Source organism: Massilia sp. P1_C10, assembly GCF_056406475.1.
Genome location: NZ_JBFUAC010000002.1, coordinates 226,409 through 281,644, shown reverse-complemented (window position 1 = coordinate 281,644; position 55,236 = coordinate 226,409). Strand labels below are relative to the sequence as shown.

Sequence of the window (55,236 nt, the reverse complement as noted above, 5' to 3'; positions counted from 1 at the left end):
GCCGCGCTGACGGACGCGCTCGAGGCGTGGCTGGAGCATTCCGGCCTGACCCAGACCGCGGCGGCGGCGGTGCTTGGCACCACCCAGGCGCGGGTGTCCGAAATCAAGCACGGCAAGACCGCGCAATTCAGCCTCGACCTGCTGGTGCGCCTGGCCGCGCGCGCCGGCATGCAGCCCCGATTGACCCTGACCCCATCCCGATGAACGACACGCTTCCGCTGTTCGGCTTTGCCACCACCCCGCTTGAACTGATTTCCTTTGTCCTGTCGGTCATCACCGTGCTGCTCAACATCCGGCGCAACCACTGGGCCTGGCTGTTCGCGATCATTTCGTCGGCCGCTTACGGCGTGGTCTTCTTCAATTCGCGCCTGTACGGCGACGCCGGCCTGCAGGTCGTCTTCATCGTCGTCTCGGTGTGGGGCTGGTACAGCTGGCTGCACGGCGGCGCGGAAGGCCAGGTGCTCGACGTCACGCGGCTCGACCGGCGCGGCTGGATGATGTCGCTGGCCGGCTGGGCGCTCGGCTTCCTGGTGCTGTCCTGGTTCCTGAAAACGTGGACCAACACCGACGTGCCCCATACCGACGGCTTCCTGACCGCCGGCAGCCTGCTCGGCCAGGTGCTCCTGTCGCGCAAGAAGGTCGAGAACTGGCACGCCTGGATCGCGGTCGACGTGCTGTACGTCGGCCTGTACGTGTACAAGAACCTGGTGCTGACGGCGATCCTGTATGCGCTGTTCGTCGTCATGGCGGTGATCGGGCTGCGCGCGTGGAGCCGGGTGGCGCGATGAGCGTGAAGCGCATCGCCATCCTGGGCGCCGAATCGACCGGCAAGTCGACGCTGGCAACGGCGTTGGCAAGCCGCTACGGCACCGTCTGGGTGCGCGAATACCTGCGCGAGTTCGTCGAGACCGAGGCGCGCGTGCCCTTCGAACAAGACCAGCTGGGGATTGCGCAAACCCAGCGCGCGCGCGAGGATGCGGCCGAGCCGATGGCGCAGCGCTTCTTGTTTTGCGACACCACGCCGCTGATGACGGCGGTCTACAGTGGCGTGTACTGGGGCCGCGTCGACCCGCAGCTGGACGCGCTGGCCCGGCATCACGACTACGCGCTGACGCTGGTGGCGGCGCCCGACGGCCCGTGGATACCGGATGGCCTGCAGCGCGAGTCGGCAGCGGTGCGCCTCGAGGTGCACCAGGCGCTGGTCGAGCGGCTGGCGCGCCAGGGCATCGCCTACACGCTGCTGGAAGGCGGCCTGGATCGGCGCCTCGAGCGCGCCGCCGGCCTGCTCGAACAAATCGATCACTGAATCAACCGCGAGAATCCGTCGATGAAGAAAATTCTGTTGTTGACGTCCCTGGTCTTAAGTGCGCAGCACGCGCTCGCCGACACCGGCTACTACCTGGTCACCACCTATCCCAACGAAGGGCAGGTCTCGGCCGACTTCAAGTATTGGAGTGCCCACCCGACCGGCAAGACAATGCGCAGTGCGCCCGAACTGGGCCTGGCATGGAACGTCAGCTCGCGCTGGTACACGGAAGTGACGGCGCAGTGGTTTCAGATGAGCCCGGGCTCGAATCACCTGTCCGCGATCGAATGGCAGAACGACTTCATGCTGACCCAGGGCGAATTGCCGGTCGACGTCGCTTTCCACACCAACGTCGAACGGGCCGCCGACGGATCGGGCGAAATCGGCGTCGAATATGGCCCGGTGCTGCAGACCGAATTCGGGCGCACCCAATTGAACGTCAACGTGTTCCTGCAGCGCCACCTGCGCGTCGCGCCGGCCGAGCCGACCACGATCGCCTACCAATGGCAGGTGAAGTACCGCTGGATTGAAAAGCTGCAGTTCGGCGTGCAGGGCTTCGGCGAGATGGGGAAGTGGAACGACTGGCTGCCGCGCGAGCGGCAGTCGCACCGCGCCGGGCCTGTCGTTGCGGGCAACTGGCTGCTGGCGGGCGGACATGAGTGGAAGTACGAAGCGGCTTACCTGATCGGCAAGAACTCCGCACGCAACGCCAAGAGCGTCGCGATGCGGATCCAGTACGTTTTTTAGAAGTCGAACTGCGCCGATGCGCGGAAGGTGCGCGGCGCGCCGGTCAGCAGGTAGCCGCCCAGCGCCGGCGTGACGTCGCGCCAGTAGAACTTGTCGAACACGTTGTTGACGCCGAAGCGCAGCGTGGTCGACATGCCGCCCACGCGGGTCGCGTACGACGCACCCAGGTCGAACAGGTGGTAGGCCGGCACGTCGACCGTGTTCGCCAGGTCGAAGTACTTCTTCGCCGAATACTGCCACGCCGCGTTGACCTTCAGGCCCGCCACCGCGGGCACCGCATACTCCAGCCACGCGCTCGATTTGAAGTTCGGCACATCCGTGACGCGCTTGCCGTCGAAGTCCGCCTGGCCGGTGCCTTCCTGTTCGGTGTGCAGCGCCAGCAGCGACGCGCCGTATTCCAGGCCGGCGAAGACGCGGCCCTGCGCCGACAGCTCGAAGCCGCGATGGGTCGATTCGCCGCGGCGCACGTAGGTGCTGATCGATTCGTCGGTGAACTCGTGGCCCTTGCGGATCTGGAACAGCGCGGCCGAGACAACGGTGTCCTTGCCGATCACTCCCTTGATGCCCGCTTCGATCTGCCTGGAGCGGCTCGGCGCCAGCGCCTGGTTTTCGTTGGTGAGTGGATGCGCCGGATCGACGGGTGCAATGCCGCCGTGCTCGAGGCCATGGGTCAGCGCGCCATACACGTTCCAGTCCTGGTTGACGCCATACACCAGCGCGACGTTCGGCAGCGCGAAGCCTTCGTCGGTGTGGGCAAGGCCCTGGTCGCGTTTCACCTGCACGTAGCGCAGGCCGGCGTGCAGTTTCAGCTGCGGCGACAGGGCGGCGATATCCTGCACAAACAGCGCGCGCTCGTTTTCGTTGCGGTCGTCCGGTCCGGGAATCAGGGTGCCCGGCGCGGGCGGCACGATGATGTTGTGGTAGATGTTGCTGAAGCCCGCGTACTCGTAGACGTAGTCGTTGGCCTTGTCGTGGCGCGTGAAGAGCGACGCGCCGGCGGTCAGGTCATGCCTGACCGCGCCGGTGGCGAATTTTCCCTGCACCATGGCTTGCGCGCCGAACGGGGTCTTGCGCTCGCCGACGCTGCGGTAATCGTAGACGTCATAGTCGCCGTTCGAGCAGAAGCCAGGGTAGAAGCCCTCGCCCTCGTTGCTGCAGCCGTAAGGGAAGGCGGTGAAGTCGTCGCGCTTGAACCAGTGCTTGTTCATGCTGACGCTGGCCTTCCAGTCGTCGCTGAGACGGTACTCGAAACGCAGCCCGGCGTTGGTGCTCCTGGTGTCGACCGGCCTGGCCCACGGCTGGTCGTTGAGCAGCATGGCCTGCGAGATCCCGGTCGGCAGGCTGACGTTCCGGATCAGCTGGTAGCCCGGCACCGACAGCTGCGACTTGTGCTGGTAGTCGAGGTCGAGCTGCAGCAGCGCGTCCGGCGTGATCTGCCAGTCGAAGGCGCCGGAGACGAACTGGCGCTCGCCGTCGGCGCCCTTGACGTAGGAGCGCAGCTTTTCGGCGGCGGCGTTGATGCGATAGCCGAAGCGGCGATCTTCGAAGCGGCCGCCCAGGTCGATCGCGCCGTACAGCGTGCCGCGCTCGCGCACTTCGAACGTCGCCGAACGCAGGGCGGTAGCGGTCGGACGCTTGGTGACGTAGTTGATGATGCCGCCCGGCGCGGCGACGCCCGCCTGCAGGCCGGCCAGGCCCTTGAGCACTTCGATGCGCTCCTTGTTCTCCAGCGGGATCTGGGTGTCGCCCGGGATCGCCAGGCCGTCCTTGCGGTAGCTCGAGGTGTTATCCAGGCTGAAGCCGCGGATCGAGAAGTTCTCGGCATAGCCGACCGCGTTGTACGAATCGCTGACGGCGGCGTCGAGCTTCATGGCGTCGGTGCTGTTGTGGATGCCGAGGTCCTGCATGCGCTGGCGGTCGATCACGCTGACCGAGGCCGGCGTTTCCAGCAGCGGCGCCTCGGCAAAGCCGCCGATGGCGACGCGTTCGCTGCCGGCCGGCCTGGCGCCGGTGATGACCACTTCCGTCATGGTGGTCTGGGCGATGGCGGAACACGCCTGCATGACGGCGAAGGCGAGTACGGAATACTTCAGGATTGGTTGGGACATTGTCTGCTCGTTTCATGCACCGGACGCGCCGGTGCGTACTATAAAAACCGGAGCCAGACGGGAGGGGAGCGGACAAAGGGGGAACTACTTTGCGCTTTCCTACGCTGGCATTATCCAGATCAGGTACGGAGGGTATCTCTCACCCGGAACGCATCCCGGGACCCCTAGCGAGCGCAGAGTTTATCATGAACCGATGGGGCGCGTGTTGCCGGCTGATGCAGGCGAAGACGGCTCAAAAAGCGGAAGTGATCTCGCGGCCGGGCGCATGCGCGGGCACCGGCTTGGGAACGCGCTTGAGCTTGGACTCGAGCATGGCGCGCGCGGCCTCGCCGATTTCGTGCCAGTGGGCGCGCCGCGTGGCTGCCCGCTTGCGGTGCTTGGCCGGTATTTCCGACAGCGGCTTGAGACGGTACGGCAGCGCGATCAGCCAGCACGGGCCCGGCTGCTCGACGCCGCCGAGCAGCTTCCAGACATTGTCGTAGGCGGCCTCCATGCGCGCGGCGCGCTCGGGCGAAGCGCGATATCCGACCGGATGAAAGCTGTGCTTGATCGCGGCGATCTGCGTCATGCCGACGGCCAGCGCCACGCCCTGCATGGCGGCGGTGCAGAACAGGCTGGGCGAATTGTGCGGGAAGGCCTGCTCGAACGCGGCGATCGCCAGGTGCGACTCGGGTGGGCTGCCCTGGTTGCGCGCCACGAACGGCAGCAGAGGCGCGGCCACGCCGGCGAAGCGGCCGTCGATCCAGCTGAAGCTGAGGCGGTGCAGGCAGGTGCCGTCGGCATCGAACATGATAGTCAGGTCGCCTTCGGCGTCCATGCGCGAGGCCATCGACAGCGTGATGGCGAAGCGGCAGCCGTTGGCGCGGCGCTGCCACAGCGTCAGGCCGCCGGCGCGGTAGACGGCGTATTTGTAGGCGGTGTTGAAAGTCTCGTCCTCGAAGCCGTAGTGGCGCAGCACGCAGGCAATGCGCGCGCGCCGGCCAAGCTCGCTGATCAGGTAGTACTTGTGGCTGAGGTGATGGAACAGGTCGTCGTTGGGCGGCGCGGCGACGTAGTTGCGGTAGACGTCGAGCCGGCACAGGCGCCGGTGCTCGCTGCGGTAGAGCAGCACGCGCAGGCTGCGCGCGATGAAGGCCAGAGAAGATTTGATTCCGTATCGCGCACGCCGGGTCAGCCACTGCTTCACGAGTTGAGCGATGATCATCGGGGCGGCTCCGCGGTTGTCGAAAAGTGCGGGCCGCCCGGCAGCATGGCCGGACAACCCTCACTTCATCTTGACTTACCTTTCGGATCGAGCGGTGATCTCGCTCAATGGAGTTACTTTTCCGCTACCGCCTTCATGCTGGCCAGGCCCTTGTCGAAATCCTTGCCGATCATGGCGTCCATGCTGGTGAAAACGCTCATGACTTTGGTCATGAAATTCATCGGGCCGGCCATGTTCCAGGTCACTTGGGTCTCGGCGCCCTGCGGCACCAGCACGAACTCGGTGGTGTTGCGCGACTCGAACGGCTCCTTGAACAGCAGGTCGATCTTCGTGCTGGCCGGGCTGGCCGCCTCGGTGATCTCCATGCGGCCCTGGCCGACGTCCTTGTTGCCTTTCCACTCGTAGATGGCGCCCTTGCCGGAGGCGGCGCCGCTGAAGGTGCGCTGCATGGCGGGGTCGAGCTTCTCCCATGGCGACCAGCTGGCCCACTGGTGGAAGTCGGTGATCAGCGGGGCGATTTTTTCCGGCGTGGCCTTGATCGTGACGGTGCGCTTGACCGTGTAGGTGTCCGGCTTCGTCATGGCGATGCCGACGATGATGACCAGGGCTGCAAATATGACGAGTGCGATTTTCTTCAGCATGTTTTTCTCCTTGTTGATGGCCTCTTGTGACCGCTCTGCGACGGTAGCCGGAGACTAGCACGGAAGCCGGCGCCGGCGAAAGGAATTTGGCCGATAATCGAAGGCCCGGCAAACGATGGAGGCGGCGATGGTCTACCAGCTGTATTACTGGCCCACGATCCAGGGCCGCGGCGAATTCGTCCGGCTGGCGCTCGAGGAAGCGCAGGCGGAGTATGTCGACGTCGCGCGCGGGCGCGACGGCGTGCGCGCGATGATGAAGCGGATGAAGGAGGCCGGCACGCCGTCGTTCGCGCCGCCGTTCCTGGCGGCCGGCGACCGGCTGATCGGCCAGACCGCGAACATCCTGATGTTCCTGGGCGCCGCGCATGGACTGGCGCCGCGCGCGCAGGCGGGCCGGCTGTGGGTCCACCAGCTGCAACTGACGATCGCCGACCTGGTGGCCGAAGCGCACGACACCCATCATCCGATTTCGTCCTCGCTGTATTACGAAGACCAGAAGAAGGAGGCGAAGAAGCGCGCCGCCGACTTCCTGGCCGAGCGGGTGCCGAAGTACTTCAATTATTTCGAGGGCGTGCTGGCGGCGGCAGGCAAGGGCGGGCATCTGAATGGCGCGAAGCTGACCTATGCCGACCTGTCGATGTTCCAGGTGATCGAAGGACTGCGCTATGCGTTTCCCAAGGCGATGGCGCGGATCGGGCCGCGGTATCCGCGGCTGATGGCGCTTCGCGAACAGGTGGCGGCAAGGCCGAACATCGCCGCTTATCTTATGTCGAAGCGGCGGATACCGTTCAATGAAGAAGGCATCTTCCGCCACTATCCCGAGCTGGATAAATAGGTCAGGCAGCGTGCCGGAGTTGTTCCGGCGCCGGCGCCGCCGCCGCGTCGCGCTCGTCGAGGCAGGCGGCCAGCGTGGTCAGCGCCAGCGCGCCCAGCACCACCCCCGCGCCGATCCACGGCGTGGCCATCAGGCTGAGATGCGCGACCACCAGGCCGCCGCCCCAGGCGCCCAGCGCGATGCCGACGTTGAAAGCGGCGATGTTCAGGCCCGATGCCACGTCGACCGCCCGCGGCGCGTCGTGCTCGGCGCGCTTGACCACATACACCTGCAGGCCCGGCACGTTGCCGAAGGCGACCGCGCCCCACGCCAGCACCGTGGCCAGCACCAGCAGCTTGTGCGGCGCGGTGAACGTCAGCGCCAGCAGCACCGCCGCCAGCAACGCGAACACGATCTGCAGCGCGCGCAACGGGCCCTTGCGGTCGGCCAGCCTGCCGCCCCAGATGTTCCCGGCCGCGACGGACACGCCGTACACCAGCATCACCAGGCTGATCGACGACGCGCCGAAGCCCGAGACTTCCTGCAGGATCGGCGGCAGGTAGGTGAAGGCGATGAAGGTGCCGCCGTAGCCGAGCGTGGTCATCGCATACACCAGCAGCAGGCGCGGCTTGCGCAGCACCGCCAGCTGCGTCATCAGCGGTGCCGGCTCGGCGCCTGCGATATCGCGCGGCACCAGCAGCGCGCTGCCGGCAATCGCGAGCACGCCCAGCAGCGACACTGCGAGGAAGGTCGCCTGCCAGCCGAAAGCCTGGCCGATCCAGGTTCCCAGCGGCACGCCGGTGACCAGCGCCACCGTCAGGCCGGAAAACATCAGGGCGATGGCGCTGGCCGCTTTCTCCTTCGGCACCAGGCTGGTGGCGATGGTCGAGCCGATCGAGAAGAACACGCCGTGCGCGAGGCCGGTCAGCACGCGCGCCGCCATCAGCGTGGCGTAGCCGGGCGCCTGCCAGGCCAGCAGGTTACCGATGGTGAACAGCACCATCAGGGCGATCAACAGCTGCTTTCGCGGCACGCGGCCGGTCAGGGCGGTCAGCACCGGCGCGCCGACCGCCACGCCGAGCGCGTACAGGCTGACCAGCAGGCCGGCCGAGGGGACCGACACGCCGACGGCGGCGGCGATGGTCGGGATCAGGCCGACGATGACGAATTCGGTGGTGCCGATGGCGAATGCCGACAGCGTCAGCGCCCAGAGTGCGAGTGGCATGGTGGTTCCTTAAATGAGAGAGGCATGCAGTGTGGGCGCGCGCGGCGCAAAGAAAAATCCCCGGCCGTACAATAGACTTTTGATCTGGAGTCACAAATGATCGATGTCGATGCACTGATTGCCTTCGCGACGGTGATAGATACCGGCTCGTTTTCCGCCGCCGCCGAGCGGCTGGGGCAGACGCCGTCGGGCGTCAGCCGCACCATTTCGCGGCTGGAGGCGCAGCTGCAGATGACGCTGATGCATCGGACCACGCGCCGCCTCGACCTGACCGAGGAGGGCAGCTGGCTGCTGGCGCGCGCGCGCTCGGTGATCGCTGAACTGGAAGACACCGAGGCGCAGGTGGCGGCGCGCCGCTCGCAGCCGTCCGGCCTGGTGCGGGTGAACGCCTCGACGCCGGCGCTCAATCACCTGGTGGCGCCGCTGGCCGCCGATTTCCTCGACGCCTACCCGCTGGTGAAGCTGGAGCTGACCGGCGGCGAGACCGTGGTCGACCTGATCGAAGAGCGCGCCGACATGGCGATCCGGATTGGACCGCTGGCCGATTCGACCCTGAATGCGCGCCGGCTTGGCAGCAGCCGCGTGCGCCTGCTGGCGGCGCCGGCGTACATCGCGCGCCACGGCTGCCCGCGCGACGTGGCCGACCTGCCGGCGCACCGGCTGCTCGGGTTCACCGCGCCGGCCTCGCTGAACATCTGGCCGCTGGCGCATGCTGGCGGCGAGGGCGTGGCGGTCAGCCCGGCGGTGACGGCGTCGAGCGGCGAGACGCTGCGCCACCTGGCGCTGGCCGGCGCGGGCATCGTGCGGCTGTCCGATTTCCTCACGCGCGACGATGTCGCGGCCGGCGCACTGGTGGAGGTGATGCCCGAGCTTACCCTGGCGTGGTCGGAGCCCGTGTGGGCGGTGTTCTACAAGCAGGGCGCGCTGGCGCCGCGGGTGGCGGCGTTGGTCGAATTCCTGGCCAGGCAGCTGGCCGAAGCCAGGCTCGATCCGTAACGCGGCGACGCGCGCTGTTGCTTGTTTTCCGATCGGGCCTGGGCGAAACCAGTCGAATGTGACCTGAATGGAAATGGAACGGATTTCAAAAACCGCGGCCTCAATGTTGACTTGAGGTATTTGCCTTGTGGCGACATTTCGCTTTTGCCATTGCGAAAATCGCTATCCAAACAGGCTACTCGCTTTGGCATGCCTTCCTGCAAACGCCACCGATACGCCCCGTTCAGGGGCCAATTGCTGCCACAAAAGCAGCATTACGCTTTCGTCACAAGCTTGATGTTCATGATTCGCGCAGAAGCACGAAATTGGCGTGACTTACGGTTATGAGGGTCAAACCTCAATATTCTCGTATGAAACAAATCCATTGAAATAGACCATAAATCGATAGCTTATCGACACTTTGATAATTTCTTACGGGCAGATAATTGACAAAACGCAATCCAACCAATTATCCCAGGAGTGTCAAAATGGAACAGTTCGACGCAGTGGCAGCCATCCCTTCCCGCACCGCCCGCATGCTCGCTGGCGCCGTCGGCCGCACTCACGAGCAGGCGATCGAGCGCCTGCCATTCACCATCAAGCGCGTCCAGAGCGACGACGACATGCGCCTGGCGGTGCAGATCCGCCATGCCGCGTATGCGCGCCACATCCCTGAATTCGCCCAGACCCTGATCGAGCCGGAGCACGCCGATTACGAAGACGACTGCGTGGTACTGCTGGCGCAGTCCAAGCTGGACGGCTCGGCGCTGGGCAGCCTGCGGATCCAGACCAACCTGCACCGCGCCTTGTCGGTGGAAGATTCGGTGGCGCTGCCGGCCTACCTGCAGGGACGCCGCCTGGCCGAAGTCACCCGCCTGGGCATCGGCGAAGGCCGCATCGGCCGCGTCGTCAAGGTGGCGCTGATCAAGGCCAGCTTCGAGTATTGCGAAGCCAACAATATCGAATACGCGGTGGTCACCGGCCGCGCGCCGATCGACCGTCAATATGAACAGCTGCTGTTTTCCGACGTGTTCGAGGACAAGGCGCCGGTCCCGCTCAGCCACGTCGGCAATATCCCGCACCGCGTGATGCAGTTCGAGATCGCCACCGGCGAGCAGCGCTGGACCGAAGCGGGCCATCCGATGCTCGGTTTCTTCCGCCACATCAAGCATCCGGACATCGATATCGGCGCCCGGCGCACCCCGCGCGTGCGGCCTTCGCGGCTGGCCCGCCCGATGGCGCCGCCGTCGGTGGTGCGCGCCCGGGAAATGTTGCTCGCCTAAATTTATTCATATTGCATTACAGTATCAATTTTTGCGGTATCCTTCGCGTAGAATAAACGTTTGTCCGTCTCAAAAACGGGCGATTTCTCCGCAGTTGGATACCGCTAATGCCAGATACGAATTTTGAGTTGCGCAAACCGCTGCCTGCGCTCGCCCAACGGGCGATAGCCAAGTCGCTGCGTCTGTTCGCCTTCTATATAGTGCCTTTGGGGATCGCCCTGATGTCGGTGATCGCGATGGCGCTGTGGAATAGCCATTACGTCGCCAGCGGCGAACAGCCGCTCCCGTTCAAGGTCGTCGCGCAGAGCGGCGCCCAGCTGACCCCGGCGGCGGCGCTGGCCGCGCTGCAGGCGCGCCGCACCGTCGAAGCCTACGACACCCACCTGTCCGAGGCCCCGGTCTGGTTCAGCTTTACGACGCTGGGCAAGCCGGGCGATGCCGACGCCGTCGAATTCCCGTCGCGCCACGCGCTCGACATGGCGTGCTGGGACCAGGCGTCCCTGCAATCGCTGGGCGCGACCACGCGCAACACCGCCAGCGGCGCCCTGGCGCCGGTCAAGGCCGGCTTCGCCCTGAACCTGACCGTGACCCCGGCCCACGTGCTGTGTCGCGCCAGCTTTGTTGGGCCGGCGCACTTGACCGCGCTGCAATGGCCGGCCGACCAGCTCAATCTGTCGGTGCAGGGCTACCACCGCAAGTCCGGCCTGCTCGACGGCGGCATGGTCGTGCTGGCCCTGTTCGTGCTCATCACCGCGCTGATCAACCGCCAGATGCTGTACGTGCTGTTCGCCGGCTGGCTAATCCTCAACCTGCGCGCGGCCGCGCTGTCGGCCGGCTGGGACATCCAGTGGCTGGGCCAGATCGTGCCCGAACAATTCCTGATGCTCAGTCGTGCCTTGACCCTGGCGATGTACCCGGTCGTCACGCTGGTGCTGTTCCAGACCCTGTTCGGCAAGGACCTGCTCAAATCGCGTTACGTGATGCCGCTGCGGATCGCCGAATGGTGCTGCCTGCCGCTGATCGCCAGCTCGATGTTGTTGCCTTACCACATCTTCCTGCCGGTCCTGTGGGTCATTACCGGACTGGGCGTGTGCGTGATGGGTGCGGCCCTGTTGAGCATCATGTTCCGCTCGCACACCCGCGCCGCCTTCTGGTTCGCCGCTTCGTTCGTCGTCACCTTCGCCGCCGGCGTGGCCGAAGTGGTGGCCGCCGCGCTCGGGCTGCGCGAAATGGTCGGGGTGATCAACAGCGTCACCGCCGCGCTCGCGTCCAGCCTGCTGGCCGCGCTCGCCGTGGCCGAGCAGATGCGCCTCGAGACCGAACGCCGCATCGAAGCCCAGGAGCAGCTCGAGCACGCCTACGAGGCGATGCCGGTCGGCCTGTTCACGCTGGACGTCTACGGCCACTTCCTGTCCACCAATCCGGCGCTGCGCAAGATGCTGGGCGAGACCAAGATCGTGGCCGGGCGCACCCGCTGGAAGCAGTTCTTCGCCGAAGGCGTGTGGAGCCAGCTGCACGACATGGTGCACACCCACGCCGACGCCGAGATGGAAATCCAGAACCGCGACGGCACCAAGCGCTTCCTGGTGCGCGCCACGCTGGCGCGCGGGCGCATCGAGGGCGTGCTGGAAGACACCACGGAAAAGGCAAAGGCAACCGAACAGTTGCGCTTTATGGCCAACAACGATCCGCTGACCAAGGTGTTCAACCGGCGCGGCATCGAGAAGATGTTCGACAGCCTGGCCGGCTCGGTCGCGGCCGGCAAGCCGCTGGCGCTGGCCTACCTCGACCTCGACCGCTTCAAGCTGATCAACGACCTGTTCGGCCACGGCGCCGGCGACGAAGTGCTCAAGCAGGTGTGCGAACGGATGCAGACCATGCTCGCCGGCGGCCAGCAGATCGGCCGCGTCGGCGGCGACGAATTCGTCATCGTGATGCCCGACACCGCGGTGCCGCTGGCGTCGCTGATCTGCCGCGGCATCGTCGACCGCATCGGCAATACGCCGTACCGGGTCGGCGACAAGGCTTTCCACGTGCGCGGCTCGATCGGCCTGATCGAAGTAAGCGCGGGCATGCAGATCAAGGATGCGGTGTCGAACGCCGACCGCGCCTGCCGCGAAGCGAAGACCGGCCGCAAGGACGGGCTGGTGGTCTACGAGCGCAACGCCTCGGCCTTCCATGAGCGCGAAGCGGAGCTCGAGCTGGTGGCGCGCCTGTCGTCGGCCAATGCGACCGAAGGCATGTTCCTCGAGATGCAGCCGATCATGTCGCTGAAGGCGCCGCACGAGTCGCTCAATTTCGAAGTGCTGCTGCGGATGCGCGAAAAGGACGGCAGCATCACCCCGGCCGGCCCGATCATTTCGGCGGCCGAGAAGAGCGGCCGCGCCGGCGTGATCGACCGCTGGGTGCTGGCGACCACGCTGGCCTGGATCCAGAACAACCTGCAAAGCCTCCCCAACACCCAGTTCGTCTGCATGAACCTGTCGGGCGCCTCGCTCAACGACGAGCGCTTCGTGCAAGACACCATCGACATCCTGGGCCGCCACGTGCACGTGGCCAGCCGCCTGTGCATGGAGATCACCGAAAGCGTGGCGCTGCACGACCTGGACAACACGCGCCGCTTCATCGACCAGGTGCGCAACTTCGGCGTCAAGGTCGCGCTGGACGACTTCGGCGCCGGCTACACCTCGTTCTCTTACCTGAAGGAGCTGCCGGCCGACGTGCTGAAAATCGACGGCAACTTCATCGTCAACATCAACGACCATCCGGCCAACGTCGCCATCGTCGAGGCGATCGTCAACCTGGCGGTCAACCTGGGCATGAAGACGATCGCGGAGTGGGCCGAGGACACGGCGACGGTGCGCACGCTGGCCGAGATCGGGGTCGATTACGTGCAGGGCTGGGCGGTGTCGCGCTCGCAGCCGCCGGAGCGCATGCTGACGGCCGCGTCTTCCGCCAGTTTCATTCAGAACGAAGAATTGGCGCAGCTGGTGCGCACGCTGGGCGCGGCCAGCAATGCGCCGGTGGTGGAGACGCCGCGCCAGCACGACCTGCACTAGGCGCGGTCACATTCAGTTGACGCCGGCCAGGCGCTGATGGCGCAATGCCGACGAGGCTTCATCGAGCACCTGCATGCTGGTGCGCGCGGCCTTCAGCGTGGCGGCGTCGCGCGACAGCATCTTCGCGCGGGGCAGCGTGGCGGCCCAGCTGTCATGCTGGATCACCGGCGGCGCGTAGGCGATGCGCTGAACGCGGCGCGCCGGCGCCGCCTGCAGGGCGGGCGAGGCTTCGGACGGCAGCGCCGCCGGCGTGTCGGCAGCGCCCGCCACCAGCACGGTCTGCACACCTTCGCTGCACTGGTTCTCGGTCAGCGTGATGCGGCCATTCTGATCGACGCACTTGACGATGTCGGCGCCGGCAAAGGCGGCGGACGCTGCCAGCATGGCGGCGAGGAAGATGCTGGTGCGTACTGTTGGGCGGTTCATGGTGATGCTCCTGTCTGGCGAATGTCTTGCGATGAACCCAGTATCCTCTCTTGTAAAAAAGATATCTGTTCGCCATCTCACAAGCCGTGGATCGTCTGTGTGTAGGAGCTGTCTTGCAGGATTTGCGCAGTGGAATGCACTGCTTGGGGTTAATGCGGGGCGTCGGGCGGGGAGGTGCTGCGACGGGGCCAGGTCCGTGGGACCCGGCCCCCATGCTGCTTACTGGCGATTCGGATTGTTCGGGCGATTGTCGAGCGCGTTCGGCACGCCGTCGCCGTCCTTGTCGCCGCGTGCCCATGCGCCGCGATGCATTTCCCAACGGCCATCACGCTCGGCCCAGGTCGGCTGATTGTAGTGGTAGCCGCGGCGAACTTTGATCCAGGTGCCTTTCACCCAGACGTGGTGATTGCGGCGCCATTCCCAGTGACCGTTTTGCCAGACATAGCCACGGCGCGGGGCCGGGATGACTTCGTCGCGCGGCGCAGGCGGCGCTTCGCGCACGACGACGACAGCGGCCGAAGCCGGCGCGGTGACGACGGCGGCGCCCATGGTGGAACCGGCGATCAGGGTTGCAAGCAGCAGTTTCTTCATCATGATGAATCTCCTCGTTGGTTGATGTACTAACGTTATAGAGTGTTCATCGAGAAAGGTATGTGCGCTTCCGCGCTTAGGCATGTAACAGATGTGTCCGCTTGGAGCCGGGTATTTACGTTGTCACCAGCTTGGCGAAACGCGCCAGGTCGACGTTGCCGCCGCTGACCAGGATCCCGACCTTTTTGCCTTCCACCGGCAGCACCCCGTGCAGGGCCGCAGCGGCGGCCAGGCAGCCGGTCGGCTCGACCATGATCTTCATGCGCTCGGCGAAGAATTTCATGGTCTCCACCAGTTGCGCGTCGCTGACCGTGACGATGTCGTCCACGCTGCGCCGGATCACCTCGAAATTGTGCGCGCCCAGGTGAGTGACCATCGCGCCGTCGGCGATCGTGTCCGGCACCGGGATGTGCACCACCGTGCCGCTGCGCAGCGACTGCTGGCCGTCGTTGCCCGCCTCGGGCTCGACGCCGATGATGCGGCAGCCGGGGCTGAGCGCGGAGGCGGCCAGCGCCGAACCGGCCAGCAGGCCGCCGCCGCCCAGGCACACCAGCAGGATGTCGAGCTGGCCGGTGTCTTCGATCAGCTCCATCGCCGCCGTGCCCTGGCCGCAGATGACGTCCGGGTGGTCGTACGGCGGGATCAGGGTCATGCCGCGCTCCTGTGCCAGGCGGCGGCCGATCTCCTCGCGGTTTTCCTTGTAGCGGTCGTAGACGATCACCTCGGCGCCATAGCCCTTGGTCGCGGCCACCTTCAGCGCGGGCGCGTCGTGCGGCATGATGATCGCCGCGGCCATGCCGAGCAGGCTGGCCGACAGCGCGACGGCCTGCGCGTGGTTGCCCGACGAGTAAGTGAGCACGCCGGCGCGGCGCTGTTCGTCGGAAAAGCGCGACAGCGCGTTGTAGGCGCCGCGAAATTTAAAGGCGCCGGCGCGCTGGAAGTTTTCGCATTTGAAGAACAGCTGCGCGCGCGCGATGCTGTCGGCGGTGCGCGAAGTCAGCACCGGCGTGCGGTGCGCCACGCCGGCGATGCGGACTGCCGCCTGCTGCACGTCGCTGAACTGCAATTGGGTCATGGTGGGTATTCCTGTATAGGGTTGCTGATAGCTTCTTCATTCGGCGCGGACAAAGGCGGGGTCAGGTCCGGCGGACCTGACCCCGTGTTCACACGACCGGCATCGTCAGTTCGATCTGCAGGCCGCCACCTTCGCGGTTGCGCAGCGTCAGCGCCGCGTGATGGCGTCCCGCCACCCGTTCGACGATCGCCAGCCCCAGCCCGGCGCCGTTGGCCTGGCCGCGCGCCGAGTCCATCCGCGTGAACGGCTTGAGCAACTGCTCGATCTGCTCGGCCGGCACGCCCCCGCCATGGTCCTGCAGGACGATGACGGCGCGCTTGCCTTGGCTGACCGCCTTCGCGTGGCAGCTGATGTCGATCTCGGTGTCGTCGCCGCCCGGCGTGGCGCCGTAGCGCCGCGCATTCTCGACCAGGTTGTTGAAGACGCGCCGCAGATCGGTCTCGTTGCCCATCACGTGCACGCCTGGCTCGATGTCGGTCGTCACGCGCATGCCGGGAATCCGCTCGGCGGCGCGCGCCACGTCGGCCAGCAGCGCGCTGATGTCGACCGGGACGAAGCTCGCCGCCTCGGTCGGCTTGGCGTAATCGAGGAACTGGCCGATGATCGCGTCCATCTGGCCGATATCGGACTGCATGCCTTCGCGCGCCTCGCTCGACAGGTTGGCCATCTCCAGCTCGAGGTTCATGCGGGTGAGCGGGGTGCGCAGGTCGTGCGAGATGCCGGCCAGGATCAGCGCGCGGTCGGACTCGACCTGCTGCAGGTCGTCGACCATCTGGTTGAAGCTGCGGTTCGCCTCGATGATCTCCTGCGCGCCGCGCTCGGGCAGCGGCTCGGGGCGCTTGCCCTCGGCGATCGCGCGCGCGGCCGCGGTCAGGCGCGCCAGCGGCTGGTTCACCAGGCTCGAGATCAGCGCGGCGCCGAGCAGCGACAGCACGCCGACCAGGCCGGCCCAGCCGAGCCACTGCACGCCGGACAGGCCGGGCAGGCGTTCGCGCTCGAGCATCATCCAGTATTCGTCGCCATCGATCTTGAAGCTGATCCAGAAGCCGGGCGAGCCGTTCACGCGGCTCGAAAAGCGCGTGTCCTTGCCCAGCTTTTCCTTGACCAGCGCTTCGATTTCCGGCATCAGCGGACTGTCAGGCGGCGGCTCGACCACGTCCGTGGCCACCAGCGGGAAGATGCGGATGCCTTCGTTGCTGACCAATTCGATCAGCAGCTCGACGCGCAGATCCGGCGCCGAGTGGGTGAGGGCGGCACGGGTGATCGTCACCACCGAGATCACCAGTTCGGCGGTCTGCTTGACCTGCGGGCCGCGCTGGACCACGCTGATCATGCCGATCCAGGAGGCCATCGACACCGTGGTCAGGAGGCCGAGCAGCAGGAAGGTGCGCCAGAACAGGCCGCTCTTGAACCAGCTCAGGCGCGGGGCGGATTGGGCGTCCGGGGCGACCACTAGCGCGGCTGGCCTTCAGGGATGAAGACGTAGCCCAGGCCCCACACGGTTTGGATATACAGTGGGCTCGACGGATCGGGCTCGATCAGCTTGCGCAGGCGCGAAATCTGCACGTCCAGGCTGCGGTCGAACACTTCGTATTCGCGCCCGCGCGCCAGTTCCATCAGCTTCTCGCGCGACAGCGGCTGGCGCGCATGGCGCGCGAACACTTTCAGCACCGAGAATTCGCCGGTCGTCAGCGGCACCGTCTCGCCGTTCTTCTTCAGCGTGCGCGTGCCCAGGTCGAGCACGAACTGGCCGAACTCGAAGGTCTGCGGCGTCTCGGACGGGCCGCCCGGGATTTCGTCCGGGCCCTTGCGGCGCAGCACCGCGCCAATGCGCGCCACCAGCTCGCGCGGGTTGAACGGTTTCGGCAGGTAGTCGTCGGCGCCCATCTCGAGGCCGACGATGCGGTCGACGTCCTCGCCCTTGGCCGTCAGCATGATGATCGGGGTCTGGTCGCCGGCGCCGCGCAGGCGGCGGCAGATCGACAGGCCGTCTTCGCCCGGCAGCATCAGGTCGAGCACCAGCAGGTCGTAGCGCTCGCGCAGCCACAGCTTGTTCATCGCCGTCGCGCTTTCGGCGGTGACGACCGAGAAGCCCTGTTCGGTCAGGTAGCGGCGCAGCAGGTCGCGCAGGCGCACGTCGTCGTCCACTACCATAATCTTGGCGGAGTGGCCAGCCGCGGCGGCCGGCGTTGTATTCGGTGTCGATTGTGTCGTCATGGCTCAGCTTGAATTGTCATATTGATGTCGCTATGGTAACGTGTTATCGCCTTGCAAACAGCGTTGCTTTCAAGTCATTACATACTGTTACAAACTTTACCCAATCCGTCTAACCCTTGGAAACGATTGCCCATACACTGGGGTCATAGCGGAATTAAGCTTATCTGTTTATACGGCATCGCGGAAGAGGAACACCATGAATAACGCGCTCATCGACACCCCTGTAGCAGCAATTGCCGGTTTTTGCGGCAAGAAGGCGTTCGTCCGTGCGCTGGTGCTTGGTTGCGCCGTCACGGTTGCCAGTGCGTCGGCGTTCGCCGGCCAGGACCAGCGCGATCGCGACGTCCAGCGCAATGCGCCGCCCGCCCAGCAGGTGCGCGAGCAGCCGCGCCAGGAGCACATGGCGCCGCCGCCCCAGCCGCGCCAGTTCGACTCGCGCCAGTTCGATTCGCGCATGTACGACGTGCGTGCCGAGGAACAGCGCCGCCAGCAGGCGCAGCAGCAGGACCAGGGCGTCCGCCGCGGCCGCCTGACGCCCGACGAGCGCCGCGAACTGCGCCGCCAGATCAATGAAGCGGGCACCGACCTGTATCCGAACACGCCGCGCCGCTGAATCCGGACGGGGTCTGGTCCTGCGGACCGACCCCGCTGCGCTTCGTCCCTTGCCACCTCGCCTTCGCTCCCCACGCAACAATCTCGCCATTTGGCAGCTTTTGCTTGTCAATTTGTTTATTTACGCCCGGCATCGTGATACGCTGTGAAAAAAATTACCATGGGCGAATTTAACTAGCCCGGAAAGCAACTTTTCGCACGATTGTTGGAGCGCTTCCGTGTCATCTGATTCCCCTGTTGCCAGTCACATTTTTGAGCCCGTCGGCGGTCTCGACGCGGTCGGGCTGGAGCACTGCATCTTCCGTCGCCGCGACGGCGTGTACGCCGACCCGACCATGCTGGGCAAGACATTCCTGGTGGCGTTCGACCACGTCCTGCAAGGCGGCTTCTACTTCACCGACATCGATTACGCGCTGGTGATCAAGGCGCTGTACGACTGCGGCCCGGACCTGCCGCGCTCGGGCGCCGGCGAGCCGATGGTGCGCTTCGCGTCCGACGTCGCGCCGTTCGACCCGGCGCGGCGCGCCTTGTACAAGGCGGTGAAGATCAACGAAGGCGTTGCTGAATACTACTTCGAGCCGGTGTTCCTGCCCGATCCGGCCAACCCCGACGGCAACGGCACGCCCACCACGCTGGAGGTGGACGAATTCATCGCCGACATGTGGGGCAAGGGCATCCGCTTCGGCATCGACGGCGCCGCGGTGCGCGAAGCGATCGCTTCGGGCAAGGCGGAGCGCGTGACGGTCGCGCGGCGCCTGGACGCGGCGCCGGGCACCGACGCCCACATCATCGAAGTGTCCGACGACATTCACCGCAGCGACGCGCCGCGCCAGCTCGCCAACGGCAAGCTCGACCTGATGTCGTTCCAGAACCGCTTCCCGCAGATCCGCGAGAACGTCAGGCTGCTCAAGAAAGTGCCGCGGGTGGCCGGCGTGGTCGGCTTCGAGCTGTCCGGCATTCCGCTCGAGCCGGCGATCCCGGCCGACATCGACCTGGCGCCGATGGCCGGCCTGGGCACCGAGGTCCAGCACACCCGCGACGGCGAATTCCTGGTCTCGATCGTGCCGGGCTTCCTGTCGGTCGACCCGAAAACCAGGCAGATTTCCATCGGCGACAAGATCGTCAGCCGCGAAGGCGTCTCGACCCGCACCACCGGCAACCTGCAGCTGACTGGCGACTACGAGGAATTCGGCGAGGTGCAGGAAAAGCGCGTGCTCGAAGGCGAGGGCATCGTCATTCACGCCGACGTGTTCGGCGAGGTGATTTCGCGCGGCGGCACGGTGATCCTGCATCGCAACCTGGTCGGCGGCAGCGCCCGCAACGCGCGCGGCGACATCCGCGTCAAAGGCATCGCCTCGGGCGCGGTGGTGCAGGCGAGCAGCGGCGAAGTGGTGATGAACCGCGCCGAGAACTGCGTCATCTCGGGGACGCGGGTGGTGGTCGAACATGCGGTCAACTGCGAAATCATCGCCGACGAAGTCGAGATCGGCCAGGCCGAAGGATGTGCGGTGGCGGCGCGGCGGATCGCGATCCAGAGCGTGGCGCCGCGCAAGCAAAGCGAGATGCTGCTGTACGTGCTGCGCCCCGACAGCGGCAAGATCGACGAAGTGCTCGAGGCCATGGGCGCGCGCGTTGCCGAATTCGACGCGCTGGTGGCGAAGCACAAGGCGGAGCTCGAGCGCATGACCAGCCAGCCGGAAGTGCGCAAGTACGTGATGCTGGCGGCGAAAATCCGCAAGCAGGAGCTGACCCTGACGCCGGAGCAGGAGCCGCAGTTTCAGCGGATGGCGCTGGCGGTGGGGCCGGCGCTGAAGGCGATCGCCAAGGTGTCGCTCGACGTGAAGGCGGCCGAGACCGAGCGCCAGGCCGGTGCGGCGCTGGTGGCGCAGCTGCAGCAGCAGCGCAGCGACAGCGAAGGCGTCGGGTCCGTCAAGGTGCGCATGGTCCAGGGCGACACCATCGTGCGCGTGATGGGCTTCAACCCGGACGGCAGCGCCACGTACGACATTTCGCCGAAGGACATCAAGCTCAAGCTGCGTACCTCGGGCGCCGGCGGCGAACGGATTTTCTCCGGCAGCCAGGGCACGATCGACTGGACCAGCAACTAGTGATAATCCGCGCATTTTGAAACCGGTTTCGGTGCTAGCCTAGGCACATCGAATCAACCGGCGTTCAAAGGATCGGGATCATGCGCAAGATGAATTCAACCTGGCGTTTTCTTATGGCGATGTGCATCGGCATGCTCATCGCCGGCGGCGCGGCGCGCGCGGCGTCCCCGCCATCGGGAACCTGGGTGCTGTCCTACGAAGGGAAGTCCACCAACCAGTGGATCTGGGACAAGCGCACCAGGGGCCTGGTCGAATCGCGGCTGCCGGCGGCGCTGTCGGCCGATGTGCTTTCGGCGCTCGGCGGGCCGCCGGACCCGGTAGAGGTGGCCGGCGGGCGCTATTTCAGCGTGTCGGCGTGCGTGCCTCATGATTGTCCCGACAAGGGTTTTTTCTGGTTCGATACCGTGACGGGCATCGGCCTGGGAGCCACCTACCGCCCGGGTCGGTTGCAATCGCGCCCTGGCGACGGCGGTTATTACTTCGAACCAGGGGCATTGCGGATCGGTTCGAACGGCCTGGTCGCGGGCGAGATTCCAACGCCGGCGATGCGGGCACTGATCGATTGGATCACCGACCAGGACCTCGGCGTGGCGTCGGCAGAATTCATCGGCGTCTCGAACGCGTCTGTCGAACTCGATGCCGCCAGATTCGCGCCGCGTGCGCGCTTCCAGCCGCCGCCCGGCGGCCCGTCGTTCGACTGCGCGCGGGCGTCGACTGCCGTGGAGAAGCGCATTTGCACGGATCGCGAGCTGGCCAAACTGGACCTCGCGCTGGCCGTGCATGTGCGCGAGAGCCGCCATGGCCACGCCACCGTCGGCGCGCGCCGGCAGCTGGTCGAACTGCAGCGCGCGTGGTTGAAGGAACGCGACGCGAGCTGCGCTGCTGCGCCGGATATGTCGGATTGCCTCGCGCGCAGTTATCGCGCGCAGTACGATCGCCTGATGAACTGGATTCCCAAGAATTAGTGCTTCCCGAGTACGCGGTCCGGATCACCGCCTGTTTCATGCGCCAGGAGCGCTGCTCCAGCAATTCGGAATGGACTGGAAGTACTCGGCGGAGATGATTGACGCCAGTCGAGCCTAGCCCGAAAAACCCACCTTGCCGCGCAATGCCTTGGTCTGTCCGCTGCGCGCTTTCGAGTCGAGCCGCTTGCGCTGCGAGCTGCGCGTCGGCTTCGTCGCGCGCCGCGCGGCCGGCAGCATCGCCACGCTGTCGACCAGCTCCTGCAGGCGCCGCAGCCCATCCATCTTGTTCTGTTCCAGGCTGCGCGACTGCTGCGCCTTCAATACCACGACGCCATCCTGCGTGATGCGCTGGTCCGACAGCGCCAGCAGGCGCTCCTTGATGTGATCGGGAAGTGAAGACGCGACTATATCGAAGCGCAGGTGCACCGCGCACGACACCTTGTTGACGTTCTGCCCGCCGGGGCCTTGTGCGCGGATCGCGCTCAACTGCACTTCGGCGGGATCGACCTGGGCGCTCACGGCGCGCTGCCGGCTTCCGCCGGCGCGGCGGCCGGATCGTCGATCGGCGCCAGCGCGCGGTAGGCGTCGCCCGCATTCGCCGACAGGCTGCCGAACAGCGCCGGATCGTTGAACATCGCGAGATCGTTCTCGACCAGGATGCGCACCTTGCCCAGGTAGTCGGTCAGCGTCAGCAGGCGCCCCAGCGGCGAGACCACGGCGCCTTTTTTCATGCCGCCCTGTTCGCCGATGGCGCGCGTGACGTTCTCGGGAAAGTGCCACTCGCGCCCGATGCCGCAGGTCAGCGCGCGCGCATGGCGCACCAGCTCCGCGCAGAACAGTTCCGAGCCGAGGTGGCGCCGTTCCCTGGCTGTCTGGTCCAGGATGCGCAGCGCGACGATCAGGCCGACGTTCTGCACCAGCCCCGCCAGGAAGGCCTCGAACGGATCGATGCCCATGGACTCGGCCAGCTGGCGGTTGGCCACCGCGCAGCGCTCCGAATGGTCCCAGATGCGCGGCGCCAGGCTGCGCGTGAAATGCCCCGAATTCATGTCGATGATCGGGCGGAAGGCGACACTGGTGATCAGGTGGCGCAAGCCTTCCTGGCCGATCAGCATGACCGCGTGTTCGACGCTGGAGATCTGCGTGCCGGTGCCGACCAGCGAGCCGTTGGCCATGCGGATCACCGCCGCCACCAGCACCACGTCGCTGGAAATCGTGCGCGCCAGCTGGGCCCCGGAGAAGTTATCGCTGCGCAGGCTTTGCAGCAACTGCGGCAGCATGCCGGGCATGCGCCGCACCAGCGCGGAGCCGGACTGCTTGGAATTGACGATCGCCGCCAGCGCTTCGAGCGCCTGCGTCTCGACTTCGCTGAGGTCGAATTCGGGTTCGCCCTCGACCTCGAACAGCCAGTGGTGGAAGCGCCGGTTGACGTCGTCGAGCTGGTCGAACGACACCACGGGACGCGCGGCGGCCGGCAGCGGCGCGGCGGGCGCGTCCGGCGCCGCGACGGCGGCCGGCGCCGGCGGCTGCGCTTGCTCCGGTTCGTGCGCCGGCCGACGCGAAAACAATCGCTGCAACCACTGATACATTGTTCTTCCTTTGAGGTGCAATGTTATCCCGTGAACATCGCGCCCTCATTGTAAAGCGTTCGAGCCCGCTTGCAATCAATTAATGTCGGCAGGAAATATTGACGGCACTCAACAGAGGCAATCGATTCCGGCTTTACGATAGGACTTCGTTGAAAGCCCTATCCCCGCGACAGACGAGAGGAGCATCATGCACAGCACCGAGGCGAGCGCCATCCTGCCGGGCCAGACCCAGTTCCTGAGCTTCCAGCTCGGCGGGCTCGCGTACGGCCTCGATTTCAGCAAGGTCAAGGAACTGCGCGTGCTCAAGTCGCTCGAGCGCTTTGCCTCGGAAGGGGAAATCATCAGCGGGGTGGCGGTGTCGCGCGGCGTGATCATGCCGATCGTCGACATGCGGGTGGCCATGAGCGGGCGCCGAGACACGCCCGACCCGCTGACCGACGTGATCATCCTGCAGCTGGCGAACTGCGTGATGGGCATGGTGGTGGACGGCGTGACCGACGTCGTCACGCTCGAGAACGCGCAGATCCGGCCCGTTCCCGGCGCCGACGGCGGCTGCGCGGTCGACTACCTGATCGGGCTGGGCGAATGCGAAGGACGGCGCCTGATCCTGATCGACATCGACAAGCTGATGTCGATCAGGCGCGTCGAACAAGGCAGCAAGCAGGTCGCCTGAACGACCGTTACGCCGCGATCCCTTCGAGCTGCTCCTGCAGCTCCAGCCATTCCGCTTCCAGTTGCGCCAGGTCCTTGGTGAAGAAGGCCTGGTCGGCCAGCAGCAGCTTGAGCTTGGCCTTGTTGGCCGCGTCGTAGGCGCCCGGCTCGCCGAGCTTGGCGTCGACTTCCGCCTTCTGCCCGTTGCGCTTGGCGATCTGTTCTTCCAGGCGCTTGATCTTGTTCTCGATCGGCTTCTTCAGCGCGGCGACCTTCTGGCGCTGTTCCGCCTCGACCCGCTTCTGTTCCTTGGTGTTGACCGCTGGCGCGGCGGTCGGCGGCGCTACCGCCGACGCCACCGGAAATTCGGTCTTGTTGTCCTTGCCCGCCGCCGGCAGAACGCTGGTGCCCTTGCCAAGCTTGGTCTGGAACAGCCAGTCCTTGTAGTCGTCCAGGTCGCCGTCGAACGGCTGCAGCTTGCCGTCGGCGACGATGATGAACTGGTCGGTCGTCGCGCGCAGCAGGTGGCGATCGTGGGACACCACCACCAGCGTGCCTTCGAACTGGGCCAGCGCCATCGTCAGCGCTTCGCGCGTTTCGAGGTCGAGGTGGTTGGTCGGCTCGTCGAGCAGCAGCAGGTTAGGGCGCTGCCACACGATCAGGGCCAGCGCCAGGCGCGCCTTCTCGCCGCCGGAGAACGGGCGGATCGGGCTGGTGACCATGTTGCCGGGGAAGTTGAAGCCGCCCAGGAAGTTGCGCAGCTCCTGCTCGCGCACGGTCGGCGCGATCTTCGCCAGGTGCCACAGCGGCGATTCGTCGTGGCGCAGCATCTCGACCTGGTGCTGGGCGAAGTAGCCGATCGACAGACCCTTGCCGAGCGTGGCGTCGCCGGTCAGCGGCTCCAGCTCGCCGGCGATGGTCTTGATCAGCGTCGACTTGCCGGCGCCGTTCACGCCCAGCAGGCCGATGCGCTGGCCGATCTGCAGCGAGAACTTGATGTCGCGGACGATGGTCTTGTCGCCGACCTTGTCGCCGTGCTCGTCGAGGATGTGGTAGCCGGCGTTGACGTCTTCCATCACCAGCAGCGGGTTCGGCGCGGCCAGCGGCTCGCGGAACTCGAACGAGAATTCGGCGGCGGCGCGCAACGGCGCCAGTTCTTCCATCTTGGCCAGCGCCTTCATGCGGCTCTGCGCCTGGCGCGCTTTCGAAGCCTGCGCCTTGAAGCGGTTCACGAACGACTCGAGGTGGGCCTTCTGGCGCATCTGCTTTTCCAGCGCGCTGGCCGCCAGGATCATCTGGGCCGCGCGCTGGCGCTCGAAGCCGGAGTAGTTGCCGGAGTAGCGTTTCAGCTTGCGCTCGTCGATGTGCACGACGACGTTGACGATTTCGTCGAGGAAGTCGCGATCGTGCGAGATGATGATCAGGGTGCCCGGATAGCGTTTGAGCCAGTCTTCCAGCCAGATGATCGCGTCGAGGTCCAGGTGGTTGGTCGGCTCGTCGAGCAGCAGCAGGTCGGAAGGGCACATCAGCGCCTGCGCCAGGTTCAGGCGCATGCGCCAGCCGCCGGAGAAGCTGACGATCGGCTGCTGCATCTGGTCGAGCGTGAAGCCCAGGCCGAGCAGCAGCTGTTCGCCGCGCGACTGCACGGTGTAGGCGTCGGCGTCGGCCAGCGCGCTGTAGATCTCGCCGATGGCGATGCCGTTTTCGTGGGTGTCCGGTTCGGTTTCGAGGCGCGCCAGTTCGGCTTCCAGCTTGCGCAGGTGGACGTCGCCGTCGATCGCATAGTCGAGCGCCGAGCGCTCCAGCGGCGGGGTTTCCTGCGCCACGTAGGCCATGCGCCACTTGGCGGGGAAGTCGATCTCGCCCTGGTCCGCGTGAATTTCGCCGCGCAGCATGCCGAACAGGCTCGATTTCCCGGCGCCGTTGGCCCCGATCAGGCCGATCTTGTCGCCGGGGTTCAGGGTGAGGTCGACGCCTTCGAGCAGCGGCTTGGTGCCGCGCATCAGGCTAACGTTAATAAAGCGGATCATGCTGGTCTTTTCTCAATGTGTGTACGGCTGCGCTAGCGCGGTATGGGTTCCTGCGGAGGCAGGAACCCATGCTGATTTTGCGCTACTGCGAAATTTATTTTTTCAGCTGGTCGGCGCTGAGCATGAACACCATGTCGTCGCCGGCGCTGGTGGTCAGCCAGGTCAGGCCGAGGTGGCCGAAGGCCGCTTCGGCATACTCGCGCTCGTTGCCGATTTCGACCATCAGGATGCCTTCCGGCGTCAGGTAGTCGGCCGCGCCTTCGACGATCTTGCGCACCAGGTCCATGCCGTCGGCGCCGCCGGCCAGCGCGATTTGCGGCTCGTGCAGGTATTCCTGCGGCAGCTTGCCCATCGAGTCGGAGTTGACGTACGGCGGATTGGTCACGATCAGGTCGTACTTCTTGAACGGCACATTGGCGTACAGGTCGGACTGGATCGGATTGACCCGGCCTTCCAGCTTGTACTCGCGGATGTTATGTTCGGCCACGGCCAGCGCGTCCGGCGAGATGTCGACCGCGTCGACCACGCTGTTCGGGAAGGCGTCGGCCATCATGATCGCCAGGCAGCCCGAACCCGTGCACAGTTCCAGGATATTCTCCACCGCGAACGCGTCTTCGACCCACGGGCTGAACGAATTGGGGATCAGCTCGGCGATGAAGGAACGCGGCACGATCACGCGCTCGTCGACGTAGAACGCGTACGTTCCGAGCCAGCCCTCGTTGGTGATGTAGGCGGCCGGCACGCGCTCGGTGGCGCGCCGTTCGATCACCGCCAGCACCTGCAGCACTTCGTCCGGCAGCAGCTTCGCGTCCAGGAACGGGTCGAGCTTGTCGAGCGGGAGCTTGAGCGTGTGCAGGATCAGGTAGGCCGCTTCGTCGAGCGCCTCGGCGCTGCCGTGCCCGAAAAACAGCTTTTCGGTGTTGAAGCGGGTGACGGCATAGCGCAGCAGGTCGCGCGGGGTGGTGAATTGGGTCGTGGTCATGGCGGTTCTCGGTTGGGCGCGTTACGCCAGCAGGTTTTCCAAGGTGCGGCGGTAGATATTCTTCAGCGGATCGATGAAGCGCACCTCGATATGCTCATCGATCTTGTGGATGCTGGCATTCGGAGGGCCGAATTCTATCACTTGCGGGCAGATTCTCGCGATGAAGCGGCCATCCGAGGTCCCGCCGGTGGTCGACAATTCAGTGTGCACGCCGGTCTCGGACAGGATCGCCGCCGCGACGGCGCTTGATAAGGTGCCGCGCGGGGTCAGGAACGGCTGCCCGGACAGCGTCCACGCCAGGTCGTAGTCGAGGTTGTGGCGGTCGAGGATCGCGTGCACCCGCGCTTCCAGCCCGTCGGCCGTGCTGGCGGTGGAAAAGCGGAAGTTGAAGTCGATCGCCAGCGCGCCGGGGATGACGTTGTTGGCGCCGGTGCCGGCATGGATGTTGGACATTTGCCACGAGGTGGGCAGGTAGTATTCGTTGCCGTCGTCCCAGCGCTCGGCGACCAGTTCGGCCAGCGCCGGCGCGGCCTGGTGGATCGGGTTGCGCGCCAGTTGCGGGTAGGCGATGTGGCCTTGCACACCCTTGATCACGAGATGGCCCGACAGCGAGCCGCGGCGGCCGTTCTTGATCATGTCGCCCAGCACGTGGGCGGAGGTCGGCTCGCCAACCAGGCAGTAGTCGATTTGCACGCCGCGCTCTTCGAGCTGCTCGCACACGATCACGGTGCCGTCAGTGGCCGGGCCTTCCTCGTCGCTGGTGATCAGGAAGGCGATCGAGCCCTTGTGCTCCGGATGTGCGCGGGTGAACTCCTCGCAGGCGACCACCATGGCGGCGATCGAGGTTTTCATGTCGGCGGCGCCGCGGCCATACAGCTTGCCGTCGCGGCGCGTCGGCACGAAGGGCTGCGAGGCCCATTGGTCGGCCGGGCCGGCGGGCACCACGTCGGTGTGGCCGGCGAACACGAACAGCGGCGCCGCCGTGCCCTTGCGCGCCCACAGGTTGGTCACGCCGTTCGAGACGATGGTCTCGCATTCGAAACCGAGCGGGGACAGCAGCTCGGCCAGGCGCCGTTGGCATCCTTGGTCGTCTGGCGTGACCGAGGAGAGCGCGATCAGCTCTTCGGACAGCGCCAGCGTGCGCGATGGCGTCATCACGGCGCCTGGCGGGCGAACAGAGTGCGGTAGGCGTCGTCCGAGAAGCCGACGTGCAGCGGGCCCGCGCCGGCCAGCACCGGGCGCTTGATCACGGAGGGCGCTTCGAGCATCAGCTCGAGCGCGCCGGCCTTGTCGACCACGGCGGCGCGGCGCTCCTCGGAGAGCTTGCGCCAGGTCGTGCCCTTGCGGTTGACCAGCACTTCCCAGTCCAGCTGTTCGAGCCATGCGGCGACGGTGGCGCGCTCGAGGCCCTGGTTCCTGAAGTCGTGGAAGTCGAATTCCTGGCCGTTCGCGGCCAGCCAGGTGCGGGCTTTCTTGACCGTGTCGCAGTTGGGGATGCCGTAGAGGGTTGTTTTCATGGTCGCATGGCTCGCGCCGCGCCAAAAAAGAGCGGGCTGTCGATAATTCGGGGGAACCCGAGAGGATATCACACACAGGCCCTATATAGATTGTCGTCCCAGCCTGCGCTGGTACGACGGTTGTCGCTCTAGCGCGGCAGCTGCGCCCGCAGGTGTTCCAGCTTGGCCGAATACAGCGCCCGGTTGTCGCCCTTGCCGCTGTTTTCCACCGCCAGTTCGATCTCCCCGCGCGCGCGGCTGGTCTGGCCCAGGCGCAGGCTGGCGATACCTAGCCAGAAATGGAATTCGTCATGGTAGGGCGCCCGCTTGACCTCGCGCGCGAACATCGCCTGCGCCGTCTTGAAGTCGCGCCGCTCCATCGCCTTCATGCCCAGGCTGAAGTAGTGGAAGGGCGGGTTCGGCTCGATGGCGGCGGCGCGCTCGAGCAGCTGTTGCGATTCAGCGGTCTTGCCGATCTCTTTCAGCAGCGGCGCCAGGTTGCGCATCACGACCACATTTTCCGGCTCGCGCTGCAAGGCCGTGCGGAAGGTCTTCTCGGCCATCTCCTTGTCGCCGTGGCGCTGATAGATCACCGCCAGCGTGTTGTACGCGACGACGAACGCCGGATTCTGCCTCACCGCGGCGCGCGCCCACCAGTAGGCGTTGTCGATCTTGTCCTGCACCAGCGACTCCACCGCGCGGTTGTTCATGTACATGGCGACGATCGCATTCTGGTCGAGCGGGAAGGTGAGCAAGCGGTCGGCGTCCGCCGAGGGCAGGAAGTCGACCGTGTAGATCGGTTCGAGCGCGGAGCTCATCACGTTTGCGCGCCGCGCGCCCAGTGTGAGGTTGACATGGCTGCTGGCCAGGTACATGCCGGCGCTGCGGCGCCACGTTTCTTCGACCACCACGCTCTGGAAGTTGACGTTCAGGTCCAGCTCCCTGGCGAAGGCCGCGGTCATGATCACCAGCGACAGGCAGTTGCCGGTGCGCGCCTCGAAGGTTTCAGCGGCGGTGCGGGTCTTCGCGGCGTCGTATTCGAGCTTCAGCTGGCTTTTCTGGTACAGCGCATCGACCAGGCCGCGCTCGATTCCTTTGCTGCGCACGGAAGCGCGGAACGACTCGCCGGCCAGGTATTGGCGCATCGCCGGCGTCAGCGTGAACAGGTCGTCGGCGCGAATCGGTTCTGTCGGCGCCGCGAACGAGGCATCGCTGAACAACTGAGGCGGGGCCGGCGCGGACGGAGCGGCGGCGCATCCGCACAGCAGTGCGGCCGTCAGCAGGGCGGCGAGCGCTTTCATGACGGCTTCCGCGCGTAGCTGACGGTCAGCATTTCCCACTGATGGCCGTCCGGTTCGTTCCAGTAGACCATGTCGCCGCCGTAGTCCTTGTTGCTCTTGCGGTCGACCGGACCGGAGACGCTGCTGCGATAGTCGATGCCTGAGGCCTGCAGCCGCGCGACGATGGCGTCGAATTCGGCCTGGCCGACGCGGAAGCAGTAGTGCGCGACCGGGTAGGGCTCGCCGGTCTGCTGGAAGTCGAGGGTCAGGCCGTCGTTGAGGTAGACCGGCGAGAAGCCGCCCAGGGCGGATGCTTCCCAAGGTACGCCGAGCAGTTCCGCCAGTTGTCGGGCGGAAGCAAGTTGATTCTTGCAAGGCACTATGAAGTGATCGAGCTGGATGCTCATCGCAACCTCCGCTGCGCAAACACACACGGCAAGCGTAGCACATTTGCGTTAGATATCGAACGTTCAGAAAGTGGCCATCCAAGTATCATTTGTTCAGGACAAACCAAGTCAGGGAGACACCATGGATTCGATCAACAAGCAGCAAGCCGAGGAAAACCACAAGGATCTGGCCGGCAAGGACGCCATCGAGCGGCTGAAGAAAATGGTCAAGGACGCCGACACCTGTTTCTTCTGCACGGCGGACGCGGGCAGCCAGACCGCCGGCACGCGGCCGATGAGCGTGCGCGAGGTCGACGACAACGGCGACCTGTGGTTCCTCAGCGCGTCGGACAGCCACAAGAACCTGGCCATCGAAAGTAACCCGGCGGTGCAGTTGTATTTCCAGGGATCGGCGCATTCGGAGTTCCTGACCGTGAAGGGCAGGGCGACCATCACGCGCGACAAGGCGCGCATCAAGAAGCTGTGGAACTTCGTGCTGAAGACCTGGTTCACCGAGGGCGAGGACGACCCGCGCATCACGGCGATCAAGGTGACGCCGGCCGACGCCTACTACTGGGACAACAAGCATGGCAGCGCGGTGGCCGGCGTGAAGATCCTGGTGGGCGCGGTGATCGGCAAGACGCTGGACGACTCAATCGAGGGAAAGCTCAAGCCCTGATTTGCGGCGCGGTCCAAAGGCCGGGGCCAGGTCCGTCGGAGCGATGGGGACGCCGAGTCCCCGTTCCTGTCGCCGCCGCGTGCGTTTGCAGGCGCCCAGTGCGTCACCGAAGCTGACAACGTGCGAGACTGACGTTTCACGCAGATTGGAGGAATCATGAGCGACAATCCATTGGAGCCGGGCGCGCAGCCGAACGACCGGATCAACGTGCTGGTCGAGTCGGAGCTGGAGTATTGGACCAGGGAGCTCGACGTCTCGCGCGCGCTGCTGGCGCGGGCGATCAACGAGGTGGGCGAGCGGGTGGAAGACGTCAAGCGGCGCATCGCCGAGCTGAGCGAATCGGGAGACTGATTCGCCCGGCGCGGCATGGCCGCGTCAACGCTTCCCGGATTCGGCCAGGGCGGCGAGCCGGCTGGCCTCTTTCGGCGACTGCCCGGGCGCCATCGGCGCTTGCACAACGTCGGGCGACTTCGATTTTTCTTCCGGCGCCTTGCCGGCGGAGCGGATCGACATCACCTTGTTGAGCATGTCGAACCAGAACGGCGCGCCCAGCGTCGCCGCGATGGCGGTGATCAGCCAGCCTAGCCAATGGAAAACAAACGCATCCCAGTATTCCCAACGGTCCTCCCAATCCGCCAAGCCCAGGTGCATGTCCTGTTCCGCCTGGGTCGGATTGCGCGACCAGCCGATCGGCAGCCTGAGTCCCATCAGCTGTTCCTGAATATGCCTGAGCTGGGCCGGATAACTTGGTTGCAGTTCGAGAATGTCGGGCGTCACTCCGGCGTCAGGAATATCGGCTGAAATCGTCGCCTTCGCCGGCTTTTCCGCAAATGCGGTGTCGAGCGTGTAAGGGACGCTGGTTGCACCTGCCTCGACCATAACCCATGGGGGCCGGAAAGTCCCGCCCTCCGTCGTTGTAAACACGGCTTTGACGGCAGTCTTCGGCGCGGGGCTGAAGTGCAATGTGCCGGTGACCTTATCGCCGGCCACGGGCGGAGCCGGCGCGGCGGGTTCCCTGGCATGCGTTTCCTTGGCCTTCGCGTCGACGAAGGCCTGCGCCTGGGTGGCCAGCGCCTTCGCCACATTCGGGTTCGAGTCCAGGTACCTGACGATCAGGAGGGCGTCGACGTTCATCAGCACCACGACCGCCAGGCTGATCCCGAAGGTCACCCATTGCGCCTGCCGCTTGTACCAGCCGCCCACCCGGTCCATCGCATTGTTGAACCAGACCTCGATGTTCTGCTTGAATTTTTCGACGTCGTTGGCGGCATCATCGTAAAGCGCCAGCAGGGTTTTGCGCAGGCGGTCGTCATCGCCCGTATTCGGAAGGTTCTGGATCAATTCGCGGACGTAGTCGGCCGGGAGGCCGCGAATGAATTGCTGGGCGTCGCCGATCGCGTCCCCCACGCTGTACCCCATCTCCAGGCGGGACAGCAACAGATTCAGTTTGGCCTTGGGCATGTCGCCAATCACCCCGCTCGGCAGTTCGTCGATGGCTGCAACCATGTCCGCGCGGATCTGCGCCAAGCCGGGTGAACTGCTCCTGGCCTTCGTCACGAGCTTTGCCAGGCCGGTCTGGGTGGGGGAAAGGGCAGCGTCGGTCATGTCGCGCGCGCAGGCTTCCAATTCCGCCAGCCATCCATCCATCCGGCCCTCCGCATTCCTGTCGAGGATCGCCGAAAGTCGCTGGAGGGAGGGCCCGATCACCTTTTTGACTTCGGCGGCCATGTCCTGCGGCAGGGCTGCCTGGAATTTTGCCACCTCGGTCCGGATTGCGGCCGCGGTTTTAGCGCCGATCGATGCATCCTGAAGCATCTTTTGCAAGGCGCGTTCGGCCTCCCGCACCACCTTGTCCTCGCCTTGGAGAAGCTCCATCAGCACGTTCGCGAAAGCTCGCGACGGGATATACGACGGCCCGGCGCCGCGCCACCGCAGTTGGGCCTCCGCATCCGCACCGCTGGGAACGGCTGTTCGTTTCATTCCAGGCAAACACTCAATCAATCGTCGCCATCTGTTGAGCGGCGAAGGCGCGGTCCACCGCTGGGATGAGCTTTCGATCAGCGGATGCTGATACAAGGCCAGCGCCCACTTCGAGCCGATCAGGCGGTGAATGCCGTATTCGAGCCATTTCGCCCGCGACAGCAGGATTGCCGAAATAAATTCATTGAATGTGGTGACCAGCAGGCTCACCAGCAGGAAGACGAACGTCAGGCCGATGACGGTATCGAGCACGCCGGATCCAAACATGCGACCTCCTAGTCTGCGGAAACAGGTTGTCTCGTCGACGATGGCGTACGTCAGCCCGAGCGGTCGCTCAAGTATAAGTACAATTTTGCCAAAGTTATATTTAAAGCATTGATCGAAATATATCGCTTCGGAGGCCGAAACTATTGGCTATGCGGGGTGGGTATTTTCGACGGGTTTTTGACGCGCGGCGGCATGAAAGATGGGGCAGGCCCGCAGGACCAGACCCCTTCCGCTACGATCAGGTATTGAGGGTGAACTCGGTGAATGACGGGCCTTCGTCGGCAGGCTTGGATGCTTCCGCCTTCTGCGCTTCCTTGGTGCCGGGGGCGTTGTTGAGCAGCCAAAGCAGGTTGGTTGCCGAGTCGGCATTGGCCAGCGCCTCTTCCTGCGTCACCAGGCCACTCTGCACCAGTTCCAGCAGCGCCGCCTCGAACGTCTGCGAGCCGGGCGACAGGCTCTTCTCCATCGCTTCCTTGATCTGGCCGATCTCGCCCTTTTCGATCAGGTCCGCCACGTAGCGCGTGTTGACCATCACCTCGACCGCGGCCTGGCGCGTGCCGCCGGCGGCTGACCTCACCAGCCGCTGCGACACGATCGCCCGCACCGCCGACGACAGGTCCTGCAGCAGCGCCGGCCGGTTCTCGATCGGGTAGAAGCTGATGATGCGATTGAGCGCGTTGTAGCTGTTATTCGCGTGCAGCGTGGCCAGCACCAGGTGGCCCGATTGCGCATACGCCAGCGCCGCCGCCATGGTTTCCTTGTCGCGGATCTCGCCGATCAGGATGCAGTCCGGCGCCTGGCGCATCGAGTTGCGCAAGGCCGTCGCGAAGTCCAGCGCGTCGCTGCCGATCTCGCGCTGGTTGACGATCGACTTCTTGTTCTTGAAGAGGTACTCGATCGGGTCTTCGAGCGTCAGGATATGGCCGGCGCGCAGTTCGTTGCGGTGGTCCAGCATCGAGGCGATGGTGGTCGACTTGCCCGAACCGGTGGCGCCCACCAGCAGCATCAGCCCGCGCTTTTCCATGATCAGTTCGGCCAGCACCGGCGGCAAACCGAGGTCGCCCAGCGCCGGGATATTCGCCGGCACGAAGCGGAACACCGCCGAGATGCTGCCGCGCTGGCGGAACGCCGAGAGACGGAAACGTCCCAGGTTGGGCACCGAGATGCCCATGTTGAGCTCATTGCTGCGCGCCAGTTCCGCCATCTGCTCGGGCGTGGCCACTTCGGCCAGCAGCGACTCGATGTTTTCCGGCTCGAGCTTCTGCTGGTTGATCGGGATGAGGTTCCCGTTGATCTTGATGTGCACCGGCGAATTCACGGCGAAGAACATGTCCGACGCGTTCTTTTCCTTCATCAGCTGGAACAAGCGGTCCATCGCCATGATTCGCTCCTTAAATACCGCGCAGCAGTTCGTTGATGCCGGTCTTGGCGCGCGTCTTCGCATCGACGCGTTTGACGATCACGGCGCAGTACAGGCTGTACTTGCCGTCTTCGGACGGCAGGTTGCCCGACACGACCACCGAGCCGGCCGGGATGCGGCCGTAGGTGACCTCGCCGGTGGCGCGGTCGTAGATCTTGGTCGACTGGCCGATGTACACGCCCATCGAGATCACCGAGTTCTCTTCGACGATCACGCCTTCGACGATCTCCGAGCGGGCGCCGATGAAGCAGTTGTCTTCGATGATGGTCGGATTGGCCTGCATCGGCTCGAGCACGCCGCCGATGCCGACGCCGCCCGACAGGTGGACGTTCTTGCCGATCTGCGCGCACGAACCGACCGTGGCCCAGGCGTCGACCATCGAGCCTTCGTCGACGTAGGCGCCGATGTTGACGAACGACGGCATCAGCACGACGTTCCTGGCGATGAAGCTGCCGCGGCGCGCGGTGGCGCCAGGCACCACGCGGAAGCCGCCCCTGGCGAAATCGTCGGCGCTGTAGTTGGCGAACTTGCCCGGCACCTTGTCGTAGAATTGCATGGCGTCGCCGGCGGCCATCACGCTGTTGTTCTCAAGGCGGAACGACAGCAGCACGGCCTTCTTGATCCACTGGTTGACGACCCAGTCGGCGCCGCTTTTTTGCGCCACGCGCAGCGAGCCGTCGTCAAGGCCGGCGATGACGTGGGCGACCGCGTCGCGCAGTTCCGCGCTGCCGTTGGCTGGAGTGATTTCGGCGCGCTGTTCCCAGGCGGTGTCGATGATGCTTTGCAGTTGTTGGGTCATGATGGTTTCTGGTGTTAGTGGGAGGATGCTTTTAAGGCGGTGCAAAACTGGACGATGCGCTGGGCCGCTTCGAGGCCTTCGTCGACTTCGGCGACCAGCGCCATGCGCACGCGGTTTTCGCCCGGGTTGATGCCGTGCGCGCTGCGCGCCAGGTAGCTGCCCGGGAGGACCGTCACATTGTATTCGGCATACAGGCGGCGGGCAAATTCGGTGTCCGACAGGCCGCTGCGGCGCACATCGGCCCACAGGTAGAAGCCGGCGTCGGGCAGTTCGACGTCGAGTACCTGGCGCAGCAGCGGCGTCACGAGGTGGAATTTTTCCTTGTACTTGGCGCGGTTCTCGACCACGTGGGCTTCGTCGCCCCAGGCCGCGATCGACGCCGCCTGTACGGGCGGCGACATCGCGCCGCCGCAGTAGGTGCGGTACAGCAGGAATTTCTTCAGGATGGCGGCGTCGCCCGCCACGAAGCCCGAGCGCATGCCCGGCACGTTGGAGCGCTTCGACAGGCTGGAGAACACCACCAGGTGGCGGTACGGATGCTCGCCGCTTGCCCGGCCCAGCGCGTGCGCCGCTTCCAGCGCGCCCAACGGCGGCGCGCTGCCGTGGTAGATCTCGGAGTAGCACTCGTCGGCGGCGATCACGAAGCCGTAACGGTCGGCCAGGTCGAACAGCTGGCGCCAGTCGTCCAGCGACAGGGTCGCGCCGGTCGGATTGCCGGGCGAGCAGAGATACAGCAGCTGCACGCGCGGCCACACGTCGGCCGGCACTTTGGCGTAGTCGCAGGCGAAATTGCGGGCCGGTTCCGAATTGACGAAGTAGGTGTCGGCGCCGGCCAGGTAGGTCGCGCCTTCGTAGATCTGGTAAAACGGGTTGGGGCAGATGACCAGCGCCTGCTTCGACGAATCGATGACGCAGTGGGCGATGCCGAACAGCGCCTCGCGCGAGCCGTTGACGGGCAGGACCTGGGTCGCGGGATCGAGCGGCGGCACGGCGTAGCGGCGCTCCAGCCAGCCGGCGATGGCCGCGCGCAGCGGATCGCTGCCATGGGTGCTCGGATAATTGGCCAGGCCCTGCACGCTGTGCATCAGCGCGCGCTGGATAAAGGCCGGGGTAGGGTGCTTCGGTTCGCCGATGCCAAGGCTGATGGGCGTGAAGGCCGGGTTGGGCGTCACGTCGGCAAACAACTGGCGCAGCTTTTCGAACGGGTAGGGGTGAAGTTTTTCGAGTTGTGGGTTCACGGCGGTACCAGGGTTAGCGTGGTGCGACATAGCGTTGTCATTATAGCGCCGATAAATCGACTGGGCCGGTAGCCGCCCGCACCGCTTCTCTGGCATTATCCACCGCGACGGCAAAGGCGGGGACCAGGCGTCCCCGTCGCTCCGCCGGACCTGACCCCGGGCTCACGACAACGATAAGAGACATGCCGACCAAAACCATCCTCGCCATCGACAACGGCACCCAGAGCGTGCGCGCCGTCCTGTTCGACCTGAACGGCGACATCGTCGCCAAATCGCAGGTCCACCTCGATGAGTACCATGCTACTCATCCTGGCTGGCACGAGCACGACCCCGAGGGCTGGTGGCGGGCGGTATGCGAGGCCTGCCAGGGCCTGTGGTCGCAGCCCGGCGTCGACAAGGCGCAAGTGCAGGGCGTTGCCGTCACGACCCAGCGCGGCACGGTGGTCAACCTCGACGCCGATGGCCGGCCGCTGCGCCCCGCAATCACCTGGCTGGACCAGCGCACCACCTCCGCGCTGCCGCCGGTCGGCCCATGGTGGCGCGCCGCGTTCCGCATCGCCGGCCTGTCCGCCACCATCGACACTTTCCGCAGCCAGGCCGAAATCAACTGGATCCGCGCCGAGCAGCGCGAAGTCTGGGACAAGACCGACAAGTTCCTGCTGCTGTCCGGCTGGCTGAACTACCGCCTGTGCGGCCGCTTCGTCGATTCGGCCGCGTCGCAAGTGGCATACCTGCCGTTCGATTACAAGCGCCATCGCTGGGCCGGAAAGCGCGACTGGAAATGGCAGGCGCTGGCGATCAAACCGTCGATGCTGCCCGAACTGGCGCCGCCGGGCAGCCGCATCGGCGTCATCGACCAACAGGCCGCCGCCGCCACCGGCATCCCGGCCGGCACGCCGCTGCTGGCCGCCGCCGCCGACAAGGCCTGCGAAGTGATCGGCGCCGGCTGCATCGAACCGCACGTCGGCTGCCTCAGTTACGGCACCACGGCGACCATCAACACCACTGGCACTAAATATGTGGAGGTCACGCGCTTCATCCCGCCGTATCCGGCCGCGATCCCGGGCGCCTACAGCACCGAAGTGCAGATCTTCCGCGGCTTCTGGATGGTCAGCTGGTTCAAGGAGCAGTTCGGCCACCATGAGAGGGCGCGCGCGCTGCAGGAGGACGTGGCGCCCGAGCGGCTGTTCGACGAGCTGGCCGACGCGGTGCCGCCCGGCGCGATGGGGCTGATGCTGCAGCCCTACTGGACGCCGGGGATCAAGGTGCCGGGGCCGGAAGCGAAGGGCGCCATCATCGGCTTTGGCGACGTCCACACGCGCGCCCACATGTACCGCGCGATCCTGGAAGGCCTGGCGTATGCGCTGCGCGAGGGGAAGGAGCGCATCGAGCGGCGCAGCGGCGTGCCGATCACGCAGCTGCGGGTGTCGGGCGGCGGCTCGCAAAGCGACGCGGCGATGCAGCTCACGGCCGACATCTTCGGCCTGCCGACCGCGCGCCCGCACGTGTACGAGACGTCCGCGCTGGGCGCGGCGATCGATGCGGCGGTGGGACTCGGACTGTATCCGGATTTCGCCAGCGCGGTGGCGGCGATGACGCGGGTGGGCAAGGTGTTCGAGCCGGTGCCGGCCAACCGGGCCATCTACGACCGGCTGTACCGCGAGGTGTACCGCAAGATGTACGGGCGGCTGCAGCCAATCTACCGCCGCATCGCCGAGATCACCGGCTACCCGGCGCCGCGCTAGCTCAGATCAGCGACGAGGCGGCCGATTCCCAGGCCTGGCCGCCCTGGTCGATCGCCATCACGCGGTTGCGCCCGGCTTCCTTGGCCGCGTACATCATGCGGTCGGCGGCCACGAAGAACTGCTCGATGCGGTCGAACTGGGTCGGCACCATCGTGGCCACGCCGATGCTGGCGGTGAGCCATGGCGAGGTGGGCGAACGCGGGTGCGGCAGCTGCAGCGATTCGACCAGCGCGCGGATCGACTCCCCCAGCACCGTCGCCGCGGCCAGCGAGGTTTCAGCAAACAGCAGCACGAACTCTTCGCCGCCGAAGCGCGCCGCCAGGTCGGTGGTGCGCAGCGCGCGCGACTGCAGCGCGGCCGCCACCTTCTGCAGGCACAGGTCGCCGGCGGCGTGGCCGAGGGTGTCGTTGTACAGCTTGAAGTGGTCGACGTCGAGCACCACCAGCGACAGCGGCTGGCCGCTGCGGATCGCGCGGTGCCATTCCTGCTCGAGGAAGCTGTCGAAGTGGCGCCGGTTGGCGATCTGGGTCAGCGAGTCGACCAGCGCGGCCTGCTGCAGCGCCGTCTCCGAGCGCTTGTGATGGCTGATGTCGTGCAGCAGGCCGACGAACAGCGTCTCTTCGGCGAGCATCGGCGTGACCGTCAGGTCCATCGCGCGCAGGGCGCCGTCGCGGTGGCGGATCAGCACTTCGCGGGCGCCGGCCAGCGGCACGTCGTGCGGATTGCCGGTGCAGGAAGCGAAGTAGTCGAGGTATTCCTGGGCCAGCGTACCGCCCAGCAGGTCGGCGATCTGGCAGCCGGCCAGTTCGGCATGGCCGTAACCGAGATAGCGTTCGCAGGCGGGATTGCTGTACTGGATGCGGCCGTTCGCCTCGATCACCATCAGGCCTTCGTCCATCGCGTTGACGATCAGGCGCAGGCGGTCGGCCTGTTCCTTCTGGGCCTCGCTGGAGCCGCGCATCTGCAGCTGGGCGCGCACGCGGGCGCACACTTCGGCCATGCGCAGCGGCTTGGCGATGTAGTCGGCGGCGCCGATGTCGAAGCCGGCGACGATGTCGTCGGTGTCGGAGCGCGCGCTCATGAAGATGACGGGGATGGCTTCGGTCAGCGGGTGCTGCTTGAGGCGGCGGCAGGTTTCCAGGCCGTCCATGCCGGGCATGACGACGTCGAGCAGGATCAGGTCGGGGCGCACCCGCTCGGCGATCGAGAGCGCGCGCTCGCCGGAGGTGGCGACGAAAGTCTGGTAGCCCTTCTGCGCCATCATGGTCCGCAGCACGCCGATGGTATCAGGGGCGTCGTCCACGATCAGGATCGCGGGACGCCGCTGGGTCGACGGGGGAGGCACTGCGGCGGACAGGTTCATGCGTCAAAATCATACCCGCTTTGGTCTTGTACGGGAATAATACTTGCCGGAAGGTTACGAACTCATGTTGCAGGCGCACAACCGCTAATTACTTCTGCGTATTGACGAGAGGTAGTGAACATGATGGAGGGGCCTGGCCCGCAGGACCAGACCCTTACGGCGGATTACACCAGCGCGGAGATCAGCTTGCCGAGGATGGCGATGCCTTCGCGGATGCGCTCCGGCGACACCGTCACGAACGACAGGCGCAGCGTGTTGGTCTCCGGCTCGTTGGCGTAGAACGGCGCGCCGGGCACGAACGCGACCTTGGCGGCGATCGCCTGGTCCAGCAGCTGCATCGCGTCGATGTTCTTCGGCAGCGTCACCCAGATGAACATGCCGCCTTCCGGACGGGTCCAGCTCACGCCTTTCGGGAAGTGCGCGTCCATCGCGTCGAGCATGGCCTGGCACTGCTTGGCGTACAGCGTGCGGATGGTCGGGATGTGGCGCTCCAGGAAACCGTCCTTGATCACTTCATGCACCACCATCTGGGTCAGCTGCGCGGTGTGCAGGTCGGCCGCCTGCTTGGCCAGCTCGAGGCGGCGCACCAGCGGCAGCGGCGCCACCACGTAGCCGAGGCGGATGCCGGGCGTGAGCACCTTCGAGAAGGAACCCATGTAGATCACGCCGTCCGGATTCATGTTGAGCATCTTCGGATACGGCTCGCCGTTGTAGCTCAGGGCGCCGTACGGGTCGTCTTCGATCAGCGGCAGGTTGTGGCGGGCGCAGGTCTCCACCAGTTCGAGGCGGCGCTCGACCGACAGGCTGCGGCCGGTCGGGTTCTGGAAGTTCGGCAGCGCGTACAGCATGCGCGCGCCCTTGACGACGGCCTCGATCGACGCCGGCACCAGGCCATGTTCGTCGGTCGAAACGGAGGCGAATTCGGGACGGTACACCGAGAACGCCTGCAGCGCGCCCAGGTAGCTCGGGGTTTCGACCAGCACGCGGCTGCCTTCGTCGATCAGCACCTTGCCCAGCAAATCGAGCGCCTGCTGCGAGCCGGACGTCATCAACACCTGTTCCGGCGCGATCTTGCAGCCTGGCGTGGACAGCGAATTGGCGATCCACTCGCGCAGCGGCGGAAAGCCGTCGGTCGGGCCGTACTGCAGCGCGGTGCGGCCGCTGGTCGACAGCACCTTGTCGAAGGCCGCCTTCATCTCCTCGACCGGGAAGGTATCCGCGGACGGCAGGCCGCCGGCGAACGAGATGATCTCGGGACGCTGGGTGACCTTCAGGATCTCGCGGATGAACGAGCTTTGCATCTGCGCTGCGCGTTCGGAGAAGTGCCAGGTGATCGGGTTGGGATTTTCAATTTTCATGCTGGTCTCACAGAGGAAGCGGCCGCGGCGGTAGCAGGCCATTATATAGAGCGCGCCGGATAGGCGGCTTTCGACAGGCGGCGCTGGGTAAGCGCCGCCCGGGTGCTGCAAAAAACCGGGATTACGCCACTTCGACGATCATTTCGATCTCGACGCAGGCGCCGCGCGGGATCTGGGCCACGCCGAAGGCCGAGCGGGCGTGCTTGCCGGCGTCGCCGAACACTTCGCCCAGCAGCTCGGAGGCGCCGTTGGTGACCAGGTGCTGCTCGGTGAAGTCGGGGGTCGAATTTACCAGGCTCATCAGCTTGACGATGCGCTTGACGCGCGTCAGGTCGCCGCCGACGGCTTCCTGCAGCGTGCCCATCAGGTCGATGGCGATGGCGCGCGCGGCGGCCTGGCCGTCGGCGGTGGTCTTGTCCTTGCCCAGCTGGCCCACGTTCGGGCTGCCGTCGGCGTTCTTGGCGATGTGGCCCGAAATGAACACCAGGTTGCCCGTTTGCACGTACATGACGTAGGCGGCGACCGGGGCGGCCGGCGACGCCAGGGTGATGTTGAGTTCTTTGAGTTTTTGGGCAATGGTCATGTGCGCTCCTGCGGTTGGGTGAAGAAAGGCGGTATTGTACGCTCCTGCACCCAAGAACGCCTCTTGAAATGGCCGTATTGACCCCAACATTGCCCAAATCCGTTCAACCTGACTCTTACGAGGAATAATATGGCAGTCGCCGAAAAAGAAACCCTTGGCTTCCAAGCGGAAGTGAAGCAATTGCTGCAGTTGATGATCCATTCGCTGTATTCGAACAAAGAGATCTTCCTGCGCGAACTCATCTCGAACGCCTCCGACGCGGCCGACAAGCTGCGCTTCGAGGCGATCAACAACGACGCGCTGTACGGCAATGACCACGAACTGAAGATCATCGTCAGCTTCGACAAGGACGCCAAGACCATCACCATCTCCGACAACGGCATCGGCATGAGCCGCGAAGAGGTCATCTCGCACCTTGGCACCATCGCCAAGTCGGGCACCAAGGAGTTCTTCGGCAAGCTGTCGGGCGACCAGCAGGCTGACGCGGCGCTGATCGGCCAGTTCGGCGTCGGCTTCTACTCCGGCTTCATCGTGGCCGACCGCATCATCGTCAACACGCGCCGCGCCGGCGCCTTCGCCTCCGAAGGCGTGCGCTGGGAATCGCGCGGCGAGGGCGACTACTCGGTCGAGTCGATCGACAAGCCGAACCGGGGCACCGACGTGATCCTGCACCTGCGCGGCGGCGAGGAAGAGCTGCTGTCGTCGTGGAAGCTCAAATCGATCATCCGCAAATACTCCGACCACATCTCGCTGCCGATCCAGATGCAGAAGGAAGAGTGGGACGAGGAGAAGAAGGAAACGGTCCTGAAGGACGAATTCGAGACCATCAACCAGGCCAGCGCGCTGTGGGCCCGCAACAAGGCCGACGTGACGCAGGAAATGTACGACGAATTCTACAAGCACGTGTCGCACGACTTCCAGGCGCCGCTGGCGTACACCCACAACCGGGTCGAGGGCCGCAGCGAGTACACCCAGCTGCTGTACGTGCCGGCGCACGCGCCGTTCGACCTGTGGGACCGCAGCAAGCGCGGCGGCATCAAGCTGTACGTCAAGCGCGTGTTCATCATGGACGACGCCGAGCAGCTGATGCCGGCCTACCTGCGCTTCATCAAGGGCGTGATCGACTCGGCCGACCTGCCCCTGAACGTCTCGCGCGAGATTTTGCAGGAGTCGCGCGACGTCAAGGTGATCCGCGAGGGCTCGACCAAGCGCGTGCTGGGCATGCTGGAAGAGATGGCCAACGCCGACGAGCAGGAAAAGAAGGACAAGTACGTCACCTTCTGGAAGGAGTTCGGCCAGGTGCTGAAAGAGGGCATCGGCGAAGACGCGGCCAATAAAGACCGCATCGCCAAGCTGCTGCGCTTCGCCTCGACCGTCAACGACAACGGCGACCAGACCGTGTCGCTGGCCGACTACATCGGCCGCATGAAGGAAGGCCAGGAGAAGATCTATTACGTCACCGGTGACAACTACACCGCGGCCAAGAACAGCCCGCACCTCGAGATCTTCCGCAAGAAGGGCGTCGAAGTGCTGCTGCTGACGGACCGCGTGGACGAGTGGATGCTGTCGTTCCTGACCGAGTTCGAAGGCAAGGAGCTGGTGTCGGTGGCGAAGGGCGGCCTCGACCTGGGCGCGCTGGAAGACGAGGCCGAGAAAAAGCAGCACGAGGAGACCGAGAGCTCGTACAAGGAGCTGGTCGAGAAGATGAAGACGGCACTGGGCGACAAGGCCAAGGACGTGCGCGTCACGTTCCGCCTGACCGACTCACCGGCCTGCCTGGTGGCGGACGAGCACGAGCTGTCGGGCAACCTGCTGCGCATGCTGAAGGCGGCGGGGCAGGACGCACCGGAGTCGAAGCCCATCCTCGAGATCAACCCGAACCACCCGCTGGTGACGCGCCTGAAGTATGAGGATGCGGAAGGCTCCGGCTTTGCGGACTGGGCGCACATCCTGTTCGACCAGGCGCTGCTGGCCGAAGGCGGCTCGCTGGCCGATCCGGCGACGTTCGTCAAGCGCCTGAACGAAATGCTGCTGTCGAAGTAAGCGAAGTATGGGGTCAGGTCCGCCGGACCTGACCCCATTTTCATTTTCCGAGCTGCGTGCAGAACTCGAGCAGCATCTGCTCGCCCTCCGGCCACTCCCCATACCCGCTGGCGCCGTTGATGTGTCCAGCCGCCCCGATCTCGACGAACCTGCTGCCCCACGCCTCGGCAAACTGCCGCGCGCGTTCGACCGTCACGTATTCGTCGTTCGCGCTGGCCACCACGATGCTGGGAAACGGCAGCTTCTGCATCGGCATCGGCGCGAACCCGCCGGCCTCCTTCGGATAGGACGCCGCTTCGACATCGCTCGGCGCCACCAGGAATGCACCGGCGATCTTCAACGCCGATCCCGACGCCGCCCAATGCGCCACCAGCGCGCACCCCAGGCTGTGCGCCACCAGGATTGGCGGCCCCTGGTTGCTGCCGGCGATCGCCGCGTCCAGCTCCGCCACCCACTCGTCGCGCTCGGGATTGTTCCAGTCGCGATGCGGCGCGCGCTGCCAGGCAGGGTACTTTTTCTCCCACAGGGTCTGCCAATGCCCAGGCCCGGAATTCCATAAGCCGGCCAGTGTCAATACGTCGCAATCCATAGATCCTCCCGCGGTCGAAGCGCCAGCGATGATTGTACGTCGCTTCCTCCGCGGGCCGTGTCAACCCGTCAGATCTGCTAATAGCCTCATTCATGGCGCTCGGCTAGCCTGAAAGACCGTTCTCCCGAAAACATCCATGAACCGCTCGTCAATCCTATGCGGTCTCTCATTTCTGGGCGCCATCGTCGTAGCGGTGGCGGCCGGACCTTTAGAACCAAAAAGCGGAGCAGGCATGTTCGGACTGTTTGGCGGTAAGAAGACCGATACACCGGTGACCTCGGTCGCTCCCGAGGCGGGCTCGTCGTTGCAAGCGCAGCGAACGGGCCCCTCGACACTTGCCGCGATCGGCGCACCAAATCAATCGGATTGCCGCGTCTTGCAACTGCGCGGTCAGCCACCGGACGGCGCATGGAGCGACGAGGCAGTCGCCGGCGAGACCCGCCCGGTGTTCCTCGTGCCGGCCGCACATGGGCAGCCCGCATTGGCGCTTGTGTCCGATCCCAAGGCGCGGATGCATATCTGGGAACTGTCGCGGGATGCGCCGCCGCGTTTTATCCGGGAGCGTCCGGTCGCGCTCGGCCCGGACCAGGCATCGTGGCTGATGTACTTTCCTGTCGCGATGTCATGCCTGCCGGGCGACCGGGTGGCGATTTCGGTCAGCTACACCGCACCTGCGATGAAAGAAGCGCTTTACGTCTATTCGCAAGCTACCAACGAGTTTCGCCGCATTGACACGATCGAGCCCGAGATGTCCGGACCTCCGCCTTTCAACTCCTTCGAAACGCTCTCTGCGACGGCCAGCGCGAAGCTCGTCAACTTCCGCACCGGAGCGATTCGACTGGGCAGCGGGAACTACGTCTATCGGCACAACCACATCCTGTTATTTTCCTCGCGTTTTCCCGACGGTTTGGAGGTGGTCAAACTGGGAGTCGACGACGGCAACCTGCGCCAATGGGCGATCGTCGAAAAAACGCTCTGGCTGCGCACGCACGACAAGCGGAAGTCGGCGGCCGACAAGATCTGGTCGCTCGACTTGAGCAAGGTGCTTTAGGTCCTTTCAATAATCGCGCGGAGGTTTCGCCATGCCCGTTCTCGATGTATTGACCCCGCAAGAAGCCGCTTATATCGCCACCAACTGCTATTTCACTCTCAAGGATTGGATCAATGCTGCGCCAGTGGCGGGAGTTGAAACCCGTGCTAATGTCCATAATCGCGTGCTGGGATCCGGCACCTGAACTCGATGCGTCTGGCGGATATGGCGCTCGATCAGCTCTCTGCCGAAATAGACGCCATCGAAGTTCCCGATGATCCAGTGCTCTCCGATGCGGCGCGGGAGGCAAAGGCGCTGGAACTGCTGGGACAACTCGATCCTGCAGACTTCATGGATGGATGGAAGGGCGGGCCCGAATTCGAAGCATCGGTGCGCCAGGGGCTCGCAGAGCTGGAGCGGGGCGATACTTTCGAGCCGCCGCCGCTGCCCACGCCCGACATGGCGGCGCTCGACCGCATGGCCAAGGCGCTGCCGCCGGATCGGCCGCCGCTTACCCGGCTGCTGGCGTCGAGCGAACTGGCGCAGTGGATCCCAAGATACAACGCCTTCGACCCGGCGCTCCACGAACTGGTCGGGACAGTCCTCGGATTGCGTCAATCAGAAGCTGCTCCGTAGATGGACTTCCCAAGCGCGCGCCGACATCAGGGACATCGTGGCAAGCGCTTGAAGCGATCGGGTAACTAGCAAAATGGGGTCAGGTCCGCAGGACCAGACCCCTCGCTGCGGTCAGAGCGCGGTGCGCAGCGAGAACAGCTCCGGGAACAGCACCACGTCGAGCATCTTGCGCAGGTAGCTCACGCCGGCCGTGCCGCCGGTGCCGGTCTTGAAGCCGATGATGCGCTCCACCGTCGTCACGTGGCGGAAGCGCCAGAAGCGGAACGCCGTCTCCAGGTCGACCAGCTTCTCGGCCAGTTCGTACAGCGCCCAGTGCTTGTCCGGCGCCTGGTACACGCCGAGCCACGCGGCCTTGACCGACTCGTCGTGGCGCGTCGGCAGGGTCCAGTCGGCGTTGAGCCGCTCCGGCGATATCTCGAAGCCGCTGCGCGCCAGCAGCATCACCGCTTCGTCGTACACCGACGGCGCGTGCAGCTCGCGCTCGAGGATCGCGTGCGCTTCCGGCACCGGGGTGTGCACCGACAGCAGGGCTGCGTTCTTGTTCCCGAGGATGAATTCGAGCTCGCGGTACTGGTGCGACTGGAAGCCCGAGGAGGCGCCGAGGAACGGGCGGATCGCCGTGTATTCGGGCGGCGTCATCGTCGCCAGCACGTCCCACGCATGCACCAATTGGTCCATGATGCGGGCCACGCGCGCCAGCATCTTGAAGGCCGGCGCAAGTTCGCCCGCGCGCATGTTGGCGCGCACCGCCTGCAGTTCGTGCAGCATCAGCTTGAGCCACAGCTCGCTGGTCTGGTGCTGGATGATGAACAGCATCTCGTTGTGATTCGGCGAGCGCGGATGCTGCGCATGCAGGATCTGGTCGAGGCCCAGGTAGTCGCCGTAGCTCATCGCGCTGCTGAAATCCATCTTTGCGCCATGCCACTCGGCCGCGGGTTTTTGGTCGTCGCTCATATATATGTCTCTATCAGGTGACGGCGCCGCGGGTGGCGGCGATGTCGTAGGCTTGGTCGTCGAGGATCTCGCGCAGGATCTCCACCGCGTCCCACACGTCGGTGAAGCTGGTGTACAGCGGCGTGAAGCCGAAGCGCATGATGGCCGGCTCGCGGTAGTCGCCGATCACGCCGCGCGCGATCAGCGCTGCCATCACCGCGTAGCCGTGCGGATGCGTGAAGCTGACCTGGCTGCCGCGCCGCGCATGCTCGCGCGGCGTGACCAGCCCGAGCGGATGACCGCCGCAGCGCGCTTCGACCAGCGCAATGAACAGGTCGGTCAGCGCAAGCGACTTGGCGCGGATCGCGGAGATACTTGACTGCTCAAATATCTCCAGACCGCATTCGACCAGCGCGAGCGAGGCGATCGGCTGGGTGCCGCACAGCGCGCGGCCGATGCCGTCCACCGGCGCGAACTGCGGCGACATCTCGAACGGCGCCGCGTGGCCCCACCATCCGGACAGCGGCTGGCGGAACGCGGCCTGGTGATGCTTCGGCACCCAGATGAAGGCTGGCGCGCCCGGGCCGCCATTCAGGTATTTATATGTGCAGCCCACGGCGAGGTCGGCGCCGGCCGCGTGCAGGTCGACCGGCACCGCGCCGGCCGAATGCGCAAGGTCCCACATCGCCAGCGCGCCGTGCGCGTGGGCGAGGGCGCTGACCGCCGCCATGTCGTGCTGGTAGCCGGTGCGGTAGTTGACGTGGGTGAGCATCAGCACCGCGGTGTCGGCGCCGACCGCGCTGGCCAGCTCCTCGGGCGAGTCGACCAGGCGCAGCGAGTAGCCGCGGTCCAGCCACGACGCCAGCCCCTGCGCGATGTAAATATCGGTCGGGAAGTTGGCGCGTTCGGTGACGATGACGCGGCGCGCGCCGTCCTTCTGCATGTGCAGCGCGGCGGCCAGCGCCTTGAACAGGTTCAGCGAAGTCGTGTCGGTGACGACCACTTCGCCGGCGCGCGCGCCGATCAGCGGCGCCAGGCGGTCGCCCAGGCGGCGCGGCATGTCGAACCAGCCGGCGGTGTTCCAGCTGCGGATCAGGTCATGGCCCCATTCCTGGGCGATGACCTGCTGCGCGCGCGCCAGCGCCGCCTTGGGCCGGGCGCCGAGCGAATTCCCGTCGAGGTAGATCACGCCTTCGGGCAGGTCGAATTGTTGGCGCAGCGGTGCGAGCGGGTCCTGCGCGTCGAGCGCGAGGCAGTCTTGGCGAGTGGTCATGCGGAGTCTTTATTGGTAAGGGGGCGCAGGATCGCGCGCACCGGGCTGGCGTCCATGCCGGCCAGTTTGAGGGGGAGGGCGATCAGTTCGTAGTCGCCGGCCGGCACCTCGTCGAGCACCACCCCTTCGAGGATCGCCATGTCATGCTTGCGCACGGCGTGGTGGGCGTCGAGGGTTTTCGAGTCCTGCGGGTCGAGCGAGGCGGTGTCGGTGCCGACCAGGATCACCCCTTTGGCGGCGAGCAGGGCGATCGCCTCGGGCGCGACGGCCGCGAACTCCGGATCCCATTCCCGCTGCGGGGCGCTCGCGTATGTACGCAGCAGCACGCGCGGCGGCACGCCGTCAAGGAAGCCGGCGATGTCGGCCGCCTCGACCCGCCTGGCGTCGATGCAGTGGATCACGCGGCACGCGCCTATATAGGGAGTCAGGCCGACCGCATCGATCGTCCGGCCGGCGGGGTCGTAGTGCGACGGCGCGTCGGTGTGGGCGCCCAGGTGGGTGGTCATGGTCATGCGGCTGACGTGGACCGGGCAGCCGCCGCCGATCGACCAGGTGGGCGCGGCGTCGAAGCGGGTGTCGCCCGGCCAGACCGGCGTGGCGGCCGAGATCGTCGGGCTGATGTCCCACAAGGCGGGAGAGTGCATGCGGTACCTTTTATAGACAAGTTGGCGCGTGAGGATGGCAGTCTAACAAAGAAACCCTCCGCCGCCGAGGGGTGGGGTCTGACCCGGCGGGGTCAGACCCTGGTTTTCGGCTTTCCCGACCCAGGTTTAGCGGTTTTCAAAAATAATTTCAAAAAAACCCTCAAGTTCCCGAAACCGGGGCCGTTACAGGTTGCAAGAAGCGGGGAAGTTCATCCCAACTTGAAGGAATTTGGAAAATATTTCGATTTATTTCAAAAAAACCCTAAAGTTTCCAAACAGTTTGACGTAACCGGTACAAGGCAGCAGAAAAAAGTTGTCCCGAAGTACGAGTTATTTGAAGTTTCTACCAGTCAATTCCGCCCCGTTCTCATAGGGGCGCGCCAGTGATCGCGGCGAGTTTGTCAGACAAACTCGGACGGGTCGCGTTCGCCATTCCCCTATCGAAAATACAGAGCCCGGCCTATTCACGGATAGTTTCCGTACGGTCAGAATGTATCCCACTGGCAATAACAAAACGGGCCAGTTTTCAACGGATCTAGGAGATGGAAATGACTGCAAACGACATGATGGCGGAAATTCGTGATGCGAACCTGAGCTACCTGATGCTCGCGCAACAGATGATCCGTGCTGACAAGGTCACCGCGATTTTCCGTCTCGGCATTTCCGCCGAGATCGCCGACCTGATCCAGGGCATGAGCAACGCCCAGATCCTGAAGCTGGCCGGAGGCAACATGATGCTGGCCCGATTTCGATTCGATGACGGAGCCATCCTGTCCATGCTGACCAATTACAACAAGGACCGCAGCCTGGCCCAGTCGCACGCCGCGATCCTGATGGCCGGCCAGCCTGTCGAAGAGATCGCTTAAGCTCTTGCCGCGCCGCCGCAGTACTTCGCATTGATCAGCATTCGACAGGGAATAGACACATGAGCAAGAAAAGCGTCGTTACGGAAGCCCAGGAAATTCAACTGGCCATCGAGCTGATCCAGCTGGGCGCCCGCCTTCAGCTGCTCGAGACCGAAGTGACGCTGTCGCGCGAACGCCTGCTCAAGCTGTACAAGGAACTCAAGGGCATGTCGCCGCCGAAGGGCATGCTGCCGTTTTCGACCGACTGGTTCCTGACCTGGCAGCCGAACATCCACTCCTCGCTGTTCATCAACATCCACAAGTTTCTCGTCGAGCACGCCGGCGCCACCGGCATCGAGGCGGTGATGAAAGCCTACAAGCTGTACCTCGAGCAAATGCCGCCGGAGCCGGGCGAAGAGCCGCTGCTGTCGCTGACGCGCGCTTGGACCCTGGTGCGCTTCTTCCAGAGCAACATGCTGACCACCGCGGCGTGCTCCTGCTGTCAGGGCAAGTTCGTCGTCAACGGGCTGGACCTGAACCAGGATTACCAGTGCGGCCTGTGCCACATGCCTTCGCGCGCCGGCAAGACCAAGAAATCGAAAGACGCCGCCGCCGCGCTGCTGGCAGCGTGATCGGGCGCAACACCACGAAGCTGGGGTCTGGTCCTGCGGACCTGACCCCATTTTGCATTCTGCGGCGCCGGTAATGCGCGCCCCCGCCGTTCGCGCGCTGCTGATCCAGCTTGCCGCGCTTCCCCTTACTTATATAGTCCTGCTCTTGCTGGCGCCCGCCGGCCTGCTCACCGCCGCGCTGGTGCAAGGCGCCATCGCGGCGCTGCTCAGCTGGTGGCGCAAGCTCGCCCCCTGGTGGCTGGCGATCCAGTTCGCGTTCCCGCTGGCGCTGGTGGCCGGCGCCGCACTGCAGCTGCCGTCCGGGCTGTTTTTGGCCGGCTTCCTGATCCTGCTATTAGTATACTGGTCGACCTTCCGCACCCAGGTGCCGTACTTCCCGTCGGGCCGGCGCGCCTGGGACGAGGTGGCGAAACTGCTGCCGCCCGAGCGCCCGGTGCGCCTGGTCGACATCGGCAGCGGCCTCGGCGGCCTGGTGCTCGAGCTGGCCAAACGCCGGCCCGACTCGACCTTTTCCGGCATCGAACTGGCGCCGCTGCCGTGGCTGGCCAGCCGGCTGCGCGCGATCGGCCGCCCGAACGCCCATTTCGTGCGCGGCGACTACGAGCGGCTCGACTTCGCCGACTTCGACGTGGTGTTCGCCTACCTATCGCCGGCGGCGATGGCCGCGCTGTGGCGCAAGGCCTCCGCCGAGATGCGTCCGGGCACGCTTCTGCTCAGTTATGAATTCGTCATCGAGGCGAAATCGCCGGACATGACCATCGTGCCTGCAGGTCCCGGTCCGCTGCTTTACGGATGGCGCTTTTAGACGACATACCTCTAACAAGGGGGCGGTTTTGCTTGCAGGGAAATCCTTCTCACGCTATTGTAGTTCCCTAGAACAATTTTTTGGTGGGGCGCCGGACTGCGATGTTGGCGCCCTTGCCATATTCGGCACCGTAATTATCAACTTGAACACCCCGGCCCCCGCCGCGCGGTGCACCTTGGGAGTCAGCGCTCTTGTTAGTCATCATTGGTTATATCGTCGTCTGCGCCTCGGTGTTCGGCGGATTCGTGCTCAACAAGGGCCACCTGGCGGCGCTGTTCCAGCCGCTCGAGTTGCTCATGATCGGCGGCGCGGCGGTGGGTGCATTCCTGGTAGGTAACAACGGCAAGGCGATCAAGGCGACGATCGCGGCCCTGCCAACCCTGTTCAAGGGTTCGCGCCACACCAAGGAACTGTACATGGAGATGATGTCGCTCCTGTTCGAGATCCTGTCGAAGGTGCGCAAGGAAGGCCTGATGTCGATCGAAGGCGACATCGACAAGCCGGAAGAGAGCCCGCTGTTTTCCAAGTACCCGGGGGTGCTGGCCGACCACCACATCGTCGAGTTCATGACCGATTACCTGCGCCTGATGGTGTCGGGCAACATGGACGCCTTCCAGATCGAAAACCTGATGGACAACGAAATCGAGACCCATCACCACGAGGGCGCCGTGCCGGCCCACTGCATCGCCAAGCTGGGCGACGGCCTGCCGGCGTTCGGCATCGTCGCCGCGGTGATGGGCGTGGTGCACACGATGGAGTCGGTGGGTATCCCGCCGGCCGAGCTGGGCATCCTGATCGCGCACGCGCTGGTCGGCACCTTCCTCGGCATCCTGCTGGCATACGGCTTCGTCGGCCCGCTGGCCAGCCTGCTCGAGCAGAAGCTGGAAGAGTCGACCAAGATGTTCCAGTGCGTCAAAGTCACGCTGCTGGCCAGCCTGAACGGCTACGCGCCTGCGCTGGCGGTCGAATTCGGCCGCAAGGTGCTGTACTCGACCGAGCGCCCGACGTTTGCCGAGCTGGAAGACCACATCAAGAAAGCAAAAGCGAAGTAATTGCCATGGCCCACATGAACACTGATCACCGGAGCGACCATGGCCGATGAGGGCTTGAGGCCGATTATCGTCAAGCGCATCAAGAAGACCGCGGGCGGCCATCACGGCGGCGCGTGGAAGATCGCCTACGCCGACTTCGTGACGGCGATGATGGCCTTCTTCCTGCTGATGTGGCTGCTGGGCTCGACCACCAAGGGCGACCTGAACGGCATCTCCGACTTCTTCAAGACGCCGCTGAAGGTGGCGATGTCGGGCGGCTCCGGCTCGGGCGACAGCTCGTCGGTGATCCAGGGCGGCGGACGCGACCTGACCCGGCGCGACGGCCAGATCAAGAAGGGCGAGATCCCGGCGACCAAGAAGACCTACGACCTGAAGGCGGCCAAGGAAGCGCTCGAGCGCGAGGAGGGCATGCGCCTGAAACAGCTCAAGGCCAAGATCGAGGCGACCATCGAAGCGAACCCGCTGCTGAAGAAATACAAGAATCAGTTGTTGCTGGACATCACCAGCGAGGGATTGCGCATCCAGATCGTCGATGAACAGAACCGGCCGATGTTTGCGCTGGCGAAAGCCGAACTGCAGCCTTACACTCGTGAAATTCTGCACGTCATCGGCATCGTCCTCAACGAGGTGCCGAACCGCATCGGCCTGTCAGGCCACACCGATTCGACCCCCTACCTGTCGGACATCGGCTATAGCAACTGGGAACTGTCCACCGAGCGCGCCAACGCGTCGCGCCGTGAGCTGATCATCGGTGGCATGGCCGAGAGCAAGATCCTGCGCGTCGTCGGCCTCGCATCGGCCGCCAACCTGGACCGCAAGGATCCCTTCAATCCGATCAATCGCCGCATCAGCATCATCGTCATGAACAAGAGAACCGAAGAGATGGTCATGAGCGACAACGCGTCGCAGCAGACGCCGGCCCCGGCCGAAGCCGCCGCGCCCGTGCCATCACCAGCGGCGGGCGCAAAATGACGCACCGCCAGAAAATCCTCGGCTCGCACGTCAAGCGCCTGCTGTCGGGCGTGTCCGACCACGGCCGGCGCCACCTGACCGAAGTCGAGACCGACCTGGTGCAAACCGAATTGCTGCTCGAAGAAGCGGTGGAAAAGCTCACGCGCAGTTTCATGGCGATCCACAAGACGGTCGGCGCGCGCCAGGACAGCATCAACCTGATGCTCAACGGCGGCACCCCGAGCGAAGAAGAGATCGACCGCATGCGCGGCATGTCCGGCGAGATCGGCATCCACGTCAACAGCGCGATCACCAGCATGCAGTTCCAGGACATGACGAGCCAGCTGATCGACCGCACGCTGAAACGGGTGACCGGACTGCGCGCCTTTCTCGGCACGGTGGGCGAGCACGGCGCGCGCATCGAGGCCGAAACCGGCAGCGACGAAATCGTCGAACTGCTTGGCCAGGTCAGCATGGCGCTGGCGATCCAGTCGCTCGAGCTGCGCAGCACCTTGCGCAAGTCGGTCGAACAGCAGCATCTCGAAAGCGGCGACATCGAGCTGTTTTAAGCTCGCCCCCCAATCACACTAACCAGACTTAAAAAAGCAGGAGCAGAAAATGGCCAAAACAATTCTCGCAGTCGACGATTCGAGCTCGTTGCGCCAAATGGTGGCGTTCAGTCTGAAGGCGGCCGGCTACCAGGTGGTCGAGGCGGTCGACGGCCAGGACGGGCTCGAGAAAGCCAAGCTGCAGGCGGTCGACCTGGTGCTGACCGACCAGAACATGCCGCGCATGGACGGCCTCGAGCTGATCAAGCTGCTGCGCGCGCTGCCGGCGTACCAGAAGACGCCGATCCTGATGCTCACCACCGAATCGTCCGACGAAATGAAGTCGAAGGGCCGCGCGGCCGGCGCCAACGGCTGGCTGGTCAAGCCGTTCGATCCGCAGCGCCTGATCGAAGTCGTGAAGAAGGTCATCGGCTAAGGGCCGCGACCGGCAACAGGGGTATAGCATGACGCATCACGGAGTTTCACCATGACCATCGACATCAGTCAGTTCTTCCAGGTCTTCTTCGATGAAGCCGAAGAACTGCTGGCCGAAAAAGAGCGCCTGCTGCTGGCCGTCGACATCGACGCGCCGGACGCCGAGCACCTGAACGCGATCTTCCGTACCGCCCATTCGATCAAGGGCGGCGCGTCGACGTTCGGCCTGAACGACATGTCCGAGGTCACCCACATCCTCGAGTCGCTGCTCGACCGCATCCGCAAGGGCGAGATGGCGCTGACCGCCATCCACGTCGACGCCTTCCTGGCCGCCAAGGACATCCTGAAGATGCAGCTGGACGGTCACCGCAACGGCGCCGCCGTCGACCAGGACGCCGTGGCCGACGTGCGCATGATGCTGCAGGAGCTGTCGCAGGACGTGGTGCCGCTGGCGACGCCCGCCGTGGCGCCGGCCTTCGTGCAAACCGAAGCGAAAGCCAGCACCGCGCCGGGCGGGCGCCGCTACAAGGTCGAACTGCCGGTCTGCGAGCAGCGCGACGTCAACGCGCTGGCCGCCGAACTGGGCCTGCTGGGCCGCATCACGGTCGCGCCGATCGAGGGCGGGCGCCACGCGCTGATCCTCACCACCCACGAAAGCCTGGAAGACATCGTCGCCATCTGCTCGTTCGTGCTCAATCCCGACGACCTGAAAATATTTGAAGCGCCGGCGCTGACGCCGGAGCAGCGCAAGATCGAGAACGCCGAACGCGCCAAGGTGGAAAAGGAGCTGGGCTACGGCTTCTTCGACCCGCTCGACGCCGACGACGAAGCGGCGGCCGAGCCGGAGCTGTCGGACGACGAGCGCGGCTACGGCTTCTTCCAGCCGATCGAACAGATTCGCGCCAACGCCGCCGCATCGGCGCCGGCGCAGGAAAGCAATCCTTTGCCGTCGTCGCAGCGCCCGGAAGCGCTCGAGATCAGCGAAGTGGCGGCCGAGAAGAAGGCCGCAAAAAATGACAAGAGCGGGGCACCCGGCGCCGAGTCGTCGTCGATCCGCGTGTCGATCGAGAAGGTCGACCAGTTGATCAACCTGATCGGCGAACTGGTGATCACCCAGGCGATGATCGAGCAGCGCAGCGACGGACTCGATCCGATGGTGCACGAGCGCCTGCTCAATAGCGTCAGCCAGCTGACCCGCAACACCCGCGACCTGCAGGAAGCGGTGATGTCGATCCGGATGATGCCGATGGACTTCGTGTTCTCGCGCTTCCCGCGCATGGTGCGCGACCTGGCCGCCAAATTGGGCAAGAAGGTCGACTTCATCACCAGCGGCGCCGCAACCGAATTGGACAAGGGCCTGATCGAGCGCATCGTCGATCCGCTCACGCACCTGGTGCGCAACTCGATCGACCACGGCATCGAGATGCCGGCCGCGCGTATCGCCGCCGGCAAGACCGAGACCGGCCGCCTGTTCCTGTCGGCTGCCCACCAGGGCGGCAACATCGTCATCGAAGTGTCCGACGACGGCGGCGGGCTGAATCGCGAGCGCATCCTCGAGAAGGCGCAGCAGAACGGCATCCCGGTCACCGAGAACATGAGCGACTCCGACGTCTGGCAG

General features: G+C 65.2%; 56 protein-coding genes and 1 riboswitch (2 of these 57 only partly in view). Of the genes, 28 read left to right on the top strand and 28 right to left on the bottom strand.

Annotation, left to right across the window (positions count from 1 at the left end; all coding sequences use genetic code 11):
- The 4 genes in view from AC1D02_RS05500 to AC1D02_RS05485 are tightly spaced (at most 21 nt apart) and all read left to right on the top strand, a layout consistent with a single transcriptional unit that may run on beyond the window.
- Positions 1–204: the 3' portion of a helix-turn-helix domain-containing protein gene (locus AC1D02_RS05500; protein WP_477314527.1), read on the top strand. Its footprint begins 45 nt before the window's first position; the window shows 204 of its 249 coding nt (coding positions 46–249); its start codon lies beyond the left edge, outside the window; the stop codon is at positions 202–204.
- Entirely contained in the window at positions 201–788 is a 588-nt protein-coding gene (gene pnuC / locus AC1D02_RS05495; RefSeq protein ID WP_477314525.1) for a nicotinamide riboside transporter PnuC, read from the top strand. Before AC1D02_RS05500 ends, pnuC begins: the two co-directional genes overlap by 4 nt.
- A complete protein-coding gene (locus AC1D02_RS05490; protein WP_477314523.1) occupies positions 785–1,306 on the top strand; it encodes an AAA family ATPase in 522 nt (173 codons plus the stop codon). The genes pnuC and AC1D02_RS05490 overlap by 4 nt, the downstream gene beginning before the upstream one ends.
- Before the next feature lie 21 nt (positions 1,307–1,327).
- Entirely contained in the window at positions 1,328–2,053 is a 726-nt protein-coding gene (locus AC1D02_RS05485) for a hypothetical protein (protein WP_477314521.1), read from the top strand.
- Here the strand turns inward: AC1D02_RS05485 and AC1D02_RS05480 are convergent.
- The 3 genes from AC1D02_RS05480 to AC1D02_RS05470 form a co-directional block, all read right to left on the bottom strand.
- Complete coding sequence (locus AC1D02_RS05480) at positions 2,050–4,161, bottom strand: TonB-dependent siderophore receptor (RefSeq protein WP_477314519.1); 2,112 nt, start codon at positions 4,159–4,161, stop codon at positions 2,050–2,052. The genes AC1D02_RS05485 and AC1D02_RS05480 overlap by 4 nt on opposite strands.
- A gap of 79 nt (positions 4,162–4,240) precedes the next feature.
- Positions 4,241–4,337: riboswitch (TPP riboswitch) on the bottom strand.
- Between the two features lie 56 nt (positions 4,338–4,393).
- Positions 4,394–5,365 carry a DUF535 family protein gene (locus AC1D02_RS05475; protein WP_477314517.1) on the bottom strand — a complete coding sequence of 324 codons (972 nt, stop codon included), beginning with the start codon at positions 5,363–5,365 and terminating at the stop codon, positions 4,394–4,396.
- A gap of 113 nt (positions 5,366–5,478) precedes the next feature.
- Positions 5,479–6,006 carry an SRPBCC family protein gene (locus AC1D02_RS05470; RefSeq protein WP_477314515.1) on the bottom strand — a complete coding sequence of 176 codons (528 nt, stop codon included), beginning with the start codon at positions 6,004–6,006 and terminating at the stop codon, positions 5,479–5,481.
- 127 nt (positions 6,007–6,133) lie between these two features.
- Here AC1D02_RS05470 and AC1D02_RS05465 point away from each other — a divergent pair, with 127 nt between their 5' ends.
- Positions 6,134–6,841 (top strand): glutathione S-transferase, encoded by a 708-nt coding sequence (locus AC1D02_RS05465; protein WP_477314513.1) that lies wholly within the window; start codon positions 6,134–6,136, stop codon positions 6,839–6,841.
- A 1-nt stretch (position 6,842) separates the two neighbouring features.
- On the opposite strand, the gene AC1D02_RS05460 is transcribed toward AC1D02_RS05465, so the two are convergent.
- Positions 6,843–8,045 carry an MFS transporter gene (locus AC1D02_RS05460; protein ID WP_477314511.1) on the bottom strand — a complete coding sequence of 401 codons (1,203 nt, stop codon included), beginning with the start codon at positions 8,043–8,045 and terminating at the stop codon, positions 6,843–6,845.
- A 96-nt stretch (positions 8,046–8,141) separates the two neighbouring features.
- Here AC1D02_RS05460 and AC1D02_RS05455 point away from each other — a divergent pair, with 96 nt between their 5' ends.
- From AC1D02_RS05455 to AC1D02_RS05445, 3 genes are all read left to right on the top strand, one after another.
- Positions 8,142–9,041 carry a LysR family transcriptional regulator gene (locus AC1D02_RS05455; RefSeq protein ID WP_477314509.1) on the top strand — a complete coding sequence of 300 codons (900 nt, stop codon included), beginning with the start codon at positions 8,142–8,144 and terminating at the stop codon, positions 9,039–9,041.
- 467 nt (positions 9,042–9,508) lie between these two features.
- Positions 9,509–10,303 carry a hypothetical protein gene (locus tag AC1D02_RS05450; RefSeq protein ID WP_477314507.1) on the top strand — a complete coding sequence of 265 codons (795 nt, stop codon included), beginning with the start codon at positions 9,509–9,511 and terminating at the stop codon, positions 10,301–10,303.
- A gap of 107 nt (positions 10,304–10,410) precedes the next feature.
- Entirely contained in the window at positions 10,411–13,362 is a 2,952-nt protein-coding gene (locus AC1D02_RS05445; RefSeq protein ID WP_477314505.1) for an EAL domain-containing protein, read from the top strand.
- Between the two features lie 12 nt (positions 13,363–13,374).
- On the opposite strand, the gene AC1D02_RS05440 is transcribed toward AC1D02_RS05445, so the two are convergent.
- The 5 genes from AC1D02_RS05440 to ompR all read right to left on the bottom strand — a co-directional run bounded on the left by AC1D02_RS05440 (position 13,375) and on the right by ompR (position 17,671).
- Positions 13,375–13,788 (bottom strand): DUF4124 domain-containing protein, encoded by a 414-nt coding sequence (locus AC1D02_RS05440; RefSeq protein WP_477314503.1) that lies wholly within the window; start codon positions 13,786–13,788, stop codon positions 13,375–13,377.
- A 219-nt stretch (positions 13,789–14,007) separates the two neighbouring features.
- Complete coding sequence (locus AC1D02_RS05435) at positions 14,008–14,382, bottom strand: YXWGXW repeat-containing protein (protein WP_477314501.1); 375 nt, start codon at positions 14,380–14,382, stop codon at positions 14,008–14,010.
- A 112-nt stretch (positions 14,383–14,494) separates the two neighbouring features.
- Entirely contained in the window at positions 14,495–15,454 is a 960-nt protein-coding gene (locus tag AC1D02_RS05430) for a threo-3-hydroxy-L-aspartate ammonia-lyase (protein WP_477314499.1), read from the bottom strand.
- A gap of 88 nt (positions 15,455–15,542) precedes the next feature.
- Positions 15,543–16,907 (bottom strand): sensor histidine kinase, encoded by a 1,365-nt coding sequence (locus AC1D02_RS05425; protein WP_477314497.1) that lies wholly within the window; start codon positions 16,905–16,907, stop codon positions 15,543–15,545.
- Positions 16,907–17,671 (bottom strand): osmolarity response regulator transcription factor OmpR, encoded by a 765-nt coding sequence (gene ompR, locus AC1D02_RS05420; RefSeq protein WP_477314495.1) that lies wholly within the window; start codon positions 17,669–17,671, stop codon positions 16,907–16,909. Before ompR ends, AC1D02_RS05425 begins: the two co-directional genes overlap by 1 nt.
- Positions 17,672–17,867: 196 nt before the next feature.
- Here ompR and AC1D02_RS05415 point away from each other — a divergent pair, with 196 nt between their 5' ends.
- The 3 genes from AC1D02_RS05415 to AC1D02_RS05405 all read left to right on the top strand — a co-directional run bounded on the left by AC1D02_RS05415 (position 17,868) and on the right by AC1D02_RS05405 (position 21,356).
- The gene (locus AC1D02_RS05415) at positions 17,868–18,284 is read left to right on the top strand and encodes a hypothetical protein (protein WP_477314493.1); all 417 of its coding nucleotides are present in this window, start codon (positions 17,868–17,870) and stop codon (positions 18,282–18,284) included.
- 217 nt (positions 18,285–18,501) lie between these two features.
- Entirely contained in the window at positions 18,502–20,391 is a 1,890-nt protein-coding gene (locus tag AC1D02_RS05410; protein WP_477314491.1) for a flagellar assembly protein A, read from the top strand.
- An 80-nt stretch (positions 20,392–20,471) separates the two neighbouring features.
- Positions 20,472–21,356: a lysozyme inhibitor LprI family protein gene (locus AC1D02_RS05405; RefSeq protein ID WP_477314489.1), complete on the top strand. Its 885-nt coding sequence runs from the start codon at positions 20,472–20,474 to the stop codon at positions 21,354–21,356.
- Between the two features lie 114 nt (positions 21,357–21,470).
- Here AC1D02_RS05405 and arfB read toward each other — a convergent pair whose 3' ends face one another.
- Both arfB and AC1D02_RS05395 read right to left on the bottom strand, forming a co-directional pair.
- On the bottom strand, positions 21,471–21,875 hold the full coding sequence (gene arfB / locus AC1D02_RS05400; RefSeq protein ID WP_477314487.1) for an alternative ribosome rescue aminoacyl-tRNA hydrolase ArfB: 405 nt from the start codon (positions 21,873–21,875) through the stop codon (positions 21,471–21,473).
- Complete coding sequence (locus tag AC1D02_RS05395) at positions 21,872–22,945, bottom strand: HDOD domain-containing protein (protein WP_477314485.1); 1,074 nt, start codon at positions 22,943–22,945, stop codon at positions 21,872–21,874. The genes arfB and AC1D02_RS05395 overlap by 4 nt, the downstream gene beginning before the upstream one ends.
- A 187-nt stretch (positions 22,946–23,132) precedes the next feature.
- Here AC1D02_RS05395 and AC1D02_RS05390 point away from each other — a divergent pair, with 187 nt between their 5' ends.
- Positions 23,133–23,618 carry a chemotaxis protein CheW gene (locus AC1D02_RS05390; protein ID WP_477314483.1) on the top strand — a complete coding sequence of 162 codons (486 nt, stop codon included), beginning with the start codon at positions 23,133–23,135 and terminating at the stop codon, positions 23,616–23,618.
- A 7-nt stretch (positions 23,619–23,625) separates the two neighbouring features.
- On the opposite strand, the gene AC1D02_RS05385 is transcribed toward AC1D02_RS05390, so the two are convergent.
- The 6 genes from AC1D02_RS05385 to AC1D02_RS05360 form a co-directional block, all read right to left on the bottom strand.
- Positions 23,626–25,626: an ATP-binding cassette domain-containing protein gene (locus AC1D02_RS05385; protein ID WP_477314481.1), complete on the bottom strand. Its 2,001-nt coding sequence runs from the start codon at positions 25,624–25,626 to the stop codon at positions 23,626–23,628.
- Positions 25,627–25,720: 94 nt separating this feature from the next.
- A complete protein-coding gene (prmB, locus tag AC1D02_RS05380; protein ID WP_477314479.1) occupies positions 25,721–26,608 on the bottom strand; it encodes a 50S ribosomal protein L3 N(5)-glutamine methyltransferase in 888 nt (295 codons plus the stop codon).
- Between the two features lie 21 nt (positions 26,609–26,629).
- A complete protein-coding gene (gene dapE, locus AC1D02_RS05375) occupies positions 26,630–27,763 on the bottom strand; it encodes a succinyl-diaminopimelate desuccinylase (protein WP_477314477.1) in 1,134 nt (377 codons plus the stop codon).
- Entirely contained in the window at positions 27,763–28,125 is a 363-nt protein-coding gene (locus AC1D02_RS05370; RefSeq protein ID WP_477314475.1) for an ArsC family reductase, read from the bottom strand. Before AC1D02_RS05370 ends, dapE begins: the two co-directional genes overlap by 1 nt.
- A 128-nt stretch (positions 28,126–28,253) precedes the next feature.
- On the bottom strand, positions 28,254–29,405 hold the full coding sequence (locus AC1D02_RS05365) for a tetratricopeptide repeat protein (protein ID WP_477314473.1): 1,152 nt from the start codon (positions 29,403–29,405) through the stop codon (positions 28,254–28,256).
- Positions 29,402–29,791, bottom strand: a complete 390-nt coding sequence (locus AC1D02_RS05360) for a VOC family protein (RefSeq protein ID WP_477314471.1) — start codon at positions 29,789–29,791, stop codon at positions 29,402–29,404. Before AC1D02_RS05360 ends, AC1D02_RS05365 begins: the two co-directional genes overlap by 4 nt.
- A 121-nt stretch (positions 29,792–29,912) precedes the next feature.
- Here AC1D02_RS05360 and AC1D02_RS05355 point away from each other — a divergent pair, with 121 nt between their 5' ends.
- Both AC1D02_RS05355 and AC1D02_RS05350 read left to right on the top strand, forming a co-directional pair.
- On the top strand, positions 29,913–30,449 hold the full coding sequence (locus tag AC1D02_RS05355) for a pyridoxamine 5'-phosphate oxidase family protein (protein ID WP_477314469.1): 537 nt from the start codon (positions 29,913–29,915) through the stop codon (positions 30,447–30,449).
- Positions 30,450–30,605: 156 nt separating this feature from the next.
- Positions 30,606–30,800 carry a DUF3606 domain-containing protein gene (locus AC1D02_RS05350; RefSeq protein ID WP_477314467.1) on the top strand — a complete coding sequence of 65 codons (195 nt, stop codon included), beginning with the start codon at positions 30,606–30,608 and terminating at the stop codon, positions 30,798–30,800.
- Between the two features lie 24 nt (positions 30,801–30,824).
- On the opposite strand, the gene AC1D02_RS05345 is transcribed toward AC1D02_RS05350, so the two are convergent.
- From AC1D02_RS05345 to dapC, 4 genes are all read right to left on the bottom strand, one after another.
- A complete protein-coding gene (locus tag AC1D02_RS05345; protein WP_477314465.1) occupies positions 30,825–32,696 on the bottom strand; it encodes a hypothetical protein in 1,872 nt (623 codons plus the stop codon).
- A 238-nt stretch (positions 32,697–32,934) separates the two neighbouring features.
- Entirely contained in the window at positions 32,935–34,077 is a 1,143-nt protein-coding gene (locus AC1D02_RS05340; RefSeq protein WP_477314463.1) for a PilT/PilU family type 4a pilus ATPase, read from the bottom strand.
- A 10-nt stretch (positions 34,078–34,087) separates the two neighbouring features.
- Positions 34,088–34,915 (bottom strand): 2,3,4,5-tetrahydropyridine-2,6-dicarboxylate N-succinyltransferase, encoded by an 828-nt coding sequence (gene dapD, locus AC1D02_RS05335; protein ID WP_477314461.1) that lies wholly within the window; start codon positions 34,913–34,915, stop codon positions 34,088–34,090.
- 14 nt (positions 34,916–34,929) lie between these two features.
- Entirely contained in the window at positions 34,930–36,153 is a 1,224-nt protein-coding gene (dapC, locus tag AC1D02_RS05330; protein ID WP_477314459.1) for a succinyldiaminopimelate transaminase, read from the bottom strand.
- 182 nt (positions 36,154–36,335) lie between these two features.
- Here dapC and AC1D02_RS05325 point away from each other — a divergent pair, with 182 nt between their 5' ends.
- Entirely contained in the window at positions 36,336–37,898 is a 1,563-nt protein-coding gene (locus AC1D02_RS05325) for an FGGY-family carbohydrate kinase (protein WP_477314457.1), read from the top strand.
- Between the two features lies 1 nt (position 37,899).
- Here the strand turns inward: AC1D02_RS05325 and AC1D02_RS05320 are convergent, their stop codons facing one another.
- The 3 genes from AC1D02_RS05320 to AC1D02_RS05310 form a co-directional block, all read right to left on the bottom strand.
- Positions 37,900–39,261, bottom strand: a complete 1,362-nt coding sequence (locus tag AC1D02_RS05320; protein ID WP_477314455.1) for a diguanylate cyclase — start codon at positions 39,259–39,261, stop codon at positions 37,900–37,902.
- A gap of 164 nt (positions 39,262–39,425) precedes the next feature.
- Complete coding sequence (locus AC1D02_RS05315; RefSeq protein WP_477314453.1) at positions 39,426–40,619, bottom strand: aminotransferase-like domain-containing protein; 1,194 nt, start codon at positions 40,617–40,619, stop codon at positions 39,426–39,428.
- Positions 40,620–40,740: 121 nt separating this feature from the next.
- On the bottom strand, positions 40,741–41,202 hold the full coding sequence (locus AC1D02_RS05310; RefSeq protein ID WP_477314451.1) for a RidA family protein: 462 nt from the start codon (positions 41,200–41,202) through the stop codon (positions 40,741–40,743).
- Positions 41,203–41,331: 129 nt separating this feature from the next.
- Between AC1D02_RS05310 and htpG the strand changes: the two genes are divergently transcribed.
- On the top strand, positions 41,332–43,245 hold the full coding sequence (htpG, locus tag AC1D02_RS05305; protein WP_477314449.1) for a molecular chaperone HtpG: 1,914 nt from the start codon (positions 41,332–41,334) through the stop codon (positions 43,243–43,245).
- A 40-nt stretch (positions 43,246–43,285) separates the two neighbouring features.
- Here the strand turns inward: htpG and AC1D02_RS05300 are convergent, their stop codons facing one another.
- Positions 43,286–43,834 (bottom strand): RBBP9/YdeN family alpha/beta hydrolase, encoded by a 549-nt coding sequence (locus AC1D02_RS05300; RefSeq protein WP_477314447.1) that lies wholly within the window; start codon positions 43,832–43,834, stop codon positions 43,286–43,288.
- A gap of 232 nt (positions 43,835–44,066) precedes the next feature.
- Here AC1D02_RS05300 and AC1D02_RS05295 point away from each other — a divergent pair, with 232 nt between their 5' ends.
- The 3 genes from AC1D02_RS05295 to AC1D02_RS05285 are packed head-to-tail and all read left to right on the top strand — an operon-like array spanning position 44,067 to position 45,500.
- A complete protein-coding gene (locus AC1D02_RS05295) occupies positions 44,067–44,885 on the top strand; it encodes a hypothetical protein (RefSeq protein ID WP_477314445.1) in 819 nt (272 codons plus the stop codon).
- Between the two features lie 31 nt (positions 44,886–44,916).
- Positions 44,917–45,069 carry a hypothetical protein gene (locus tag AC1D02_RS05290; RefSeq protein WP_477314443.1) on the top strand — a complete coding sequence of 51 codons (153 nt, stop codon included), beginning with the start codon at positions 44,917–44,919 and terminating at the stop codon, positions 45,067–45,069.
- A gap of 20 nt (positions 45,070–45,089) precedes the next feature.
- Positions 45,090–45,500 (top strand): hypothetical protein, encoded by a 411-nt coding sequence (locus tag AC1D02_RS05285; RefSeq protein ID WP_477314441.1) that lies wholly within the window; start codon positions 45,090–45,092, stop codon positions 45,498–45,500.
- Positions 45,501–45,611: 111 nt separating this feature from the next.
- Here AC1D02_RS05285 and kynA read toward each other — a convergent pair whose 3' ends face one another.
- The 3 genes from kynA to kynB are packed head-to-tail and all read right to left on the bottom strand — an operon-like array spanning position 45,612 to position 48,350.
- Positions 45,612–46,454, bottom strand: coding sequence for a tryptophan 2,3-dioxygenase (kynA, locus tag AC1D02_RS05280; protein WP_477314439.1), 843 nt, complete (start codon positions 46,452–46,454; stop codon positions 45,612–45,614).
- Between the two features lie 13 nt (positions 46,455–46,467).
- Positions 46,468–47,706, bottom strand: coding sequence for a kynureninase (kynU, locus tag AC1D02_RS05275; RefSeq protein ID WP_477314437.1), 1,239 nt, complete (start codon positions 47,704–47,706; stop codon positions 46,468–46,470).
- Positions 47,703–48,350, bottom strand: a complete 648-nt coding sequence (gene kynB / locus AC1D02_RS05270) for an arylformamidase (protein ID WP_477314435.1) — start codon at positions 48,348–48,350, stop codon at positions 47,703–47,705. The genes kynU and kynB overlap by 4 nt, the downstream gene beginning before the upstream one ends.
- Between kynB and AC1D02_RS05265 the strand changes: the two genes are divergently transcribed.
- From AC1D02_RS05265 to cheA, 9 genes are all read left to right on the top strand, one after another.
- Positions 48,345–48,737, top strand: coding sequence for a hypothetical protein (locus AC1D02_RS05265; RefSeq protein WP_477314433.1), 393 nt, complete (start codon positions 48,345–48,347; stop codon positions 48,735–48,737). The genes kynB and AC1D02_RS05265 overlap by 6 nt on opposite strands.
- Positions 48,738–48,898: 161 nt before the next feature.
- Positions 48,899–49,216 (top strand): flagellar transcriptional regulator FlhD, encoded by a 318-nt coding sequence (gene flhD / locus AC1D02_RS05260; protein WP_477314431.1) that lies wholly within the window; start codon positions 48,899–48,901, stop codon positions 49,214–49,216.
- A 59-nt stretch (positions 49,217–49,275) separates the two neighbouring features.
- Positions 49,276–49,827, top strand: a complete 552-nt coding sequence (gene flhC / locus AC1D02_RS05255) for a flagellar transcriptional regulator FlhC (RefSeq protein ID WP_477314429.1) — start codon at positions 49,276–49,278, stop codon at positions 49,825–49,827.
- A gap of 73 nt (positions 49,828–49,900) precedes the next feature.
- The gene (locus AC1D02_RS05250) at positions 49,901–50,632 is read left to right on the top strand and encodes a class I SAM-dependent methyltransferase (RefSeq protein ID WP_477314427.1); all 732 of its coding nucleotides are present in this window, start codon (positions 49,901–49,903) and stop codon (positions 50,630–50,632) included.
- Positions 50,633–50,823: 191 nt separating this feature from the next.
- Complete coding sequence (motA, locus tag AC1D02_RS05245) at positions 50,824–51,684, top strand: flagellar motor stator protein MotA (protein WP_477314425.1); 861 nt, start codon at positions 50,824–50,826, stop codon at positions 51,682–51,684.
- A 39-nt stretch (positions 51,685–51,723) separates the two neighbouring features.
- Positions 51,724–52,656, top strand: a complete 933-nt coding sequence (gene motB / locus AC1D02_RS05240) for a flagellar motor protein MotB (protein WP_477314423.1) — start codon at positions 51,724–51,726, stop codon at positions 52,654–52,656.
- Positions 52,653–53,204 carry a chemotaxis protein gene (locus tag AC1D02_RS05235; protein ID WP_477314421.1) on the top strand — a complete coding sequence of 184 codons (552 nt, stop codon included), beginning with the start codon at positions 52,653–52,655 and terminating at the stop codon, positions 53,202–53,204. The genes motB and AC1D02_RS05235 overlap by 4 nt, the downstream gene beginning before the upstream one ends.
- A gap of 49 nt (positions 53,205–53,253) precedes the next feature.
- Positions 53,254–53,619 carry a response regulator gene (locus tag AC1D02_RS05230; RefSeq protein WP_477314419.1) on the top strand — a complete coding sequence of 122 codons (366 nt, stop codon included), beginning with the start codon at positions 53,254–53,256 and terminating at the stop codon, positions 53,617–53,619.
- Positions 53,620–53,670: 51 nt separating this feature from the next.
- On the top strand, positions 53,671–55,236 hold the 5' portion of the coding sequence (gene cheA / locus AC1D02_RS05225; protein WP_477314417.1) for a chemotaxis protein CheA. 609 nt of this gene lie beyond the right edge of the window; only the first 1,566 of its 2,175 coding nucleotides appear in the window; its start codon is at positions 53,671–53,673; the stop codon falls past the right edge of the window.

Bases quoted from the DNA above. Each gene is read 5' to 3' on its own strand.
- pnuC (WP_477314525.1), top strand. From the start codon at position 201: ATGAACGACACGCTTCCGCTGTTCGGCTTTGCCACCACCCCGCTTGAA.
- AC1D02_RS05490 (WP_477314523.1), top strand. From the start codon at position 785: ATGAGCGTGAAGCGCATCGCCATCCTGGGCGCCGAATCGACCGGCAAG.
- AC1D02_RS05485 (WP_477314521.1), top strand. From the start codon at position 1,328: ATGAAGAAAATTCTGTTGTTGACGTCCCTGGTCTTAAGTGCGCAGCAC.
- AC1D02_RS05480 (WP_477314519.1), bottom strand. From the start codon at position 4,161: ATGTCCCAACCAATCCTGAAGTATTCCGTACTCGCCTTCGCCGTCATG.
- AC1D02_RS05475 (WP_477314517.1), bottom strand. From the start codon at position 5,365: ATGATCATCGCTCAACTCGTGAAGCAGTGGCTGACCCGGCGTGCGCGA.
- AC1D02_RS05470 (WP_477314515.1), bottom strand. From the start codon at position 6,006: ATGCTGAAGAAAATCGCACTCGTCATATTTGCAGCCCTGGTCATCATC.
- AC1D02_RS05465 (WP_477314513.1), top strand. From the start codon at position 6,134: ATGGTCTACCAGCTGTATTACTGGCCCACGATCCAGGGCCGCGGCGAA.
- AC1D02_RS05460 (WP_477314511.1), bottom strand. From the start codon at position 8,045: ATGCCACTCGCACTCTGGGCGCTGACGCTGTCGGCATTCGCCATCGGC.
- AC1D02_RS05455 (WP_477314509.1), top strand. From the start codon at position 8,142: ATGATCGATGTCGATGCACTGATTGCCTTCGCGACGGTGATAGATACC.
- AC1D02_RS05450 (WP_477314507.1), top strand. From the start codon at position 9,509: ATGGAACAGTTCGACGCAGTGGCAGCCATCCCTTCCCGCACCGCCCGC.
- AC1D02_RS05445 (WP_477314505.1), top strand. From the start codon at position 10,411: ATGCCAGATACGAATTTTGAGTTGCGCAAACCGCTGCCTGCGCTCGCC.
- AC1D02_RS05440 (WP_477314503.1), bottom strand. From the start codon at position 13,788: ATGAACCGCCCAACAGTACGCACCAGCATCTTCCTCGCCGCCATGCTG.
- AC1D02_RS05435 (WP_477314501.1), bottom strand. From the start codon at position 14,382: ATGATGAAGAAACTGCTGCTTGCAACCCTGATCGCCGGTTCCACCATG.
- AC1D02_RS05430 (WP_477314499.1), bottom strand. From the start codon at position 15,454: ATGACCCAATTGCAGTTCAGCGACGTGCAGCAGGCGGCAGTCCGCATC.
- ompR (WP_477314495.1), bottom strand. From the start codon at position 17,671: ATGACGACACAATCGACACCGAATACAACGCCGGCCGCCGCGGCTGGC.
- AC1D02_RS05415 (WP_477314493.1), top strand. From the start codon at position 17,868: ATGAATAACGCGCTCATCGACACCCCTGTAGCAGCAATTGCCGGTTTT.
- AC1D02_RS05405 (WP_477314489.1), top strand. From the start codon at position 20,472: ATGCGCAAGATGAATTCAACCTGGCGTTTTCTTATGGCGATGTGCATC.
- AC1D02_RS05395 (WP_477314485.1), bottom strand. From the start codon at position 22,945: ATGTATCAGTGGTTGCAGCGATTGTTTTCGCGTCGGCCGGCGCACGAA.
- AC1D02_RS05390 (WP_477314483.1), top strand. From the start codon at position 23,133: ATGCACAGCACCGAGGCGAGCGCCATCCTGCCGGGCCAGACCCAGTTC.
- AC1D02_RS05385 (WP_477314481.1), bottom strand. From the start codon at position 25,626: ATGATCCGCTTTATTAACGTTAGCCTGATGCGCGGCACCAAGCCGCTG.
- prmB (WP_477314479.1), bottom strand. From the start codon at position 26,608: ATGACCACGACCCAATTCACCACCCCGCGCGACCTGCTGCGCTATGCC.
- dapE (WP_477314477.1), bottom strand. From the start codon at position 27,763: ATGACGCCATCGCGCACGCTGGCGCTGTCCGAAGAGCTGATCGCGCTC.
- AC1D02_RS05370 (WP_477314475.1), bottom strand. From the start codon at position 28,125: ATGAAAACAACCCTCTACGGCATCCCCAACTGCGACACGGTCAAGAAA.
- AC1D02_RS05365 (WP_477314473.1), bottom strand. From the start codon at position 29,405: ATGAAAGCGCTCGCCGCCCTGCTGACGGCCGCACTGCTGTGCGGATGC.
- AC1D02_RS05360 (WP_477314471.1), bottom strand. From the start codon at position 29,791: ATGAGCATCCAGCTCGATCACTTCATAGTGCCTTGCAAGAATCAACTT.
- AC1D02_RS05355 (WP_477314469.1), top strand. From the start codon at position 29,913: ATGGATTCGATCAACAAGCAGCAAGCCGAGGAAAACCACAAGGATCTG.
- AC1D02_RS05350 (WP_477314467.1), top strand. From the start codon at position 30,606: ATGAGCGACAATCCATTGGAGCCGGGCGCGCAGCCGAACGACCGGATC.
- AC1D02_RS05345 (WP_477314465.1), bottom strand. From the start codon at position 32,696: ATGTTTGGATCCGGCGTGCTCGATACCGTCATCGGCCTGACGTTCGTC.
- AC1D02_RS05340 (WP_477314463.1), bottom strand. From the start codon at position 34,077: ATGGCGATGGACCGCTTGTTCCAGCTGATGAAGGAAAAGAACGCGTCG.
- dapD (WP_477314461.1), bottom strand. From the start codon at position 34,915: ATGACCCAACAACTGCAAAGCATCATCGACACCGCCTGGGAACAGCGC.
- AC1D02_RS05325 (WP_477314457.1), top strand. From the start codon at position 36,336: ATGCCGACCAAAACCATCCTCGCCATCGACAACGGCACCCAGAGCGTG.
- AC1D02_RS05320 (WP_477314455.1), bottom strand. From the start codon at position 39,261: ATGAACCTGTCCGCCGCAGTGCCTCCCCCGTCGACCCAGCGGCGTCCC.
- AC1D02_RS05315 (WP_477314453.1), bottom strand. From the start codon at position 40,619: ATGAAAATTGAAAATCCCAACCCGATCACCTGGCACTTCTCCGAACGC.
- AC1D02_RS05310 (WP_477314451.1), bottom strand. From the start codon at position 41,202: ATGACCATTGCCCAAAAACTCAAAGAACTCAACATCACCCTGGCGTCG.
- htpG (WP_477314449.1), top strand. From the start codon at position 41,332: ATGGCAGTCGCCGAAAAAGAAACCCTTGGCTTCCAAGCGGAAGTGAAG.
- AC1D02_RS05300 (WP_477314447.1), bottom strand. From the start codon at position 43,834: ATGGATTGCGACGTATTGACACTGGCCGGCTTATGGAATTCCGGGCCT.
- AC1D02_RS05295 (WP_477314445.1), top strand. From the start codon at position 44,067: ATGTTCGGACTGTTTGGCGGTAAGAAGACCGATACACCGGTGACCTCG.
- AC1D02_RS05290 (WP_477314443.1), top strand. From the start codon at position 44,917: ATGCCCGTTCTCGATGTATTGACCCCGCAAGAAGCCGCTTATATCGCC.
- AC1D02_RS05285 (WP_477314441.1), top strand. From the start codon at position 45,090: ATGGCGCTCGATCAGCTCTCTGCCGAAATAGACGCCATCGAAGTTCCC.
- kynA (WP_477314439.1), bottom strand. From the start codon at position 46,454: ATGAGCGACGACCAAAAACCCGCGGCCGAGTGGCATGGCGCAAAGATG.
- kynU (WP_477314437.1), bottom strand. From the start codon at position 47,706: ATGACCACTCGCCAAGACTGCCTCGCGCTCGACGCGCAGGACCCGCTC.
- kynB (WP_477314435.1), bottom strand. From the start codon at position 48,350: ATGCACTCTCCCGCCTTGTGGGACATCAGCCCGACGATCTCGGCCGCC.
- flhD (WP_477314431.1), top strand. From the start codon at position 48,899: ATGACTGCAAACGACATGATGGCGGAAATTCGTGATGCGAACCTGAGC.
- flhC (WP_477314429.1), top strand. From the start codon at position 49,276: ATGAGCAAGAAAAGCGTCGTTACGGAAGCCCAGGAAATTCAACTGGCC.
- AC1D02_RS05250 (WP_477314427.1), top strand. From the start codon at position 49,901: ATGCGCGCCCCCGCCGTTCGCGCGCTGCTGATCCAGCTTGCCGCGCTT.
- motB (WP_477314423.1), top strand. From the start codon at position 51,724: ATGGCCGATGAGGGCTTGAGGCCGATTATCGTCAAGCGCATCAAGAAG.
- AC1D02_RS05235 (WP_477314421.1), top strand. From the start codon at position 52,653: ATGACGCACCGCCAGAAAATCCTCGGCTCGCACGTCAAGCGCCTGCTG.
- AC1D02_RS05230 (WP_477314419.1), top strand. From the start codon at position 53,254: ATGGCCAAAACAATTCTCGCAGTCGACGATTCGAGCTCGTTGCGCCAA.